We start from the raw sequence: 56,680 nt of genomic DNA on the forward strand, positions 1-56,680 counted from the left end.
GTATCGGCGCTCCTATGGAGCGCGGGAAATGAGACGCTGGGTGTGCTGGTTTTCAATCTGGATGACGGAGGCGAGACCGTTCTGGCCTCGGCTGTCGCGGTGCTGATCGTACTGATGGTGCTGGTTCTGATGCTTTGCCTGAGCGCGCTGGGCAAGCGTCTTCCGCAAGGAGTGATTCCATGGCGCAACTGACCCTGGACAATATCAGCAAGCATTATGGCGACCATGCCGTTGTGGACGAGATCAGCCTGGCTATCGAGAAAGGGCAATTTGTGGCCCTGCTTGGGCCCAGCGGCTGCGGCAAGACAACGACGTTAAGAATGATCGCCGGTTTCGAGCAACTGGACACTGGTCGCATTCTGTTGAACGACATCTTGCTCGCTTCCCCCGAGCATCATACCGAGCCGGAGCGGCGCAATATGAGTATGGTTTTTCAGTCGTACGCATTGTGGCCACATAAAACGGTGCTGGACAATGCAGGTTATACCTTGTCGCTCAAAGGCGTCAGGGGTCAGGCTTATCGTGATCAGGTATTTGCGGCACTGGAAACGGTCAATCTGGGGCATCTGGCAGATCGTTATCCTCAGGCCCTGAGCGGAGGGCAGCGTCAGCGCGCGGCGCTGGCCCGCTGTCTGGTGTCCCATCCGGAGGTCGTTCTGCTGGACGAACCTCTGGCGAATCTGGACGTGCATCTGCGCGCGTCAATGGAAGCGACCTTCAGGCAATTTCATGACCGCACTGGCGCCACGTTCATTTATGTGACGCACGATCAGGCTGAAGCCATGGCCATGGCGGACCGGATTGCGGTCATGAATCATGGCAGACTTGAGCAATGGGATACGCCGGAAAATCTGTATCGGCGTCCGGCTTCGCGCTGGGTGGCCACGTTTATCGGCAAGGGATCGGTGCTGGACGTACCCAGTCATGTGCATGGCAAGCATCTGCGCGCCGATGACATTGGCAACCTTCTGTCCAACGCCGGTGCCATGCACCGGGGCGCGATGCTGGTACGTCCCGAGGACGTTACTGTCGTGGCCGAGGGCGCCCGGGTCACGGTGCGCCATCGGGTCTATCAGGGAGAGCGGTACCAGTATATCGCCGACCTGGCCGATGGTCAGCCACTGACGTTTTACCACAGCCGTTTGCTGGACCATGGACAGATCGTACAGGTGCAGATCGCCCATGCCTGGGGACTGGATTTGTAGCGCCGGTCCTTATTGTCCCGGACACTCCGCGCATTCTCCTGCCAGATCTTCGGCCAGGCGCAATTGCGCGCTCAGGTCGCGCAGTGCAGTACGTACGCCTTCTTCAATCACCGGATGATAAAACGGCATGTCCAGCATTTGCGCAATGGTCATCTTCTGCTGATGGGCCCATGCCAGCAGATGCGCCAGGTGTTCGGCTGCCGGACCGACCATTTCTGCACCCAGCAGGCGGCCGCTGCCATGTTCGGCATAGATGCGCAGATGCCCCTTGTTAATGCCCATGACGCGACTGCGACCCTGATTGCGGAAGGATACTTCACCCACCGCATAGCAACCACAATTGTCATAGGTATTGCTGATTTCCTTAAAGCGCATGCCGATGCTGGCGATCTGTGGATCACTGAAGACAACACTCAGTTGCGAGCGGCGCAGACCTTCTGAAATCGCAGGAAAGTGGCCGGCGTTGGTGCCTGCAATCATGCCCTGGTCAGAAGCTTCGTGCAGCAACGGCAATTGATTGGAGGCGTCTCCGGCAATAAAAATGTGTTCCGCACTGGTTTGCATGGTGTAGCGATCCGCCTTGGGAACGCCGCGTTCATCCAGCTCAATGTCAAACGTATCCAGGCCAAGATTATCGACGTTTGGTTTGCGACCCGTGGCGGCAAGCAGATAATCTACTGTCACCGAGCCGCTTTTGCCGTCTTCGGTATAGTCGACTTTGACACCTTTACCGCTTTCAAGCAGACTGACACTGGTATCGGCATCCAGATGCAGCTTCATTTCACTGTTGAAAATTTCCAGTGCCTTTTCCAGGATGACCGGGTCAGTAATACCGCCCAATGCATTGTCCTTCCCGAAAATGTGAACCTCAACGCCCAGGCGGTGCAGTGCCTGTCCGATTTCCAATCCGATCACACCGGCGCCGAATACGGCGACGCTGGCCGGCAATGTTTCCCAGTCGAAGACATTGTCGTTGATGATCAGGCGATCCCCCAGGGATTGCCAGGCTGGTACCACGAAGGGACGCGAGCCGGTGGCGATCACGATGCGCTGGGCGGTAATCTCGGTATGCTCGTCTACAACAATAACGTGTTCGTTCCTGAAGCGCGCCCGGCCCAGGATACGTCGATCCGCCGGAAAGGCTTCGACGTCTTCCAGCACAAATCCGACAAAGCGGTCGCGCTCTTCGCGGACGCGTTTCATGACTTCGTGGCCTTCGATGCGCAGGGCGCCGTCCGGATGGATGCCGAACTGGTCGGCTTCACGCACATGATGGGCGGCATCGGCGGCCGCGATCAGCAGCTTCGAAGGCATACATCCGACGCGGGCGCACGTGGTGCCAAACATGTGATCTTCTACCAGATAGACATTTTCAGTGGCCTTGCGGGCGGCGCGAAAGGCGCTCATGCCAGCGGTGCCACCGCCAAGAATGACGACATCGGCGTTGATTGACTTCATATTCGATTCCTGATGTTGGAGGTTTCTGACGCGCAAGCAGTTCTGATTCTACCGGCGTGCGGGCGAAAAAAAAAGCAGCGGCATCACGAGCGTGAGCCTGCTGCCGTCGATTCGGCGGGGGTCATTGCAATGCAGTGAGCGCGACTGTGCACGCTTCTGGCCTGCTTGCCGGAACGGATCCGGCAGGTGCCGCGATCTGGACAGTTTACCGCTGAAAGCCGGGCTGTCCGATCGCTGCCGCGATGACGTTGCGCGGATTACTTACCAGCGAAGTGTGCTGCCAGCTCGTCGCTGCCACCAATATACTGGCCACCGATGAAAATTTGCGGTGTGCTGGTTTTACCGGTAATCGCGCGGATGGCCACGGTGCTGGCATCCTTGCCCAGAACGACTTCTTCGTATGGCAGGTCTTTTTCCGTCAGCAGTGCTTTGGCTTTGGCGCAGTAGCCGCAACCAGGCTTGCTGAACATGACGATGGAAGGCTTGTCCTGATAGTCTTTATCGATATAGCGGATCATGGTGTCGGCATCAGACACTTCAAACGGATCGCCTTCTTTTTCAGGTTCGATAAACATTTTTTCGACCACGCCGTCTTTGACGAGCATGGAGTAACGCCATGAACGTTTGCCAAAGCCCAGGTCGTTTTTGTCGACCAGCATGCCCATGCCTTCGGTAAATTCGCAGTTGCCGTCAGGAATAACAGTGATATTGTCGGCTTCCTGTTGGGATTTCCATTCATTCATGACGAAGGTATCGTTTACGGAAACGCAGACAATCTCGTCAACCCCGCGTTCCTTGAACGCTTTGGCCAGTTCGTTGTAACGTGGCAGGTGGGTAGAGGAGCAGGTTGGCGTGAATGCGCCAGGCAGTGAAAAGACGACAACCGTCTTGCCTTTGAAAAGATCATCAGTGGTTACTTTTTCCCATGCGTCGCCTGAGCGGACAGGAAATGTAACGGATGGGACGCGTTGGCCTTCTTTATTCTGCAACATAGATGGGTTCCTTATGTTAGTGAAACAAAACAGTCAATGACATCAGCGATTGTCCAAATCTGACTGGTCACATCGCCTTTGTTCATCAGATGTATCCATTGTACGCAATGGATTTTAATTAGTAAAATTTATTATTTTTATATTATTGATAGTTAAAATAAAAAACAACGTCGATACTATATCTCTTGCGGTCGTCGGTGACGCACGGTGTCAAATTTATTTTAAAAAATGGAATTAATGACAATTAGATGAAATTAAACTAAATTTAATATATATTAAATGTAATTTAACAACAATTATAGCATATTCAATCAAATAAGGAAAGGATGTAGCTCAGCAGAAAAGGGGCCACCAAGCTTAGCACAACCCCTGAAAACACAGCCGTGACCAGAAAGGAGCTACCTGTCGTTTTACGAACGATGGGCAGAGTTGTGTCCATGGCAGTGGCGCCTGCGGCGCCAATGCCGGACATCGGATAGCGTGCGCCGGCGAAGAACAGAACCACAATAGACAGCAATTCCCGGAAAAGGTCGGTGAGCAGGGCGGTTGCGCCGTAGAATTCGCCCAGTCTGGCGGTGACCAGTACCCCCGAGAGCGAGAACCAGCCAAACCCGCTGGCCAGCAACAGGCCGTGCCGGATATCGGCGCCGGTTGCCCAGGCAATAAACGCACCACCGAGCAGCGAGGCAATCATGACCACAACGGGCAACGTAAACATGGCGGGTCGAATCGCACTGCGCTGCAACGGTGTATGGGCCAGATCCGCGCCGATCAGGAATAACAATACGTAGAGAAAAAACTCGGTTCCCGGGATTGGCAATGAAAGCGTCCAGCGGGTCATCAATACGGCCAGACCAAGACCGACGAGCAGGAAGGCCAGGGCGATGCCGCATTCCCGGATAACGTGCACAATACCCAGGTCGCTCTGGGCGACCTGCGTCTTGCGTCCGGCGCGGAACAGGGCCATGAGCACCACGGAGCAGAACAGGGTGATTCCCAGCGAGTAGAGCGCGGCGGTTTTCAGGATAAGCAGCACCTGTTGCATAACCGATAGTTGCAGTCCGAAACGGTAGCCGATGGCAAACAGCATAATCCAGACAAACGGCGTAATGGCGCGGGACAGCACGTTCACCGTACGCGGCGAAAGCAACAGGCCGATAAGATAGCCCGCAAGCAGCCATGCGGCAATCGGAAGCAGGGACAGTAATAAGGAGGTCATGAAAACAGCAATGGACAGGGATGTGAGACAAAAACAGGTCTGCGGCAGGCCGCCGGCGGGCGAGGCGCAGGACCTTATCTGGCCAGTTTTTCCTTGAGTTGCTGCTTGATCTGAGGCCATTCGTCCCGCGTGACACTGTACATATGGGTGTCGCGCACCGTGCCGTCGCGCCGCAGGGCATGGCCCCGCAAGACGCCGTCTTTTTTCGCGCCCAGCCGTTCAATGGCTTTTTGCGAACGCTGGTTCAGGTTGTCGGTGCGCCAGCCCACGACATTGGCGGCAAGTGACTCGAAGGCGTAATACAGCATGAGATATTTGCACACCGTATTGACATGCGTACGCTGCCAGGATTGCGCGTACCAAGTGTAACCAATTTCCAGTCGGGCAATATCCGGAACGATATCGTGATATCGTGTCGTGCCTATGATCTTGCGGGATTTGGCGTCGAGCACCACGAACGGCAGCATATGGCCGTCTTTCTGCCCCTTCAGGGCGGCTTCGATATAGGCGGTTTCCTGACCCGGCTCGGGAACCGAGGTAAACGTCAGATTCCAGAGTTCGCCGTCTGCCGCCGCGTTGCGCAGACCTTCTGCATGGGCAAGGCGCATGGGTTGCAGCACGATGCCATGGCCTTCCAGCTGAATGGGCGCAAGGGGTTTGGGAAAAGGTGTAATCATAGGGTGAATCCCGCAAGGACCGAAGGTCAAAAACAGCCATTATAAAGAATATTGGTATGTCGTCCATATTCGGTCTGGTGGGTTCCCTGGGAAAGTCCGATTGGTAAAAGTCTTACTACAGGTGATCCCTAGTGGTCAGGAACTTTACAAATTAGTACTATCTCGGGTTAAGGAAACCCGGGCACGTTCTGCCGCCGGTCGGCGGCTCGCGCCGGTGCGTTTCCGATGTTTGACGAAATTTCAGGAAGTAAAAGTACCATGAACATGAAAAATTGGCTGCTCGCCGTGACGCTGAGTGTGTCTGCCGGGTTGGGCGCAACTGCGTCTGCCAGCGACTGGAAAGAACTCAAAATTGGCATTGAACCGGGGTATGCGCCCTTTGAGTACAAAAATGCCCAGGGCGAAATTGTGGGTTTTGACGCGGATGTCATGACCGAAATCTGCAAGAAGCTGCAGACCAAATGCGTCTGGGTCGAACAGTCCTTCGACAGTCTGATTCCGGCGCTGGCCGCCCGCAAAATTCAGTTAATCCATTCCAGCATGCAGATTACGCCGCAGCGTAAGAAAGTATTGGCTTTCAGCCAGCCGATCTACGGCATTCCCACTCAACTGATGGCACGCAAGGACAGCGGCCTGCTGCCGACAGCCGAAGCGCTCAAGGGCAAACGGGTCGGCGCCTTGCAGGGAAGTACGCAGGAAACCTATGCCAAGCAGAAATGGGGTAGCAAGGGCGTACAGATCGTGTCCTATCAGGACCAGAATCAAACGTTTGCCGACCTGACTGCGGGTCGCCTGGATGCTGCCATTATTGAAAAGCCTAACGGCCAGAGCGGTTTTCTGAGCAAGCCCGAGGGCAGCAATTTTGCTTTCCTGGGTGATGCCATTACCGATGATGAAGCGCTGACCGGCGAAATTGCCATTGGCTTGCGTAAATCCGACGATAAACTGAAGCAGGCTGTCGACTCGGCGCTGGCCCAGCTGCAACAGGACGGCACGGTAACAAAAATCGCAGAAAAGTATTTCAAGCCGGGTGAAATCGATCTTAAAAACGTGAAGCAATAAAGATGTTTTTGCATGGTTATGGCGCCCAGATTTTGAGTGGAACCTGGGAAACCATCAAGCTGTCTTTACTGTCGTTGCTGGTGGCGTTTGTGCTGGGCCTGATCGGCGCCAGCGCCAAGCTGTCCGGCAACGGCCTGCTGCGTGGTATCGCCCAGGTTTATACAACACTCATACGAGGCGTGCCCGATCTGGTGCTGATGTTGCTGATCTTCTTCAGTATCCAGATGGGCCTGAACGAACTGACCGATATGCTGGGCATGCAGGTCATCGAGATCGAACCGTTTTATGCGGGTGTACTGACTATCGGTTTTATCTACGGTGCCTATTTTGCCGAGACTTTCCGGGGCGCATTCATCTCGGTCCCGCGTGGCCAGCTGGAAGCGGCGCGCGCCTATGGCATGCGCCGCGGTCAGGTGTTCCGGCGCGTGCTCTTTCCGCAAATGATGCGTTTTGCGTTGCCCGGTATTGGCAATAACTGGCAGGTGGTGCTCAAGGCGACCGCCTTGGTCTCCATTATCGGTCTGACCGATCTGGTGCAGGTGACCCAAAGCGCAGGTCGTGCCACTTCGTCCATGTTTCTGTTCATTTGCGTGGCGGGGTTCATTTATCTTGTGCTGACCACGGTGTCCAATATTGTCCTCTCGCTGCTGCAACGCAAGTATGCTGTGGGTGTACGGGAGGCCCAATTGTGATCGAATCGTTCAACAATTTTCTGACCATCCTGAACGACTATTGGAAACCGCTGCTGTTCTGGGACGGGACTGAATTTTCAGGTCTGGCCGTCACCCTTTGGGTGCTGGTGCTGGCGCTGGTCCTGGGGTTGGTGCTGGCCATTCCCCTGTCCGTGGGCCGGGTCTCCAAAAACCGTTTGCTTGCGTGGCCCATCTGGTTTTTCAGTTATATATTCCGGGGCACACCGCTGTATGTGCAGATTTTACTGATCTATAGCGGAGTGATCGGTCTTGAGTTCGTGCGCGAGACGCCGGCGCTGCAGACCTTCTTCATGAGTGGCTACAACTGCCTCGTGCTTGCGTTAATGCTCAATACGCTGGCCTACACCACGGAAATATTCGCCGGATTCATTAAAAATACGGCACACGGTGAACTGGATGCCGCGCGCGCATTTGGCATGAGCCGGTATAAAATGTATACACGTATTATTCTGCCTTCTGCGTTGCGGCGTGCGTTACCGGCCTACAGCAACGAAGTCATTCTGATGTTGCATGCCACGTCGCTGGCCTTTACCGCGACAGTGCCGGATATTCTGAAGGTCGCGCGCGATGCCAACGCCGCCACTTATCTGACGTTTGCCTCCTATGGCGCTGCCGCCATTTTGTATATGGGCGTTTCATTTATTCTCGTTGCGCTGTTCCGCAGGCTTGAGAAAAGAACGCTGGGCTTTTTGGGCCACAGCCAACACTAGGATTGTTATGTTTAAACTTGATGTTCAGGGCATCCATAAGTCTTATGGACAAAACGAAGTATTGAAGGGTGTATCGCTGCAGGCCAAGGCGGGCGACGTGATCGCCATGATCGGCTCCAGCGGGTCCGGGAAGAGCACGTTTTTGCGTTGCATCAATTTCCTGGAGCAACCCAATAGCGGCACCGTTTCCCTCGACGGCGAAACACTGACCGTCGCCAAGGATGCCAAGGGACGCCTGCGCGTGTCCGACGAAAAGCGCCTGCAGGTCTTTCGCACCAAGCTGGCCATGGTGTTTCAGCACTTTAACTTGTGGGCGCACATGACCGCACTGGAAAACATTATCGAGGCGCCAATTCATGTGCTGGGTGTGCCGAAGGCAGAAGCCATTGAACGCGCACGCCAGTACCTGAACAAGGTCGGATTGCCTGCCGCCGTAGAGAGCCAGTACCCGTCCCAAATGTCTGGCGGACAGCAGCAGCGCGTGGCCATTGCCCGGGCGCTGGCCATGGAGCCCGAAGTCATGCTGTTCGATGAGCCCACCTCGGCACTCGATCCCGAACTGGTGGGTGAAGTCTTGCGCGTCATGCAAAAACTGGCCGAAGAGGGGCGCACCATGATCGTGGTTACCCACGAAATGGGCTTTGCCCGCAATCTGGCCAGCCATGTCATGTTCCTGCATCAGGGCACAGTGGAAGAGGAAGGACCGCCTCAAGAGGTATTTGGCAACACACGCAGTCCGCGCCTGCAACAGTTCCTGTCCGGAAACCTGAAGTAATGCCGGGGGATCGTGCCCTGGCTCAGCCACCCGTCCTGACTGGCGTCGTTACGGTTGCCCTCATCTGTGAGTTGCTGCGCCAGACTGGAGAATGCCCGTGGGTGTACTGACGATTATCGCCTTGCTCTGCCTGGGCGCTTTCGGTGGCTTTATGGCCGGCCTGCTTGGCGTGGGTGGTGGAATGGTGCTGGTGCCGTTTCTCACCTTGCTGTTTGGCGCAACCCTCATGTCCCCCGATCTTGCTGTGCATTCGGCCATTGCCACCAGCATGGGCATGATTCTTTTCACTTCTTTGTCCAGCATGCGCGCCCATCATCGCCAGGGCGCCGTGCTCTGGTCGGTGGTCTTTACCCTGGCGCCGGGCATTTTGCTGGGGGGGCTGTTATCCGGTGGTGCGGTTTTCGCCTATTTGCATGGCGCAGCCCTGTCGCTCTTTTTTGCGCTGTTTGTCGGTTACTCCGGTTTTAATATGTTGCGCAACAAAAAACCCAAGCCGTCCCGGCAACTGCCCGGCATGGTCGGGCGGACCGCGGCGGGAACAGGAATCGGGTTTATTTCCGGCCTGGTGGGTGCGGGTGGTGGTTTTCTGTCGGTGCCGTTCATGGTCTGGTGCAATGTGCCCTTGCGCAATGCGGTGGCCACGTCTGCAGCACTGGGTTTTCCCATTGCATTGTCCAATAGCGTGGGTTACATCCTGTCCGGAATCCGGGAAGTGGGTGTGCACGACGGAATGCTGGGATACATTTACTGGCCTGCGCTGATACTGCTGGTCGTCATGAGCGTGTTGATGGCGCCCTTCGGTGCGCGTATGGCGCACACGCTGCCAGTGGATAAACTGCGCAAGGTGTTTGCCGGTTTGCTGTTCGTACTGGCTGCATTCATGTTGTTCAAGGCGATTCAGCAGTTTGGTCTGTTTGCCTGATCACAGCATGTCTGTGCGACTGCGCATACCAGTCGCGACACCCGCTGCGGTCGTCGTGGTACCGGCCCGGCCGTATCATAAGATAGACAAATGGGAAGCAATCCTGCCACTCTCTTAGCGGCGGGGCGGGCTGAACACCCGGGCGTCTTCATAAAAAACCGGATCTTCGTTGGCGGGGTCCCAGCCTGGAATACCCATGACCGGCAAGGGGCAATGCGGCTTGGCCTGCAACTGGCCCGGTGACAACATGTCCGCCAGCACTTGTGCCATGACATGATCCACTTCGTCGGCACCAGTACCCTCGGGGACGCGTATCACATTGGCGGTCAACGCCTTGTACGGCCTGGCGCATTTTTCCAGCAGGGCGTGACCGATGGGGGCGACGTGTGCCTGGGCCCACAAGGTTCGCTCGTGAACGAAAGCGCGTTGCCAGTCTCGTTCGGCAATCGCCTCCCACAAGGGCGGTGGTGCGAGCAGAAACAGGCCGCCCTCATCCAGCAGCGTAATCGTATCCCGAATTATTCCCCGGCGCTGACCCACGCCCTGGCGCGCAATCTGTTGCGACTGGATGCGATTGAATACCGACTTGACTTCAGGAAACCGAAACCAGCACAGGCCGTTGAAAAAATCGTGTTCGTTGTCACGGGTGGGGCACAAGCCGGTCTGGCCGATAAACTGTTCATAGGCCACCCCGGCAGGCAAGGCCGATTGAGGAACAAAACGGACAGGACACGCGGCCGGGGCCAGCGCGTTCAGCAGATCGGCTACCGTTGTCGCAGAGGCATCCAGGCCGCAAGCGGACATCGGCAGCGCCTGCTGCCAGCGCTCCCCACCCGGGAGCCAGTTTTTTAGCGGGTCCCACCACGGACGTGCCAGATCCAGCGTAGATAACACATCAACAATCATGGGGTTCAGCGATGCATTCAGTTGCACGCGCAAGGCTTTATTTAAACGTGATGGCGGGTTCGACATCGCCCCAGGGCATAAGCGGCACGACCGAAATGCTGTTGTACGGAGAACCGTCAATGAGTTTTTCACTGACCACAAGATAAATCAGCGAATTGTTGGCCGTATCGACCAGACGGGATACATTCAGACCCTTGAAAAGAAAACTCATGCGCTGCGTAAAAACGTCCTCCTGGACTTTGCGTACCGGCTTTGCCGCCTTCAAGGGTCCGACCTGGCGGCAGGACAGCGCAAAGCGCGAAGGGTTTTCAGCTAGTCCCAATGCGCCCGATACACCGCCGGTCTTGGCGTATGACAGATGGCAGGTGACGCCTTCTATTTGCGGGTCCTGAAAAGACTGTACGCAGACCTTGTCATTGTTTACGATACGCCAGGTCGTGCTGACGCAGCCGATTTCGTCGGCACTTGCGGTAACCGGATGAGTGATGGCAAGGAGCGCGAGGCAGGCACACAGAGCTTGAAAGAATCGTTTCATGATGAATGCGGAAATAAGGTGGATGTCGGCAAAGAGTGTACACGCAATTGCATGCCCGGTGCACCACTTGCGGCCCGGTACCATCGCGGTACGACCTGCGTAGGCGCAGTGGCCGGAAAATACGACTACAATGGATCGGCAATCATATCCAGATTGGGATCGGCAATCGCATAAAGATCATTCTTATGGACAAACTACGAATTGATAAATGGCTCTGGGCGGCGCGTTTTTATAAAACGCGCTCGCTCGCAGCCACGGAAATCGGCAAGGGCAGGGTGCTTGTCAATGACCAGCCGGCCAAGCCCGCGCGCGAAGTCGCCGTGGGCGATCGGGTATCGGTCAGGCGCGATCAGACCACCACGATTATCCAGGTGCTGGCGCTGTCCGCAGTCCGCGGACCGGCGCCGGTTGCCCGTACGCTATACGAAGAAACCGAAGAAAGTCGCGTGGCCCGTGAAGCCGCGCAGGAAAACCGGCGCCTGGCCAGCGAACCGGCACTCAGCATTATCCAGGGACGGCCCACCAAACGCGATCGCCGCCATCTGGAGCAGGTCAAAAAAGGATTTGACGGCTAAGATGGCCTTTTTGCAGAGGCAAGGCCGGCAGATTGTAAGTAGCGGTTAAACAGCGGTATTCCCATCTATCAATTTGTGCGGGATGATTTTACAATCGGGTTCATTCATGTGTCGCACAGCCCGTGCAAGACGGGTTTGACCGGCTGTACAGGATAGATACTCAAGAACAGAGGAGCACAGACATGTTGTTCAATACGAAACCGGGTCGGCTTTCATTGTCGGCGATCTTCATCAGCCTGTCCCTGGCGCTGGGCGCGGGCACCGCGATCGGCCAGGAGCAGCCTGCCGCAGCACGTACAGTCAATCTGCCGGCGCCACCGACCATCAAATATGACTATGACATGGATATTTTCCATCCGGTCATTGCCAAAAACGGCATGGTGGCATCCGAGCAGCGACTGGCGTCGGATATTGGTCTGGAAATTCTCAAAAAAGGCGGCAACGCCGTTGATGCCGCCGTGGCCGTCGGCTTTGCGCTGGCCGTGGCATTGCCCAACGCGGGTAACCTGGGCGGTGGCGGTTTCATGATGGTGCATGATGCCAAGTCCGGCAAAACCATTGCCCTGGATTTTCGTGAAATGGCGCCGGCCAAGGCAGGCCGCGACATGTATCTGGATGACAAGGGTCAGGTCATCAACAACAAGTCCCTGTACACACACTTTGCTGTTGGTGTGCCCGGCACGGTCAAGGGAATGGAACATGCCCTTAAAAAATGGGGCACCATGTCGCTGGCCGACGTGATCCAGCCGGCTATCGCGCTGGCTGAAAAAGGCTATGCGGTCAGCCCGACGCTGGCCGAGGCGCTGGAGGTCGAGAAGGATAATCTGGGTAAATGGGACACGACCAAGGCCGTTTTTTTCAAAGACGGCGAGCCGCTTAAGGCCGGCGACCCGCTGGTTATGAAAGACCTTGCCGCCTCCATGAAAATGATTGCAGAGCAGGGTAGCGATGCATTCTACAAAGGTGCCATCGCCGACCAGATCGTGCAGGAAATGAGCAAGCATCAGGGCCTCATCAGCAAGGAAGACCTGGCCAACTATAAAGTGGTTGAGCGTGAACCGGTCACGGGCGAGTACCGCGGCTATCAGGTGGTGTCCATGCCGCCGCCAAGCTCGGGCGGTATCCATATCATTCAGATGCTGAATGTACTGGAGCACTTCCCGCTGAATGAAACCGGTCCCAACAGTGCCAAGACCATTCGCCTAGTGGCCGAAACCATGAAGCGCGCCTATGCCGACCGGTCTGAATATCTGGGCGATACCGACTTTGTGAAAGTACCGCAAAAGGGACTGATCGCCAAATCATATGCCGACGATCTGGCGCGGCTGGTAGGTGAAGACAAAGTCACTCCTGCAAAGGATATCAAGCCCGGCGGTCCGCAAAAATATGAAAGTGACCAGACCACCCATTATTCTGTCGTGGACAAGGATGGCAATGCCGTTGCCGTGACTTACACGCTGAACCTGAATTTCGGTAGCGGCATTGTCGCTGGCAACACCGGTATTCTGCTGAACAATGAAATGGACGACTTTTCGGCCAAACCCGGCGTGCCCAATGCCTTTGGCCTGATCGGGGGCGATGCCAACGCCATCGAGCCCGGCAAACGACCGCTGTCGTCCATGACGCCGACCATGGTGCTCAAAGACAACAAGCCGTGGCTGGTCACCGGCAGCCCCGGCGGTGCACGCATTATCACAACCGTATTGCAGACCCTGATCAATAGTATTGATTTCGGCATGAACCCGGCGGTGGCTGCTGCATTGCCGCGCTTTCATCATCAATGGCTGCCCGACGAACTGCGTCTGGAGCCCGGTTTCAGTCCCGACACGATCGATCTGCTTAAAAAACAGGGTTACAAGGTGGTGATCAAACCGACGATGGGACGGACCCAGACTATTCAGATTCGCGATAATATGATGTACGGCTTCTCGGATCCGCGTAACCCGGACGGGGTCACGGTCGGATTCTGAGCGGGAGCGCCAGCTACGGTGCGTCGCGGTCTGCGCGAGGCAGATTGATTCTCTGAAAACGGTGCCGGATAATTGCCGCACCGTTTTTTTGTTTGTTGGCGTCAGAACAGTTACACAAGAAAGGAAGGGCATGTACCAGTCACTCAATCAATTATTGAATATCAAATATCCCCTGATCCAGGCACCTATGGCGGGCGTCTCCACGCCGGCGCTGGCTGCCGCTGTATCCGAAGCCGGTGGGCTGGGATCGCTGGGTCTGGCATCGGCTTCGCTGGATCAGGCTCGCAGCATGATTGAAGAAGTTCAGCGTCTGACGCGCAAGCCGGTTAATATCAATTTCTTCTGTCATAAACCCACCGTGCCTGACCAGGCAGCCAATCAGGCCTGGCTGGCGCATCTGCATCCGATGTTCGAAGAGTTTGGCGCCACGCCGCCGGCCGATTTACAGGACATTTACCGACCATTCCCCGGTTATGACGACATGCTGCAACTGGTTCTGGAGACGCGTCCGGCCGTGGTCAGTTTTCATTTCGGGCTGCCTTCAGCTGATTACATAAAGGCCTTACAGAACGCCGGGATCGTGCTGATGGCCAGCGCAACCACGCCGGCCGAGGCCAAACAGATTGAAGCTGCGGGTATCGATGTCCTGGTTGCCCAGGGCTACGAGGCCGGTGGGCATCGTGGTGTGTTCGATCCGGAAAACGGCGATGCCCAGTATGGTACCTTTGCCCTGGTGCATATGCTGGCAACACAATCGTCATTGCCCGTGGTGGCTGCCGGTGGCATTATGGACGGCGCCGCGATCAAGGCAGCGCTGGCCCTGGGTGCCGCGGGAGTTCAGTGTGGCACGGCGTTTGTGCTGTGCCCGGAATCGGCTGCCAATGCGGCTTATCGCGAGGCACTGCAAAGTGAGCGTGCATATGAGACGCGCGTGACCACCACGTTGTCTGGTCGTGCGGCGCGTGGGTTGCGCAATCGACTGTATATTGATGAGCCTGCAGGTGCGCGCCCGCCAACCCCTGGCTATTCAATGACCTATGACGCGGCCAAAGCGCTGAACGCGGCTGCCAGCGCCAAAGGCAATTTTGATTTTGCCGCGCAATGGGCGGGGCAGGCAGCCGCGCTCGCTCGTCCCATGTCGGCAGCCGATATGGTGCAGACGCTGGTGAAAGAAGCGGGCTGGTAGGCTGGTACGCGTCTGCCCGTTCAGTCAGCCCGCCCGCCATGATGGATCATCACTGCCCCACAAACCGCCTACAGCCGAGAATTGGGTATGACTGTCCAGGCTGAAGGCGGGGCGCGATTGCACTACAATTCCGGACGGGCTGGGCTGGCTGGTCTGCCAGGCTGACACATCGGTCAGCGCGGTGCCTCGATCCGCCGCAGGTCCCTGATTCAGCAGCCAGTGGGCTGTGGCCAGCAGATGAGCCTGGATACGCCAGGTTCCGCCCACCTCGCTGCGCCATTTGAGCGCGCGCAAAATCCCTGCCGCCAGCAGATACCCCGTGGCATGATCCAGCGTCTGCGCCGGCAGGGCGCCGGGCGTGAAACCGTCCTTTGACTCGAGCATGCCGATACCGGTGGCGGCCTGAACAATACTGTCAAAGCCACGCCGGTCTCCCCAGGGGCCAGCAAACGTCCATGCAGACAGCGTGGCGTGAATCAGATGCGGATAATCGCGGGCAAGCGTGGCGCTGTCCAGTCCGAAAGCAGCCAGCGCCTGGGGGCGATAACCGGTCACCACTACATCTGCGGTGGCCAGCAGTTCGTGCAAGCGATGCAGCGATTCGGGCTCTCGCAGGTCAAGCAATGCCGAGCGCTTGTCGGCACCCGTATCGACATGTTGCACCGGCAGTTCGGGCATGGCCGGGTTATCGATCCGCAGCACATCGCAGCCGAGGTAGCCCAGCGTGCGGGTTGCCACGGGCCCGGCAATCACGCGGGTCAGGTCCAGTACACGCGGGGCGCCTTCTGACGCACGCAGTGGCGCAGGCACATGTGGAGCGATATTGTCGATGGCAAGCAGGGGGATGGCGGCTGCTGCCCGCGCCTGTGGCGACTGCTGCCATTGCGCGGCGTCCCGGACGCGAACGGCAATTCCCTTTGCCGCAGTGACCGTGTCTTCAACGTCGCCGGCCTGCGCCTGTGTCAGTGTGTCGGCCAGCTGCTCGCGCGTGGCGTCATCGGGCAGGCCGAGTGCGTCAAGCAGGCGTTGCCGGTGATGGGGATAGTTGCCGTGAAGCCTGACCCAGCCGTCACGGGTTCGGAAGAATCCTGAATGCGATTTGAAAACGGCAGCGTGTTCGCCATCTATGGTCTGCAACTGGTCGTTGCGAAAGGCAACCGATACCTGTGCCGGCTCGACTATTGCCTTGCGAGCCTGCCGCAGATCGGCGGCGGCGAGTGCGGCGGCGGCCACGGCGCCGCAAGCCAGTTCACTGACTTGCAGATTGGATGGTAGAAAATTGCCCTGGCCCAGCTGCAGATGAGCTTCTACATCGTGTGGCGACAATTGCAGTACAGGCAGGACATCCGCCAGCAGGCGATTGGAGACCCGTGATGTTGGTGCAGATGGCCGGCGCGTCACGATGCTTCTCCGTCCAAAGCCGTATGAAACACCGTAAATTCGTCAATGCCGATACGACTGGTCGAAAACTGGTTCGCCGGGTGGCTGACGTCCTCATAGCCCAGTGAAATGCCGCAGGCAATAATCTGGTCGTCGGCGATCTTCAGGTGTTGCCGGACAATATCAGGATAATTGCACAGCGCTGCCTGGGGACAGGTGTGCAGTCCGAGCGAGCGGGCGGCGATCATGATGCTCTGGATGAACATGCCGGTATCCATCCAGGTGCCGGTCTCCATATCATTGTCCAGGGTAATGAACAGCACCACCGGCGCATCGAAAAAAGCAAAATTGCGGCCATGCTGGCGTTTCATGCCGGCCTTGTCGTCCCGTGTAATGCCCAGTGTGTTGTACAGGGACCAGCCCGTTTCACGGCGGCGCGCAAGATAAGGTTCCCGCCATTTGACAGGATAGTACTGATACTCGCGATGCTCCGGTTCGCCGCGCTCATGGGCTTGCAGCAGCGCCTGCGATAGCCGGTCCCGGATGGCGCCCGAGACCACATGTACTTTCCAGGGCTGGATATTGCTGCCGCTTGGCGCGCGCGCAGCTGCATGCAAAATGCGGCGGATATCACCGGGGTCGACCGGGTCGGACAAAAAGCCGCGAACGCTTTTGCGACTCAGAATGGCCTGCAGGGTTTCATTGTCTGGAAGGGGATCTCGATTGTTCATACGAAGTCCGGTTGGTTGATCGCAATAGCAGGTGAAATAGGCCACTGCCACAATGGCTACTGACAGTCACTTCACTTTACCATTTTTTATGACCGGGCAAGATGCCTTTGCCGGCGTCATGATGCATGATAATGACCTGTGAGGCATGGGTAAGCTACACCGGGGCATTTGAAAATGACCGAAAATTCTAATGCGAATCGCGTCTTATCTTATCGCAAAAAAAACGTTCCCTATTTAAAGCTGCATCCGTAGACTTTGAATCACGGTGATTGCAACGTTTCCATGAATATTGCAATTGAAATATCACCGGAAAGCCGATCAATCACCAAAAGGATTCATTCTATGAGCACGACAGCATTGAAAGTGCGGGAGCTTCCCGTCGAGCAGCAGATCCGGATTCAGCCTCAGTCAGGCTATACCGGTGCGCTGGTCACCGGCGTCAATCTGACCAAACCGCTCTCGACCGATCAGATAGCAACCATCCGTGGTGCACTGAACAAATGGGGCGTGGTGTACTTTCGCGACCAGCATCTGAACCACGCCCAGCATATCGCGTTCGGCCGCCAGTTCGGCGACGTCACGCCCGGTCATCCTTACGAAGGCGACGGTGCGCCCACCGGGTTTCCGGAAATTCATACGGTCTCACCCGATGCGTACCGCAAGCGCTATGGCGAGCATTATCGCAAGCAGGAAGGCAGCAATGGTCCGGGCTGGCACGCCGATGTTACGCCATTGATCAATCCGCCCGCCTACTCTATTCTGCGCGCAGAAACCGTACCTGATTTCAGCGGAGATACCCATTTCACCAATGTCGCCGCAGCCTACCGCGGCCTGTCCCGGCCGGTTCGGGATCTGATTGACCATTTGCGTGCCGAGCACCGGTTCGGCTCCAGCCAGAGTGCAGAACGCAGTAATGAAAAGATCGGCGAATGGGTACGCAATAAACCCCTGGCCTCGATTCATCCGGTCGTGCGCCTGCACCCGGACACCGGCGAGAAAGTCATTTATGTCAATCCATCGTTTACGCGGCAAATTGTCGGTGTCTCTCCAAGAGAAAGCCGTCATATTCTGGATCTGCTGTTCGAACATCTGGCCAACCCGGTGTACACCGACCGCTTCCGCTGGGAACCGGGTTCCATCGCGTTCTGGGATAACCGCGCGGTACTGCATCTGGCGCCGCGGGATTTCGAACATCTGGACGTGCAGCGTATCCTACATCGCATCACCCTGGTCGGTGATATCCCGATCGGGCCTGACGGCCTGCGCTCGACATCCATCGAGGGCGAGCCTTTTTTGGCGGCGTAAACGGTTTGCACTGTTCAATACAGTGATGCCCCCTGGCGGCGGCATCACTGACGCGCCTTTCTCAATCAAGTCAAAGTGAGTCCTATGGTTTCCCCGTCCTCAGGCATCGTATCGTCGTTGCCCGATTTTCCAAATGAATTGCTGCATCGCTCTGAACGCGCGCCGACTTACATATCGAGCCCGTCCGTGCCGGCAGAGCTGGTGGATCCAACTGTCATCGCGCAAGTGCGCCGGCCCCAGAGCCGACTGCCGCGCTCGGTTCAGCGTCTGTTGGGTCCCGTGTTGTTGCTGGCTGGCTGGCAGTTGCTTAGCACCTTGGAGATTTTTGACCAGCGCACCACACCGGCGCCGTGGACGGTGATTCACACGGCCTGGACGTTGCTGGCCTCGGGCGAGTTGCAGACCCATTTGTGGGCGTCGCTACAGCGGGTGCTGGCCGGCCTGGCGCTGGGACTGGGTATCGGGCTGACCGGCGCCATTGCCAGTGGCCTGTCGCGCGCCGGCGAAAACATCGTGGATGCCAATATGGAAATTCTGCGCGCCGTCCCAAATTTTGCGCTGCTGCCGGTGCTGATCGCCTGGTTTGGTATCGGCGAAGACTCGAAAATTATTCTGATCTCGCTGGGTGTGCTGGTGGCCATTTACATCAACACCTACAGCGCTATTCGCAATGTCGATGCCTCGCTGATTGAAGCGGCCACAACGTTTGGTGTCAAGCGCCGTGAGTTAATCACGACTGTCATTCTGCCGGGTGCGTTGCCCGGCTTCCTGGTCGGGCTGAGGATTGCGCTGACCAGCGCCTGGCTGGCCCTGATTTTTGCCGAAACCATTAACGCGCCGCTCGGACTGGGACGCATGATGTCTGATGCACGTGAGTATTTCAGGATCGATATTATTTTTGTGTTGCTGGCGAGCTATGCGATTCTGGGGCTGTTGTCTCTAAGTCTGGTCAGATATCTGGAATCAAGGCTGTTGCAGTGGCGGAGGGTTTTCGATGGCCAATAACGATGCGGTCCGGGTGCATGCGCTCAATAAGGTATTCGGCAATCACGCAGTTCTGAACGGCTTGTCGCTGTCAATCGGCCAGGGCGAGTTTGTCGCGCTGCTGGGTCGCAGCGGGTCGGGTAAAAGTACGTTTCTGCGTGTGCTGGGTGCACTGGATGGTCAGGTAACCGGGCAGATTCGGGTACCGGCCCGGCGTGCGATTGTGTTCCAGGAGCCCAGACTATTCCCCTGGCAGCGGGTCATGCGAAACGTGACGGTCGGGCTACCCCAGACCCGATCCACCCGTGAACAGGCGCTGGGCGCCCTGAGCGAAGTGGGGCTGGATCGGCATGCGCAGGCCTGGCCGCGCACGCTGTCCGGTGGCGAGGCGCAACGAGCTGCCCTGGCCCGGGCGCTGGTGCGGGACCCACAACTGTTATTGCTTGACGAGCCTTTTGGTGCACTGGATGCGCTGACGCGGCTGCGCATGCATGTGCTATTGCGCAATCTGTACGAGCGACACCGGCCTGCTGTGTTGCTGGTGACGCATGACGTAGACGAAGCCATCCTGCTGGCAGATCGCGTACTGGTGCTCACCGATGGCCGCATTTCTTTTGACGAACCGGTATCGATCGATGATCCGGTACGACGCAACAGCCCCCGCTTTGATGCGTTGCGTGCGTCGCTGTTGCAGGAGCTGGGCATTGTCCAGCAGGCCTGATGAATTGTTTATGTTTTTGTCGATTTTTGTAGAGGGAATTATGCCGTTTGTGTTATCCGGCTCCAGGGGCCGCTTCGTCTCACATGTCTTACACGCACTGGCACGCCGCCGTTTGAAATCCATTGTGCCGACGATCATGCTGACGTGCTTTTCTGTCGCCGCCGCCGCGGCCGTCTCGGGTGAGCAGGCCTCGCTGGATAAAAAACTGCACGATGCCGTGCCCGCCGGTGTGCGGCTGATTGTCGCGGAACAAAGTGACCAGTTCTCAATTCCCTGGAAATTGTCTGCGCTGGGAGAGAACGCGCCTTACAACGTGACGTTCGCCAATTTCAACGGCGGTCCTGCCGTGCTCGAAGCGCTGGTATCGGGCGCGGTCGATGTGGGCTTTATCGGTGAGGCGCCGTTGCCCATTGCCCTGGCTTCGGGCGTGCAGGATCTCAAAGTGATTGCGGCCATCGCCAATCCGGGCAGTCCTGGCAATATTTTCCTGGTCGCGCAGCCCGGTAGCGGAATTCGAAAGGCACAGGATCTGGCAGGCAAAACCATTGCCTATCCGCCGGGTACAGGCAGGCACATGATTTTGAGCGGCATTCTGCATTCAGCCGGTCTGGATATCCGTAAAGATATCAAGAGCGTCACCCTGGCCGGTTCGGAAGTTGCTCCGACCTTTGCTTCGCGTTCAGTGGATGCGGCCATTGTGCTGGGCCAGCAACTGTTCAGACTGGGCAGCCCGCCCATCGTGGAAGACGGGACGGGGCATAACTGGGGACTGAATGTGCTCGTAACCCGGCAATCGGTACTGGACGATCCGGCCAAAGCCCGTGCGCTGGCTGATCTGACCCGGCGCGCGGTTCAGGTCCTGAACTGGCAGCAGCGCCATGCAGAACAATGGATCCGGGCCAGCTATGTCAGGCAGCAGGGGCTGACGTACGAACAGGGCAAGTATTTGTTCGATAAATCGGGGCTGGGCACCTACTATCCCATACAAAGTGAACTGAAACAGGTCTACCAGCAAATTGCTGATGGTCTGTACGAAACCGGTGCGTTGCAGAAAAAAGTAACGGTGGCCCCGTTTCTGGATACTCGTTTCAATGACATTGTGGTCGAACAGAACCGGCTGGATGGCATTGTTCCGAAGCCGCTGGAGAACGATAGTCATGCCGTGATCCATTCGCATGACGCAAGGACTGATGCAACCTCGTCTGAATCCGCTGCCGCACCCGGTACAGGATCGGCGGTCGTGACCGCCGGTGCGGCCGCTGCGGTTCCCTGAAATCAGTGCACATCAAAACACAGAAAAAACGGAGTCGATATGTCATATGTAATTGAAAAAACAGAATCGGATAACGCGGTCAGTGCAAGGGCGGTCGAGTCCGGGTTGACCGTAACGCCTCTGACTGCCCATATAGGCGCGCAGATCGACGGCGTTGACTTGCGCTTTGACCTCACGGCCAGGCAGGTGGCGGCCATTCGTGCCGCGCTTTTGCAGTGGAAGGTGGTTTTCTTTCGGAATCAGTATCTCAGCCACGAACAGCAGGTGGGTTTCAGCCGGCAATTCGGACAGCTGACGGTGGGTCATCCGGTTTTCGGGTATGTGGAGGGTCACCCCGAAATTTACTCGGTCGGACGCAACCGCAAGGCCAACCGGTTTGCAGGCCCGCGTCTGGTGCGCCCTTGGACTGGCTGGCATACGGATGTCACTGCCGCTGTCAATCCGCCGTTTGCCTCTATTTTGCGTGGGGTGACGATTCCTCCATACTCCGGAGATACGCAATGGACCAATCTTGTCACGGCATATCGGGGATTGTCGCCTGCGCTCAGGACATTTGTCGACACGCTCACCGGCGAGCACCGGTTTACGCCGCCAGAGGGAGCACAGGCCAAATCGGATTTTGTAGATGATGTCAAAAGACGGCCGCTGGTTAGTCATCACCCGCTGGTGCGGGTGCATCCCGAAACGGGTGAACGGGCACTGTATGTCAGCCCCTCATTTCTAAAGCATATTGTAGGGCTGGCACCACGCGAAAGCGAGCAGTTGCTGCAATTGTTGTTTGAACATGTGATTCGTCCGGAATATACGGTCAGATTCAAATGGGAACCCGGCTCAATTGCCTTCTGGGACAACCGCTCAACCGCCCATTTGCCGCCGGTCGATATTTTCGATACCGAGTTCGATCGGCAGCTTTATCGCACGACGCTGGTGGGCGATGTACCGGTTGGGGTCGACGGACGGGAGTCTGTGGCCGTAGAGGGCGAGCCGGTACTGGCGCATGTTGCCGATTGAAGAAAAGGCCGCAAGTTGCGGCCTGTGAGCGCGGCTTTGTCGTGGCGTTGTGAGCGGCCGCTGATCTGTTTATCCACCATTCCGGCATATTGTCTCCTCGTGCCGGAACGGTGGCTTTTCGTTGTTGGCGAACCCTAAGCCTGCGCCGGCAAATCAAATACCAGCACTTCGGCATCACGGCCGTTTTCCAGCCGCACGCCTATTTCATCTGTGATTTTCAGGGCATCACCCGCCTGTAGCGCCAGTCCGTTGACCGTCACGCTGCCGGTGGCCACGTGCACGTAGCCAATCCGTCCCGCATCCAGCAGATGTTCAAGCGGCGCATCTCCATCAAGAATGCTGGCGTAGATACGTGCATTCTGGTGGATCAACACGGAACCGTCGGTGCCGTCAGCAGAGGCGATAAGCCGCAGGCGACCCTTTTTTTCATCGCGGGTGAAGTGCTTTTCTTCATAGCCTGGAGGCAGACCCTCTCTGCATGGTTCTATCCAGATCTGTAAAAAGTGCACGCCTTCTTCCGAAGAGCCGTTATATTCACTGTGCATGACGCCAGTGCCGGCACTCATGCGCTGCACATCGCCGTAGCCGATGACAGAGCCGTTGCCCATGCTGTCAGAATGCGCAAGTTTGCCCTCTAGCACATATGAAATAATCTCCATATCGCGATGACCATGCTTGCCGAAACCACGCCCGGGTTCTACACGATCTTCGTTAATGACAAGCAAGGGACCAAAGCCCGAATGGGCCGGATCATGATAGCCGCCAAAGGAAAAGGAATGGCGGGAACTGAGCCAGCCATGCTCGGCTACGCCGCGTTCTTCGTTTTTTCTGATTTTCAGCATTTTGCGTATGTCCTGATAAAAAGTTGAAGCGATTCGGGGCGGCCTCTGATCGGGCTGCAAGCGGTTGCAGCCATCTGCACGCCGTCTGTCGTTGTATCGCTGATATAAATATTGTATGGGGTATAGTACGAATTCTGTAGAGCGAAATTCGGAATAGTTATTCCTTAAACTGGAACAATCACGACCACCATGTCACTGAATGCAAATGATCTGATTCTTTTTGCGCAAGTTATGGATGCGGGCAGTTTTTCTGCGGCAGCCGAGCGCACGGGTCTGCCCAAATCTACCCTGTCGCGACGGATCAGTGGGCTGGAAACCGAACTGGGGGAAAGACTCATTACGCGAAGCACGCGCAAGTTGATGATCACCGATTTCGGCCAGGAAGTGCTGGAACATGCCCAGAGACTGGTCGATGAAACGGAATGCACGGCTGCCTTTGCGCGAGACAGGCAGGCGACGCCTCAGGGCACACTGCGCATCTCTTTGCCGTCCGACTTTTTTGAGCAGGTCATTGCTGATTTCGTACAGCACTTCTCGATATTGCACCCCAAGGTCAGGCTGGAGATGGATCTGTCGGCCAGAAGGGTTGATCTGCTGGCCGAGCGGTTCGATGTTGCGATCCGCGTGGCCTCCACATTGCCCGACGACAATACCCTGGTCGCACGTCGTCTGGCGGCCATCGTCACGTCTCTTTACGCCAGCCCAGCCTACGTCAGCCAATATGGAGAACCGGCCGATCCGTCTGATCTGAAAAATCATCACGGCTTGATGCTGATGAATAGCGTGGGCGAAAGCCGGCCCTGGCGGCTGACGCGAGGCAACGATTTCTGGGAAGGTTACCCGGCCCGTGCTTTCAGTTCGAACTCATTGGGATTGCATCGGGCTATCGTGCTAAAGGGCATGGGCATCGGCGGGTTGCCGCAGCCCATGGTGGCATCCGCCGTGAAAGAGGGTTTGCTGGTTCCGGTTTTGCCGGAATGGCATTCACGCGAGGCCATTGTCTGGTGTGTGACACCGGGCCGTCGTCTGCTCTCGCCTGCAACGCGCGCATTTATTGAGGTGTTCAGCGAGGTCATGCAAAAGAGCGAGGCGTTCAAACATACGCGGTAGCCTTGCTTAACAGGTATTATCAATATCCCAATTGAAAAAACCACATCCGCAATGGATGTGGTTTGATGATACTCGTGATATCCAGGCGGGGACGCGCCGCGCCCCGTATCCAATGCTTAGTTCAGATAGTCCTGCTCATCAGGATTGGCAGCGCGATAGGCGGCCAGTTCGTTCATCACATCGGCGTGGCTTTTGGTGCTGCGCACAATGATTTTTGGATAGCTCGCATCAGTGGTGTTGCTTTGATCAGCGACGATATCCTGTTGTACAGGGCTGACAAAATTAGTAACGTCCGGATAGGCAGTGTCGGAAAACTCATACGCATCGGATGCATGGGCAGCACCGGCAACAAAAGCGGCGCCAAAAAGAAGGGAAGCAAGTACGTTTTTCATGATTGTGTAACTCCATAAATGATCGGTTGAAATCCGCGGAGGGTGTTCGGGTTTGAAACACGTCGCTGGTTTCAGTGAGTTCATTATGGGCTTTTAAAATCGATAGAAAAATACTTATTACAGAATTATTAATTCCATATATGGAACAATCAGCTATTTTTAAGGAAGATTTATTTTAACTATTTCCATATTTGATACAAACTATCGACCCGACCAAGAATATACAGGATTTGACGCCGTTTTACCACTGGCAACTTCGTTGTCGACCAAGGGATATCCCGAGGTATTGAGTGCTTGACAGGCCAAAATATTGAATAGCATACTACGATCTTACTTATCAGATGTCCTACAATAACTAGCATTTCATCGTCTATATGAAGTTTGAGACGATGGCATTCAACTTATTTATATGTATAAGATGTCATACAACATTGGAAGGACACTATGAAGCTGATTTCTGCCCTGCCCATATGGAAGTCTTGCCATGAATGAACATCGGGTCGAGCGCCTTGGCAATATGATCTGCGCAGTAGGAGAAAGCCCCGTATGGCATGGTCCTGAACAGGCGCTTTACTGGACGGATATACCTGCAAAAAAACTCTGGCGCTATGAAACCGAAAGCGGTATCGCAAGTCAGTGGGATCTGCCGGAAATGGCTGGCTGTATTGCAATGCAGCACGATGGCGGCTGGTTGGCTGCGATGGAAACGGGAATTTTTGCCATGCCGACATTGACGGCAGGGCAGACTCCTGCAGTGCAACGTATGACAACCGTGATGCATGCGCGCGCAGGAATGCGCTTTAATGACGGGCGCTGTGATCGGCAGGGTCGTTTCTGGGCCGGTACCATGTTGATGGACATGACTGAAGGCGCAAGTGCCGGTCAGTTGTATCGCTATGCGGTCGGAGAATTCAGCGTTCCGATTCCCGATTCACTGATTGTGCCCAATGGCATGGCGTTCAGTCCGGACGGGCGCACGATGTATTTATCCGACTCGCATCCTTCGCGCAAAACAGTGTGGCGGTACGACTACGATCCCGACACGGGCATTCCTGCCAACCGTCGCACTTTCATCGCAGCTTTACCGGCGGGGCGCCCTGATGGTGCTGCGGTGGACCAGGATGGCTGCTACTGGATTTGCGGTAACGAGGCAGGCACGATTTACCGTTATACCCCCGATGGCAGGCTGGATCGCAGCCTGTCTGTGCCGGTTCCGCGCATCGCCATGTGTGCGTTTGGCGGGAGAAATCTTGACACGCTTTTTGTGACATCCATACGTGGGGCAGGCGCGGGCCCCGATGCGCTGGATGGCGCGATCTTTGCCCTGCGGCCAGGTACGTGCGGACTGGAGGAACCCGCCTGTCGCGCTTAGCCATGGCGGCCAGTTGTATCCATGGTGGTTTCGTCTGGTGCGCATGCATTGCCGCCAGCAGGTTTTATCACGCTTTTATTACCAACAACAATACCTATCCCTATCCTTATTGGAGGAAGACAATGCAACCCATCTCTCGCTGTTTCGGTCAGATCGTGACCGTCACCGTCCTTGCCCTTGCAGGCATGGCTGCCGCTCAGGCGCTTGAACTGCGTTCGGCCGACATTCATCCCAAGGATTATCCCACTGTGAAAGCGGTGGAGTACATGGGCGATGTGCTTAAGAAAAAAAGCGACGGGCGTATCACCGTCAAGGTGTTTTCAGGCAGTGCCCTGGGCAGCGAGGACGACTCGATTGAACAGGTCAAACTGGGTGCCCTGGCAATGGCGCGGGTCAGCAGTGCTGCCATGCATAACATTTGTGAAACCACGCGCGTACCTTCGCTACCGTTTTTGTTTCGCTCGGTCGAGCATCAGCACAAGGTCCTGGACAGCGATATTGGAAAACAGATCCTGAAGTCCTGCGAAGACGCCGGTTTTGTGGGGCTGGCGTGGTATGACAGCGGTGCTCGTTCCATGTACACAAAAAACAAACCGGTCAAAAGCGTGGCCGATGTAAAGGGCATGAAAATCCGCGTCCAGCAATCCGATTTATCAGTCGCGATGGTGGAGGCAATTGGGGCCAATGCAACACCCATGCCCATGGGCGAAGTCTATACTGCGCTCAAGACCGGTCTGGTGGACGCCGCAGAAAACAATTTTCCCAGCTATGACAGTGGGCATCATTTCGAAGTGGCAAAGTATTTCTCGCTGACCGAGCACACCATGACACCCGAAATACTGGTGTTCTCCAAACGGCAGTGGGACAAGCTGCCCGAAGCAGACCAGAAGCTGATCCGCGAAGCAGCACAGGAGTCAGTTCCCTATATGCGCAAGTTATGGGCGGAACGTGAGCTTAAATCACGTGCCGTGGTCGAGAAGGGCGGCGCGCAAGTGATCGAGCCGGACAAGGCTTCGTTCCAGGCGGTAATGAAGCCGGTATACGACCGTTTCGTGACCACGCCTGAAATGAAAGATCTGGTTGCCCGCATCCAGGCGGTGAAATAGGAGTGACGATGACAGCACAACTGATCGAATCCAAAACGGTCAACGATGTTCAGGCGGAGAGGCCCGGTTGTGGCAGCGCCTCTCCGCTTGATCTCTTTACCTGCACCTGCGCACGGCTTGCCCGTGTGTGCATGATGCTCAGTGTCATCGGTCTGGTCTGCCTGATCGCGGCGGTAGCGTTCCAGGTCTTCGGGCGTCATGTCCTGAACAGCACGCCGACCTGGGCTGAAAGCCTGTCGCTGCTTCTGGTGCTGTTCGTGACCATGATGGGGGCGGCTGTCGGCGTGAGGGATGCCGGCCATATCGGCTTTGAGTCCCTGGCCGATCTGCTTTCACCTCCGGCCAAGCGGCGCCTGTGCCTGGTTGTGCACGCACTGGTGCTCCTGTTCGGCGCAATGATGGCATGGTACTGCGGCGAACTTGCCGTTTCGGTGCATGCAGTAAAAATTCCCAACCTGGGCCTGTCCGAAGCATGGAAATATGTTCCGGCGCTGCTCTCGGGCGTGCTGATTGTTCTGTTTTCGCTTGAACATATCATCGCGACGTATCGCAATCAAAAGGTGGTGCTCGCATGGCTTTGACACTTTTATCCTTGTCTTTCATGGGCTTCCTGATCATCGGCGTACCGGTGGCCTTTGCCATCGGCCTGGCCTCTATTGCCACGATCGCTTTTGAAGACCTGCCCATTGCGGTTGCATTTCAGCAGATGACTTCAGGCATGAACGCGTTTTCGTTCCTGGCCATCCCGTTTTTCATCTTCACCGGCGAACTCATGCTGTATGGTGGCATCGCCGATCGTATCGTCAATTTCGCCAAATCGATGGTAGGTCATGTGCGCGGTGGCCTGGGTATGTCAAATGTGGTTGCCTGCACGCTTTTTGGCGGGGTTTCAGGTTCGCCGGTAGCCGATGTGTCCGCCATGGGGTCGGTCATGATTCCCATGATGAAGCGCGAGGGCTACCACGCAGATTATGCCGTCAACGTCACCACGCATGCGGCGCTGGTAGGCGCCCTCATGCCTACCAGTCACAATATTATTATTTATACCCTGGCCGCTGGCGGCAAAGTGTCGATTGCGGCCCTGATTGCCGCAGGCATTGTACCTGCCGTGATCCTGACGCTGTGCAATTTGCTGGCCGCCTACCTGGTGGCGCGCAAGCGCGGTTACCCTGCCGGCACCTTTCCTGGCTGGCAGATCGTGTTCAGTTCCATGGTGGCAGCCATACCCGGCATGTTTGTGATTGTGCTGATTATTGCCGGGATCCTGAGCGGCGTGTTCACTGCCACCGAGTCGGCTGCCATTGCCGTGCTCTATTCGCTGCTGCTGACTGGTCTCGTCTATCGTTCCCTGACCATGCAACAGTTTGTCCGCGCCGCGGCCAAAGCGGTGAAAACAACAGGCGTGGTGCTGTTGCTGATCGGCATTTCGGCTACGTTCGGCTACCTGATCGGATTTTATGGCGTGGCTGAAAAAACCGGTGAGCTGATGGCCTCCATATCCACCAGTCCCTGGGCGATTTTTCTGATGGTAAACCTGTCGCTGTTTGTATTGGGCACCTTCCTGGACATGGCGGCCACCATTCTGATCTGCACGCCGATCTTCCTGCCGATTTGCATGCAGTATGGCATGGGACCAGTGCAATTCGGTATCGTCATGCTGCTCAACTGTGCCCTGGGCCTGAACACCCCGCCGGTAGGGACTACGCAATTTGTGGGCTGCGCCATCGGGCAGGTTTCGGTAGGCACCGTTATGCGTACCATCTGGCCGTTCTATGGCGCATTGATTCTGGCGCTGGCGCTGGTGACTTACGTGCCGGCGTTTTCGCTATGGTTGCCGGAGCTTTTGATGAAGTAAAGCCTGAAGCAAAGAGACGGGCAGCCGCAAGCGCTACCCGTCTCTTTTTTAAAAATTGCTTCCATGGCATGGATATCAGGTGCGCCGCTCAATTTGAGTATCGCGCCGCTCCTCTATCGGCCATTGCGACCCATTAGCGTTTATGTCCCGACGAAATACCCATAGCAAAGGCCGGCGTCGTCCGGCTTTTGTATTGATAGTCTACCGGTCTTTCCGCAATTTCGCGTACGGTGCGGTTAGGATCGATCATCAGAGCCGCGATGGCACCCACCAGCAGCAGGCCACCGGAGATCAGAAATGGCAGCGTATAACTGCCTGTCGTCTGGATCAGGAAACCAAAAACCACAGGTGAAATCGCCCCGGCCAGTCCGAAACCAGAATTCATCATCCCGCCAGCGGTACCGGCGTATTTTCCGGCAATATCCATGGGCAGGCTCCAAAGGACCGGATTGGTTAATTCCAGGAAGAAAAAACACGCGGAAATAAGCACAATGGCAATCAGCGGATCGCGAATGAATATCATCGGCATGATACACAGGAATGCCAGGAACAGGCCAAGCGACAACACTGACACGCGGGCAAAACGCAGGCGCTTGGTGCGGATGTACAGCTTGTCCGAAATCACGCCACCAAGCGTATCGCCAATGACCCCGGCAAGCAGGGGCAGCGTGGTAAATAGGGCCATTGCCTTCAGGTCAAACCCCCTGTCGTCTTTCAGGTACGAGGGCAGCCAGGTTAAAAATACCCACAACGACCAGCCGTAGCAAAAATCCACAAATGTCACCAGCCACATCTTGCTGATCATGTCCTTCCATGGCGTTTTGCCGGATGCCTTGTTTTTGCGCGCCGGTTCACCGATTTCCTCGATTTCGGCAGGCGTGATGGTTTTGTGCTGATGGGGGGTATCCGTGAATAACAGCAGATAGGCCAGGCTCCACAAAAGGCTGATGACGCCCAGCACGATGAATGCTTCACGCCAGCCTGCGTAGTAGACGATAGCCAGTACGATGGGCGGCGTGATGGCGCCGCCCAGCCGGGAAAAGCTATGCGTAATACCCTGGGCAAAGCCGCGTGAAGATTTGGGCATCCACGAGGTCATTGCGCGCGTCGCTGTCGGGAAGGCGCCTCCTTCGCCCACACCAAGCAGTACCCGCATAATCACAAGCGTGATCAAGCCGCCGATAAATCCGGTCAGCAATGTTGCCAGTCCCCAGATCAGAGACAGGATCAACAGAATTTTTTTGGGTCCGAACCGGTCGGCCAGCCATCCCCCCAATATTTGCATCACCAGGTAGGGATAGGCAAATGCGGAAAAGATGAACCCGAGTTCGGTTGGTGAAAGATTGAACTCTTTTGCAATAAACGGTGCTGCGACAGCGATATTGACCCGGTCTACATAAGCGATGAAATACATTGCGCAAAGCAGGCCCAGTATCATATGTCTGGTTTTTATATTCCTGATCATGTTGTCTCCCTAATGGTTATGTCATGATGATGATGTCGGCAATTTCTACAGCTCCAGCAGTTTCAAGCGTTGAACTTTTCCTGAGGGCCCTCTGGGCAACTCAGCCACAAAACGGAACGCGGCAGGCGATTTATAGCTGCCCAGCTCCTTTAAACAAAATTGGTTAATATCCCTGATCAGATCATCGTCGTCACGTGCAGTCATGCGCTTGACGATGTAGGCAGCGATATTTTGTCCATAATGTTTGTCATCGATACCCACCACGGCCGCGTCCAGTACATCGGGGTGCAGCAGCAGTATTTCGTCTATCTCGCGTGGCGCAATATTTTCGCCACCTTTGATGATCAGTTCCTTGACACGGCCTGTAATGAAATAAAAGCCATCAGCATCGCGGTAGCCCAGATCGCCCGTGCGTAACCAGCCGTCGTGCGTGAATGTTTTTCTGGTCTGTTCATCAGATTTGTAATAACCAAGCATAACGTTCTCGCCCCGGACTAAAATTTCTCCTTTTTGTCCTGCAGGCAAGGGGTTTCCCTCTTTATCTACAACGGTGGCCTGTACCCCGGAGGGGCGACCGATACTGCCGATCTTGCGCTGCGCGGGATCGTACGGGTTGCTGAATATCGGCGCGGCTGTTTCTGTCATCCCCATGGTTTCAATAATGCCAATGCCGAAACGTTCTTCAAAAGATTTGTGATGAAACGGCGCCAGCGCCGCCGATGCCGAGCGGCAGAAGCGGATCCGGCTGCGATCAATCGCGCAGGGTGTTTCATCATTGATCAAATAGCTGATAATGGTAGGAACAGCATTGATCCATGTACATTGAAATTTCTGCACGCGAGGCCAGAAATGGGTCGCCGAGAATTTGCTGTCGATAATGACGGCGGCGCCCGAGAGCAGGGGTGTCAGCAAGTTAACCACCAGTGCATTAATGTGATAGAGCGGCAATACGCAAAGGCAGCGGTCGGATTTTTCCAGAAGATGCTCCGCCGCGATGGCACGGGCGCTGGCAAGCAAGTTCGCGTGAGAAAGCATCACGCCCTTGGGAACGCCGGTCGTACCCGAGGTATACATCAGCAGTGCGGGTTGGCTTGCCGGCACAGGAGCCCGCGGGCTGGCCGGCAACGGAGCGAGTGTCAGCGTCGGCAGAGCGGGATCGGTCGCGGAAACCGTCATGACGGTGGCTCGTGTTCCGCTGCTTTGCATGGCCGCCGCCACCAGCGGTTCCAGTTCTGAGTTGGTAAAGACAACACGCGTATCCGAATGTCCAAGGATATAGGCCAGTTGCTTTTCCTGGCACAGCAGATTAATCGGATTAATGATGTAGCCACCATACATGGCGGCCAGAATGATTTTCGCCGTGTTCACTCCATTCGGCAAGAACACCGAGATCGTCTCTCCGGGCATCACGCCCAGGGCAGACAACTGTCTGGCGAAAACCCTGCACTCGGTCGTCATATCGGCGTAGGCCTGTGACTGTTCAGTGATCGCGTCGACCAGATAGGGATCGTCACCCGCGTTTGCAGCGTTGTGATCAAGCAGACTGGCAATCGTCATGGTATTTTCAGGCATGGTGGAATCTCCCTAAGTAATCGGCAAAGATCGTGTCCACCTGCGGCTCTCTTGCGGGAATCGTCTGGACCACACGTGTGATATTCAAATAGTGGCGGTAGTGCATGTTGTCGGAGAAACTGTTACCACCCCAGGTCCCGCAGCCCATTGACAGTGAGAAGGGCAGGCCGTTATCGAAATTGCCGCCCGTGGCAAAGCAGTGTGCCTGGTTGACGATGACCCGTGATACCGGCAGCGTCATCCCCAGATCCCGGGCACGGTCCGGCTTTGCCGTATGCAGCCCGATCGAATGGCCCGCTCCCATATAGCCGTATATCTCACTGGCAATGCGTTTGGCATCTTCAAAATCCTTTGCTTTGTACACTGTCAGCACAGGCGCCAGTTTTTCTCCGGAAAAGGGGTGGTCACGACCGAATCCGTCTTCCTGCACCATGAGATATGCGGGGGCGCTCGCGTTGGTGGTTATATCGATTTTTGCCGCTTGCATGATATGGGCGGCGCTCTTTCCCGATGCCACCGGGGTGAGCTTGCCTTCATGCCACATGACGTCCTGCAGGCGCTGCTTGTCGTCGGCAACCAGCATCATTCCACCTTCTTTTTCCAGCGCTTGCAGCATCGCATCGTAGACAGGCGCGACGATAATCACGCTGTTTTCGGAAGAGCAACTGGTGGCGTTGTCGAATGTCTTGGACTGACGGATCAGGCTGGCCGCCTTTGGCAGATCTGCCGATTCATCCACAATGCTGGTCACATTGCCGGCGCCCACGCCAAACGCCGGCGTGCCGCTGGTATGGGCCATGCGGACATTGGATTGAGAGCCAGTCGCTACAACGAGATCGGCCTGTTGCATGAGCGCTGCTGTTGCGGCCTTGCTGATGGGCTCAGGCAGAATCTGTACAAGATCGCGCGGCACACCTATGCGATCGAATTCGTCATGAATAAATTGCAGCAGCAGGCTGCTGGTACCAGCGCCTTTGGGCGACGGCGCCAGGATAACGGCGTTGCCGCATTTAATTGCGTTGATGATCTTATTGGCGGGTGTCGCGCCCGGATTGGTAGAGGGCGTGATCGCCGCCACCACGCCCACGGGTCGGGCGATTTGCGTAATCCCTGTATCGGGGTCGGTGTGTATCACACCTGTGGTCGTGACGCCTTCAAGGTCTCTCAGGAGCCCCAGTGTCTTGCGGTGGTTCTTACGTATTTTATCGGGTACGTTTCCCAGGCCTGTGTCATCTACTGCTTTTTCGGCCAGCAGGCGGTTTCTTTCCGGCTCCATGATCGCCCAGCCGACCGCCAGCACGGCGTCGTCGATGCGTTGCTGGTCGAAGGCGGAAAATTGCTTTTGTGCGGCACGTGCCCGCTCCACAACAAGCGCGACAGCCTGCGTGATGTGTTCCGGATGACTGCTGTGAATAGTATCCATTGTAGCTCCCTGGACAGATCGAATCGAATTTGTAATATTTCTGAAAATATAGGGTATGCTCAACAGTTAAACGTCCCGAAAATTGACATTCCGCATTTGCCGCAGAGCACAAGAAGTGCTTTTTGTTGATTTTCGGGACAAAAAAACTATAGTGGAGAAAAAAGAACAGGTCGCATCGACCGAAAAATCATGGAGGAACAAGAGAGATGAGTTCAACAGACAACGCGGCAGCAATAAGGTCATTCCGCGTCCTGGAGATTTTGGCCATGGCAGGTCGCCCGATGCCGTTAAGCGAAGTCGTGAAAGAGATCAACCTGCCCAAACAGACGGTGCATCGCATACTCAAACAGCTTGAAGCTGCCTGGCTGATCGTGCAGGTCTCGGACAGTAAAAAATATGAATGCTCGGCACGGATACGCCATTTTTCACTGAAGGTGCTGATGAGCTCCGGCAGTCTGGCGGTCGAACGCCATGCTTTGCTTAGCGAACTGGTTGAACGCGTCGAACTCAATTGCAATCTGACGGCGATCAGCGGACATGAAATTATTTATCTGGACCGGGCCCAGCATCCCAATGCCATGCGGCTGAGTCTGAAACCCGGTTCGCATGTGCCGATGCACTGTTCGGCCAGCGGCAAATTATTATTAAGTCTGCTGCCCAAACAGCGTCGTGATCGTTTGCTGCACAGTCTGCCTTTGCGCGCGCGAACGGCGCAGAGCATTGTCGAACCCGAGGTGCTGGACGCTGAGCTGACGTGTACTCGAAAACGCCGTTACGGCACCAGCCGGCATGAACATGTTGAAGACATGAATGCGATCGCCGTGCCGGTTCAGGTGGGGAAGAACAGAATATGCGCCGCCGTGGCGGTGCAGGCGTTTGAGCAAGAGCGCAGTTTTGATCAACTGATGGAACTGATGCCGACACTGCAGCAGACGGCCGGTGAAATTGCCAAGACATTTCTGTAGGGTAACTTTGCCCAGGCAAGCGGCAGGCTGTGGCGGGGTCGCCCGTCAGGGCCGGCCGCCTTTGCTGTGCTGACTTCAGGCTCTTTTGAGCTGCTTATTGCGCGACTTTCTGAACACGACCTCCAGCAAGAGCAACACAACAGTGATGGCAATCAAAAATGTACTGATGGCGGCGATGACCGGCTCCATATTCATGAGCAGGCTGTTCCAAATCCGGACCGGCATGGTTTCGCTGTCCAGCCCTGACAGGAACAGGGAAACGATCAGTTCGTCGAACGAAGTCAGGAAACTGAAGAACAGGGACGACAGAATACCCGGAACGGCAAGTGGGATGACCACATGCCTGAACGTGTAGAACTTGCTTGCGCCAAAGACTTCAGCGGCGCGCTCGACTGAAATATCGATGTTCTGAAGTGCACTGATCAGAATCAAAAGCACCACGGGAATGGCAAGCATGGCATGGCAGATGGCGATCCAGAGTTTTGATCCGACCAGATCCAGTGGCACCGAGGTGAAGTACAGGGCGACCGCAGTGATAATGGTGGGAATGATCAATGGCAGCAGGCAAAAGGAAACAAGCAGTTTTTTATTGCCATAAGTGCCTCTGACCAGCGAGTAGGCGCCCAGGAATCCCAGTGTTGTCGCGATCACGCTGGCCAGCAGTGCAATCACAAAACTGGTGACAAGGGACTCCATCCATTCAGGACTGGAGAAAAACGCCTGATACCATTTGACCGAAAGCGTCGTCGGAGGAAATGCCATATAGCTGCTTTCTCCGAAAGACATAATGACTACGATTGCAATGGGCGCAATAAGCACGATGCAGAGCAAAAACGAAATAAAGTTGACAATTCTTAGTTGATTGCGCATGGCTTTTCCTATTTTCCCAGCATTTTGTCAAGATCGGTATACTTGCAGTAAATGGCATAGATGATCAGAGTGATCACCAGCAGGAAGAGCGCCAGGGCAGACGCCAGTGGCCAGTTCACCGAAACCTCGATATTGCGCTGGATCAGCGTGGCAAGCATGACATCGTTCGGTCCGCCCATCAGGGCAGGCGTAATAAAGAAGCCGACCGCCAGAATATAAACAATCAGAAAACCGGACACGATTCCGGGCATACTCAGGGGAAAGAAAACGCGACGGAATATGTAGAAATTGGAAGCGCCCATGCTGCGACCTGCCTGCAACAGCCACATGTCGATGCCTTTCATGGTAGAAAAAAGCGTCAGCACAAAGTAGGGCAGCAGCACATAAGTCATGCCAATGGTGACGCCCACCATGTTGTACATCAGATTGAGAGGCTGATCGATCAGGCCGATCTGTATCAGCACGGTATTGATCACGCCGCGGGTCCCCAGGATAATCATCCACGAATAGGTTCGTACGATAATGGACGTGAAGTAGGGGACGATGACGCAGATCACAATCAGCGTGAAACGGAACGAGCCCGATCGCGTCATGGTGTAGGCTACCGGATAGGCACACACCAGCGCCAGCAGCGTGACAATGAGAGAGAGCCAGACAGTCTTTAATGCAACCGAAATAAACAGATTCGAGCTGAACGTCTCAAGGAGCATGACCAGAAAATTGCCGTCGTAGTCCAGGGCCGATTTGACAAAAAACCAGCCGATAGGCAGAACGAAGAAAATCAGTAAAAACGCCAGGACCGGATACAGCAGCATCTCGTTGTTGAAGGTCATCCGCCGCGCCGCGGCCGGCTGGCTGGCCGTCAGGACAGAATCATTATGCATGTTGAATAATCCTTATGTCTTCCGGGGCCTTCCAGTTGAGCGTGACCGGGTCGCCTATATCAAAAATCTTCATGTCGGTCGTGTTGGTGACGTCGGCATAGACCTTCGCGGATGAATTCAGATTCACCTGATAGCGTACGATATGGCCCAGAAACGAGACATGCATCACTTCTCCGTTCAGTGAGGGCGGACCATCCGCGCCCTGTCCTTTTGACGCCGACAGCAGCAGGCGCTCGGGTCTGATGAACAGGCAATCGCCCTGCTTCATTTGAATCTCGCTGCGCACGGCGGGCTGCACCGCATCAAAATCCAGGAGATTGGCTTCGCCGAGAAAGCCCGCCGCAAAAACGTTCCTGGGGGATTCGTACACCTCGCGTGGTGTTCCCAATTGCTCGATCTGTCCGTTATTCATGATGGCGATCCGGTCAGACATGTTCATGGCCTCTTCCTGATCATGAGTAACAAACACAACCGTCATATTCAGGCGGCTCTGCAGTTCTTTGATTTCCATCTGCATCTGATATCGCAAATTTTTGTCCAGCGCGCCCAGCGGTTCGTCCATCAGCACAACCTCCGGATGGAAAACAATAGCTCGCGCCAGCGCCACCCGTTGCTGCTGGCCGCCGGACAGTTCTTTTGGAAGCCGCTTTTCGAATCCGGCCAGACGGACCAGTTCGATAGCCCATTTGGCGCGCTCCGCGCTCTCGCGGGACGCGTACTTGCGTACCTTCAACGGGAACATGACATTTTCCAGCACAGTCATATGCGGAAACAGGGCGTAGTTCTGAAACACCATGCCCAGATTGCGCTCCTGTGGGGACAGCCCGCTGATATCACGACCGTCAAGCAGGATCCTGCCGCTGTCGGGCAGCACAAAGCCCGCCAGCATCATGAGTGTGGTTGTCTTGCCCGAGCCGCTGGGACCCAGCAGGGAGAAAAACTCGCCCGGCTGGATGTCCAGATGAATGTTATTAACCGCCCGAAAAGAGCCAAATGACCGGCTGATGCTCTCGAAGCGGATATGCCCTTTTTTGTTTACGCGTTCAGAATCCAATTTGCCCACTCCTTGCTAACATTTGCACGATTTTTTGACCACCAGTCGGCGTTGATAAGAAAGCCGTGTTCACGGGTGCGCTCACCGCCGGGGATTTTTGCCTGAATTTCTGGGGTCAGCGCATCAAATCCCGCCTGAGTAACAGGGCCGCTGTTCCACTGGGCGCTGAACTGGCTTTGCACTTCCGGACGCAGGCAGTAATCAACGAGCTTTTGCGCCTGCTCCAGGTTTTTTGCTTTCTTCAGAATGGCGTAGGCCTGAACCCGAACACCATGCTGATTCCAGTTAATGGCCAGCGGCGCGTTATTTTCGATCCCTTTCAGAATCCGGGTGCTCCATACTGAACTCAGATCCGCATCGCCCGTCGTGAGCATTTGAATGGACAGTGCGCCAGATGTCCAGAACTTCGAAATACCCGGTTTGATGCGGCTAAGCGACTTGAGGGCACGTGGAATATCAAGCGGGTACAGCTTGTCCATGGGTACGCCATCGGCCAGCAACGCCAGTTCCAGGTTGGGTGTGCCCGTATCCATATCTGCCAGAGCCCGGCTTCCGGGCGTTTTCTTGTAATCCCAGAAATCGGCCCAGGTGGATGGTACCGAATCCTTGTTAAATTTCGTCGTGTTGTAGCCCATGACATCGGCATACACAAAATTGCCGACGTAATTATCATGTTTGTATTGCGCGATAATATCGTTCGGATCGGTGTGCTTGAAGTTTTTATAGTCGATCGGAGCCAGCTCACTGGCCCACTGCAGCAGTACGCTGTCATCATTATCGATCACATCAATCTCAATATTGCCAGACCGGATCATGGCCTCAAGCTTGCCTGTGGTGGTTGCCACAGGGATGACGCGAATACCTGTTTCTTTGGTGAACGGTTCGTAAATCAGTTTCTTGCGGATATTGTCGTACTCACCTCCAGGGGAGCGAATCACCACGCGTTCCTGCGCGGCCTCGGCATTTTTAACCCAAATCATTGGTGCAACGGCCGATACACCGGCCAGTTTCAATATCGTTCGGCGTTGCATTGAAGTCGCCGATTTTTTTTCATTTGTCATCCTCGTGTCTCCTAAAAGCGGTTAAGTCGATAGGGGGTAATATCAATGTTGCTGGCCGTCCCTGAGATGAGGTCTGCCAGTATCTCTGCGGATTTGGGTGCGCCGGTCATGCCCGTGTGACCATGTCCGAAACCCAGGAAAAGTCCTGGCAGATGCGGTACGCGATCAAGTATAGGCAGGCTGTCCGGGGTGGACGGGCGAAATCCGAGCCAGAATTCCTTTTTCAGGTTGATATCCAGGCCCGGAAAAAGTGTTTTTGCGTGACGAACCAGCAGTTGCTCACGAGTCATATTGGGTGCCACATCCAGTCCTGCGATTTCGACAAACCCGGCAACCCGGATGTGGTCGGCCATGGGGGTCATCGCCACGGCGCGTGTTTTGTCCATGATGGGCAGGGGCAGTGCCAGCGCTGCCGGATCGAAAGAAACGTGATAGCCCCTTTCCGTTTCCAGCGGCACATGAATGTTCAGCCCGTCAAGCAAGCGATTGGCCCAGGCGCCCGCGCAAATCACAAGGCGGCTTGCGCGGGCGTTTCGCGTGGCAAGGATAATGCGGTAATCACCCGATGCGTCGTCACGGCTGATCCCGTTCACTCTTTGGCGGACCAGTTGACCACCGTTATCCAGAAACTGCTGCAAGAGTGCCTGCACCAGTCGGAGCGGAGTCGAAGCGAACCCGTTTTTTTCATAGAGCTGGCCGTGGCTGATGCGATCTGAAATACCTGGTACAAGGTCACGTACTTCGTGCGCGCGAAGCAGGCGCGGCGCTACACCGTTGTCTGTCTGTATCTGTCCGCTAATGGGGTCGGCCTGCTGGTTGCGCTCCCAAACATGCAGTTGTCCGGTCGTCACGATGAGCCTGGATGCGGCATCTGTACCCAATAGCGAGCGATAAATGGCGTCAGCGTTTCCATGCAAGGCGCGCAGGGCACGTGCCTGCTGCAGGACTGATTGTTTGCGGCTGCCCGAACGCAGCCATTGCAACAGCCATGGCAGTGCCGTGGGTAAATAGCGTTTGCGAAGACTGAGCGGTCCCTCGCGATCCGTCAGCCAGCCGGGTATTTTTTTGACCATGCCGGGCATGGAAATGGGAATGCAGCTGTCGATGCTGATCAGACCGGCGTTGCCAAAGGATGCACCGGTTCCCGGCGCCCGCTCATCAATTACGGTGACTTTCCAGCCACGCTGCTGCAGGGTGACCGCGGTGCACATGCCAACAATTCCGGCTCCGATAATGGTCACTTCGCCTATGCCGTTCACGACGGGTACTCCTTGCTCTGTAGATTGTCTCTGGGTTGTTTTTTTACCAGCTTTGTCTGGTTTGAAAGCAATATACCAGTTACCCGTCTTTCTATATAATGAATAATTCGGGCGGTGCCGGTGAAATAAATTCATAATGAACATCAAGCAACTAAACCACATTGTGACCCTGTCGGAAATGCTCAACTTCAGCAAGGCGGCTGAACGGGTACATCTGAGCCAGTCAGCGCTCAGTAAGAGCGTTTCCTCCTTCGAAGAGGAAATCGGGATCCTGATATTCGACCGCAGCAAGAACACAGTTGCGATTACGCCAACCGGCGCGTTTGTCATTGAACACGCCCGCCATCTCATTGGTTCGCTCACCAGTTTCAATAAAAATATTGAATATCTGAAAACCGGTAACCAGGGCACGATCAAAGTCGGTGCCGGCCCGTTTCCTGCAAAATGCTTTTTGCATCACGCCATCAGGCAGTTCCGTGAGCATTATCCAAAAATCTCCATTGATATCAGAATAGACAACTGGAGAAGCCTGCTCGGGCTGCTCAAGGAAAGGGAGATTGATTATTTCATTGCCGATATCCGCAGTCTCGATGACGACCCGGAACTGGACATCCACCCCATAGGCGGTCTGACGCTCGCCCTGTTTTGCGATCCATCCCATCCGCTGGTTCGCGACGATCCTGCGCGCTCAATCCGGCCGCGGGAAATTCTGGACTATACCTTTGCGTCGGTCAGTCTGCCATCGCTGGTTTTCTCGGAGCTCAAGCACAGCCTGAGCCTGAATCACAACGATACCTTTTCGGTTGATCTCAAATGTGATGACATGGGATTGATCACGCGCCTGGTTCCGCAATCGGACATTATTTTTTTAAGCAGTCATTTGATGATGGAAGATGCATTGCGCGACGGCACGGTAGTCCGGCTCAATATTCCCATGACCCGCAATCGTTTCGGCGAATGGGCGCTGGTGCAGATCAAAGGCCAGAAACTAGTGCCTGCGGCAGAAAGTTTTGCACACATGATGGCGGACATTGTGCGCGCCGGCAGCCTTGTCGACCACGAAAAGTACGGTATCAAGCGAAACGAACCGTTGAATTTTCAGCGAAAATAGTCAGCGTTGTCAGCGCTTCGGGGTCGCATTAATACGGGAAAAAATGAAAAACATCGCAACCCTGATTCAGATCGCACGCAGGCGCGCCGCGGGCGGATTTTCCTGTTCCAGCATCGCCGTGGCCGAATGCCACAAATGGCGGCTCATGGCTGCGTAGGCTTCATCCGGGTTACCGGCCAGGATAGCGCGTGCTACGGCTTCGTGCTGTGCGATTGAAGTCTTGATAATCGAGTCGGTCCCCATCACGCGTTTCAGATGGGTCATGAACACCGCCAGCTGATACCGGTCAATGAGTTCGGCCAGTTCCTGATTGCCGCTGATCATGACGATGGCCTGGTGGAATCTGCGGTTGTATGCGGTAAAGCGTCGCATGTCCAATTGCTGTTCGAGCGTACGACCTTCATCCAGCAGCCTCTCCAAGACGGACCGGTGATCGCCTTCGCCGATATGGTTCGCCGCCAGCCTGGCCGCCTGGCCTTCGAGTGCTTCGCGTATCTGGAATAAATGCATGATTTCGGCGCGACTGAGACGACGCACAATCGCCCCGCGATTGGGCACCAGTTCGATCAGTCTGTCGCCCGCCAGGCGGTGAAAAGCCTCGCGCAAGGACCCGCGGCTGATACCCAGCTGTTCGACCAGATCGCGGGAAATAAGCCGCTGCCCGGGCACGAGCGTGCCTTCGAGAATGAGTTCCTTGAGCATGGCTACCACGCGTTCGACGGTGTCTCCACTGCGGACCGCCACGTCCGGTTCAATGGCGGGTGAGTCTGAATGAGTCGAATGCATTTGTGATATTTACCTGCTGGACGGATGGAAAAAATTCTATTATAGTGGAGTCAACTACAAAAGTGTCGGACAAAACTATACGACATAAATAAGGAGACAACATGAAGCAACTGCTCAAAAGCGCGGCAGGCGGGCTACTGGTTGCGGCCGCCTTTACCTGTGGGACGGCGGCAGCCGTCAACCTCACTGTGACCCATTGGGCCGATGGCATGTACGGCGCACCATTTGCGGTTGCGGTGGAAAAGGGATACTTCAAAGAGGCCGGGGTCGATGTCACCGGCTTTATTACTTCACAGGGCGGCGGCACGACGGTGCGCAACGCCATGGCATCTGAAATTCCCTATGGTGAAGTAGCCTTGTCTGCTGCGATTGCGGCTGTCAAACAGGGTGTCAAGCTGACAATCGTGCATGGCGGCGTCATCAGTCTGGCTGATAACTTCTGGGTCGCCATGAAGGACTCACCGCTAAAGTCCATTGAAGACCTGGCCGGCAAGCGGGTAGGATACAGCAGTCCCAAATCGGTGACTGACATGGTGTCGACGATTGCGCTGACCAACCGCAAGTTGCTGGACAAAGTCGAACGCAAGACTGTCGGCAGTCTCAGCTCGGCGTTTACGGCATTGCGCGAAGGGGGCGTTGATGCCATCTATATGACCGAGCCTATCTATAGCAGAGAAAAAGAAAATCTGAAAATTGTCTTTCGTTCTGCCGACGAAATTCCGCATATGACGCAGACTGTCGGTGTGGTGCGCCGTGATTATCTGAAGGCGCATCCCGAAACCATCAAAGCGATTATTGAGGGCCGCCGCAAGGGGGTAGACTATTTGATGGCCCATCCCGATGAGGGTGGAGATATTCTGGCCCGTCATTACAAAATGGATCCTGCCATTACCAAGGCTGCGATTCAGAATATTATCTCGGTCAAGGGAACGTATTGGAGTCCAGGCAAATTCGACTATGAAGGCATGGACACCATGCTCAAGGGCCTGGAACTGGTCAAGGCCATTGAACCGGGGGCATTCAACTGGAAGGATGTTGTCGATGAGTCGCAATTGCCGGCCGACCAGCGAAGCCAGTGAGCATACATAATGGCCACTCACCTTCACTCCGTTCCCCTTGCTCAAGATGACGTCGCGCCGGCACCTGTCCATATCAATGTGGAGGCGGTCACCAAGGTCTTTTCGCGGGAGCATGCGGAGCCTGTACATGCTTTGGGTCCAGTCAGTTTTTCACTTCGCAGAAAAGAGTTCTTTTCTGTCGTGGGGCCGTCCGGTTGCGGCAAATCAACGCTACTGGATGTCATTGCCGGTCTCAGTGCCCCGTCAGACGGCGTCATTGAGTTTGAAGGCAAGAGGGTAAACGGCCAGGTGCCGGATGGCGTTGCGGTCGTGTTCCAGGAAGATGCCAGCTTCCCATGGCTATCTGTGTTCGACAATGCCGCTTTCGGCGCCCGTCGCGCCGGTCTGGCTGAGACCGAAGTACGCGAACGCGTGGATCATGCTTTGGCGTTTATGGGCCTAGCGCGCTTTGCCGACGCTTATCCTGCACAGTTGTCCGGGGGCATGCGCCAGCGCGTATGTATTGCGCGCGCCATGGTCATGCGTCCGCGCCTGATGCTGCTGGATGAGCCGTTCGGTGCGCTGGACCAGCAAACGCGGCTGTTGATGGGTGAAGAAACGCTCAAGCTGTGGCGTGAAACAGAATCAACCATCATGTTGATCACGCATTCCATTGATGAAGCGGTCATGCTATCTGATCGTGTCGGTACGATGTCGGCTCGTCCGGGCACGTTCATTGATATTGTCGAAACGGGGTGGAGTCGGGAGCGTGGTAGCGAAACGGCGCTGGACCCCAGGTTCGGTGCCTTACAGTCTCAGATCTGGGGGAAATTGCGCGGCGAGTCGCTCAAAACCCTGGGAGAGCGGTCATGACAAACGTGATGGATGGCGACAACAGGCAATCATCGTCCATTGCTGTTTCGATGGCATATCGTCGCCACCGGGTTGTGCTATGGCGACTGTTATTGGTGGTGAGTGTCATTGCTTTGCTGGAGCTGGCCAGCAGATTATCCTGGATCGATCCGGTCTCATTCCTTCCCCCGTCTGCCATGGCGGCGAGCGCGTGGCACATACTGGTTGACGGAATGTACCGCGAGGATATGCTGCTGACTCTGTCGTCGGCAGGCACTGCTGTCGTCATGGCGGTGGCCGGCGGTTTTCTGCTAGGCCTGCTGCTGTTCCGGTTCGGCAGGTTGCGCCGCGTGCTGGATCCATTGCTACTGTCCTATTATGCAGTGCCTATCTTCGTCCTCTATCCGATGCTAATTGTGATTTTCGGCCTGAACCGCTGGCCGCTGATTGTCCTGGGCTTTCTGTTCGCGATCGTTGCCATGGCAGTCAATACGCTGAATGGGCTGGAGCGTGTTCCAGCCGTTTTGCTGCGTACATCAAAGGTTCTGCATCTGGGGCCCCTTGAGGAGGTATGGCTGATCAAGCTGCCGGCGAGTCTGCCTTTCATTTTCACCGGCATCAAACTGACTATCGTGTACTCATTTATTGCAGTCATCGGTGGGGAATTCCTGTTGTCGGGAGCGGGCCTGGGTTACCAGATTGCCTTTGCCTACAACAACTTCGATAACCAGACCATGTACGGCCTGATGTTTTTGCTGTTGCTGTTCGTGGGGGTCATTAATTTGTTGCTTCATTCGGCAGAACAGCGTTTGTACCAGCGCCGGGTATTGAAGGAGAATGCATGAACAGGCCGATACTCAGCGATCGCAGCAAACGGACCGATGCGCTCCTATTGGTTGTCGGTCTGCTCGTCACATGGAAACTGGCTTCTCTGCTGTTGGGGGCCGATGCCTTGCCGGGCCCCTGGTTGACGCTTCTGCAACTCAAGCGGGAACTCATGGCGCCGGATTTTGGCGCGCATCTGGCGGAAACCGCGAAGGCATTTTCGATCGCACTGGTCCTGGCGGTGCTGGGTGGAGTCTGCATCGGGCTCGTCCTGGGAGCGCGGCGGCTGGCGGGCGATGTCGTCGAACCGCTTTTGATAGCGCTATATTCCATTCCCAAAATATCACTGTATCCAATCATCCTGCTTATATTCGGCCTGGGCATCTCCGCCAAGATTGCCTTCGGGGTGATACACGGCATTATTCCCATCATCATTTTCACCATGACTGCGGTGCGCAACATCAAGCCGGTGCTGCTGCGGTCGGGTCGCGCTCACCGGCTGACACCATGGCAAACGGCAGTCCATATTCTGATTCCGGCTACGGTGCCGGAAATTGTCGCAGGATTGCGTATCGGCTTCTCATTGACCCTGCTCGGAACACTTATCGGTGAAATGTTTGCCTCGCAGCGTGGCATCGGGCATTTGCTGATGCTGGCGATTGATCGGCACAATCCGCCGACCATCATGGCGCTGTCGCTTTTGCTTTTTGTTTTTGCCACGGTAGTCAGCATCGCGCTGCTGCAGTGGGATCGCCGCCTGCGGCACGGAACTGTATCTTAGCGAGACACAAATGAACAACCCTACAACCCATCGTCAATCCCTGCGGCACATGCTGGAGGCCGGTCAATTCATTGCGGCCCCGGGCGTTTTCGACATGTTTTCCGCGCTCATCGCGGACCGGCTCGACTTCAAGGCACTGTATATGACCGGATACGGCGTATCGGCTTCTTATCTGGGCCTGCCAGATGCCGGTCTGGTCACCTATTCGGACATGGCCGCCCGCGCTGCCACGATTGCAGGCGGTGTTCAAAAACCGCTGATTGCCGATGCCGATACCGGCTTCGGGGGGCTGATCAATGTACGTCATACGGTACGGGGTTATGAGGCGGCCGGTGTTCAGGCCATACAGCTCGAAGACCAGGAAATGCCCAAAAAATGCGGCCACACGCCCGGCCGGCGCGTGATTCCCTTGCCGGACATGCTGCGCAAAATCGAAGTGGCCGTTGAAGCACGGCGCCATGACAGTACTTTGATCATTGCAAGGACCGATGCGCGGACCAGCCTTGGGTTGGAAGAAGCGATTGCGCGCGGTATCGCCTTCGGAAAGGCGGGCGCCGATATTATTTTCGTAGAGTCGCCGGAAAGCGAAGCGGAATTTCAGCGTATCGGCCAGGAGATTCCACACTGGTTGCTGGCCAATATCGTGCCGACCGGGCGCTCGCCTGAAGTTCCCTCCGGGACCTTGCAGGAATGGGGCTTCAATATCGCGATTTATCCAGCGTTGGGTATGTCTGTGGCCACGGCGGCATTGGCGCAGGGGTATCAGCATCTGCAGGAGAAGGGGAGTACCTGTAATATTACAGTCCCCAGATATACCATGGATCAGTTGCATGATCTTGTCGGCTTTCCCGATGTCTGGGCGTTCGAACAACGACATGCTGTGGGCGCGCCTGGAGAATAAGATGCCTGCGACCATGCTGGACAAAATATGGGATGCGCATGTCATTGCCTCGTTGCCGGGTGAGGTGAGTCTGCTGCATGTCGATCGTCATTTGATGCATGAGCTGACCGGCGTCGAGGCATTGCGCAAGGTGGCGGGCCGACAGTTACCTGTGCGGGATCCGGCCCTGACCTTTGCCACGCTCGATCATGTCACCTCCACGCTGCCCCTGGCGCGCGATGGTGATGAGCCGTGGAGCACCCGCATGATTCAGGCGATGAGAGCCGAGTCCAGGGCGCATCGCATTCCCTTGTTTGATGTGGATGATGGTCGCAAGGGAATCGTGCATGTGATCGGTCCCGAGCTGGGCTTGACGCTTCCCGGCCTCACGGTCGTGTGCGGCGATAGCCATACCTGTACGCATGGAGCATTCGGTGCGCTGGCCTGGGGAATCGGGTCTTCGGAGGTTGCGCATGTTCTGGCCACGCAAACGATACGACAGCGCAAACCGAAAAGCATGCGTGTCAATTTTCACGGTGCCGTGACGGAAGGTGTCACGGCCAAAGATATGATCCTGCATCTGATCGGCAAACTGGGCACGGCAGCAGGCACCGGCTTTGCCATTGAATATGCAGGCCCGGCGATTCGTGCACTGGATATGGAGGCCAGGATGACACTGTGCAATTTATCCATCGAACTGGGTGCGCGCCAGGGCATGATTGCGCCTGACGAGGTGACGTTCCGCTACATCGAGGGGCGGGAGTTTGCGCCGCAAGGCACGATGTTTGATCGGGCGATCGAGGCCTGGCGATCGGTGGCCTCGGACGACACTGCGAGTTTTGACCATGAGGTGGATATCGACAGCGCTGCGATCAGGCCGACCGTAACCTGGGGCACCAGTCCGGAACATGTAGCGGCGATCGATGCGATTGTTCCCGATCCGGATCATGACTGTGATCCCGGCGCGCGCGCCGCATGGCATCGTGCTCTGGCGTATATGCGTCTTGAGCCGGGCCAGCCGATCAACACCATCCCGATTGACCGCGTATTCATCGGTTCATGCACCAACAGCCGTTTATCCGATTTGCGCGAGGCAGCCAGCGTTCTGCAGGGACGCCATATCGCTGCCGGCCGGGTGGGATGGGTGGTGCCCGGGTCGCTGCAGGTCAAGCGTGACGCGGAGCGCGAAGGACTGGACAAGGTCTTTACCCGGGCCGGTTTTGAATGGCGTGAGCCAGGCTGTTCCATGTGCGTGGGCGCCAATGGCGATATGGTTGCGCCGGGCCAGCGTTGCGTGTCGACCTCCAATCGCAATTTTGTTGGACGCCAGGGGCCGGGTGCGCTCACGCATTTGGCCAGTCCGGCCATTGCGGCAGCCAGCGCCGTCGCCGGTCACCTGGCCGCTCCCAATATGTTGCCGGAGCGTCGCCCATGATTCCGTTCACTGTCTGTGAAGGCCCCGCGGCACCGCTGCTGCAGGCCAATATTGATACCGATATGATTATTCGCATCGAGCGGATATCAAAATTAAGCAGGGGCGAGCTCGGGCCATGGGCATTCGAAATGTGGCGCTACACCGGAGCCGGCGAGCCGAACCCGGATTTCGTGCTGAACCGCGAGCCTTTCAAGCAAGCGCCGATTCTGATTGCGGGCGCCAATTTCGGTTGCGGCAGCTCCCGTGAAATGGCGGTCTGGGCGCTGGAGGAGATTGGCGTGCGCTGTATTATTGCCCCCGGGTTTGGCGACATATTTTTCAGCAATTGTCTGCAGAATGGGTTGTTGCCGGTCATTTTGGAAGAGGCCCAGGTGCAGCGGCTGGCGGCCCAGGCTGAAGGGGGCCGGCACTTGCGGGTTGATCTGGAGGCGATGCGAGTGTCCTGTGATGGTCTGCCGGATGTTTCTTTCAGTCTTGCAGAAGGCACACGCCAGGCATTGCTGGAGGGCCTGGATGAAATCGGACAGACCTTGAAGTACGACGCGCAAATCAATGCGTTTCAGGCCAGGGATCGGCTGGTGCGTCCCTGGGTGTATGGCGTTGCGCGGCCTGCTGCGCCGGACACCGCTGCCTGATCGGACCCCTTTTGCATGAGAGCGGCTCGCCTCATGTCAGATCGGGAGACAGCTCGTCGCGGCGAGCCATGATGTCTTCCCAAAGTGCTCGCGCAGCGACCGACAGGCTGCGCCCGCGTCGCCGCACCAGATAGATCGAGCGGGCAAGCCGTGCATCGCCAATGGGACGGACAACCAGTTCCTGGCGCTGAAATTGGAAAAGCGTTAACGATGGCACGACGGTCACCCCCGCGCCCGAGGCGACCAGCCCGGCCAGCGTGGCCAGGTGCTCTACTTCCATACAGGTGCGCAGTGTCAGCGGATGCAGGGCCGCATCGAGAGAATGTCTCACGCTGCTCAGGCGGTTCATATGAATAAACGGATGATTTCCGATGTCCTCCATCTGCAGGAATTGGTGTTGCGCCAGCGGATGATCGTGCCGGCAGACCAGATAAAACGAATCCACATATAACAATTGTGCATCCAGGTCCTCGCCAGGATCTGCGGTCGCAGCAAGCGCGAAATCTACTTCGCCCGCGCGCAGCAGGCCAAGGCATTGCATTGAGAGCGTATCGGTGAGCGTGAGCTCGATGCCTGGATATTGCTGACGGAACGACGCATAGATGCGCGGGAGCCAGGCGGCGCAAAGCGAGGGCAGGGCGGCGACCGCGATGCGGCCCTTGCGCCGGGCGGCATGCTCCCGGAAATTGTTGATCACTGCCGAAAATTCGTCATAAAGGTTGCGTACCGACGAACTGAACAGGTGCCCTTCGGGAGTCAATTCCACCGTCCGCGTCGTGCGGTCGAAAAGCCGCTCGCCCAGGGCCGTTTCCAAAGCCCCGATTCGTGTGCTGAATGCCGATTGAGACAGATTGCAGCGTTCGGCAGCCCGAGTGAAATTTTTTTCGTCCACCAGGGCCAGGAAAAGCTGCAGATCGCGACTGCTTATATTCATCTGAAAACCCGATCAATATATCCAATTTTACTATTTCACAGATTGATCTAGTGATATTACACTTGAAATCACCTTGGGGGAAGGCATTTCATTCAGCGATTTCCCGCCTGGAGGAGACATGTATGCTGTATTCAAAAAATAGACGTTCATTACTGAAGATGGGCCTGTATGCCGGCGGCGCGCTTGCAGGCATCCCGGCGCTGGCCCAGAAAAAACAGGACGATTCATTCCCGTCGCGGCCAGTCTCGCTTATCGTGCCGTTTCCACCAGGCGGTACTGCCGACAATACTTATCGGGTATTGGCCAGGGCGGCGGAGCCGCATCTCGGGCAGTCGATTGTGGTGGAGAATCGGGCCGGCGCGAGCGCGACCATGGGGGCGGTTGCCATCGCGAATGCGCCGCCCGATGGTTATCATTTGACCGTGACGCATTCCGCCGTATTGCGGATGCAATTGATGCAGCGCACATCCTATGATGCGCTTCGCGATTTCGATCCCATCATACAGATCAGCGCATTGAACGTCGGCCTGCTGGTGCGTAAGGAGTCGCCCTTTCAGGCATGGAAGGATTTCATCGAGGCGGCGCGCCGCGCGCCTGGAGAAGTCAGCTATGGTTCCAACGGTGTCGCCACGTCGCAGAATCTCGCGCTCACCCAAATCGCGGAGCAGGAAAAAATAACGCTCAATCATATCCCCTACAAGGGCGATGCCGAAGCGATCACGGGTTTGCTGGGCGGTTTCATTGATGCACACGCCGGCGGCACGGGGCTGGGCTCCCTGGTCGATGGAAACAAGGCGCGCTGGCTGGCGCTGTTCTCTGATGTCAGGTTGGCCCGGTGGCCGGACGTGCCCACGCTGTATGACCTGGGTTACAACGTACCGGCAAGCAGCCCGACCGGTATCATCGGTCCGGCAGGTATGCCGAAAAACGTGATCAGCCGTCTCCATGACGCGTTCAAAAAAGCGCTATACGATCCGGCACATGTGAAGATTCTGGAGGAATCGGGGCAGGCGGTGCAATACCGCGATGGCGCGGCTTTTGGAAAGCTCATTAAAGAACAATATGCACTGGAGCGTGAACGCGTTCGTCGGGCTGGTCTGCTGGCAGCCGGAAAATAAATATTTTTGATTTAAAAGGAATGAGTACATGCAAGTTGGTGTCGAAATAGGCGGTACGTTTACCGATTTGGTCTGGCGCAAGGCCGATGGAACCGTGACGACGGGCAAGGTGGCCTCACGGCCCGATGCGATCCACGAGGCGGTGATGGATGCAATTTCCACCACGGGAATCGATTTGAAAGATATCCGAGAGTTTGCCCATGGATCTACTGTGGCGACGAACACATTGCTCACCCGTCGTGGCGCAACCACGGGATTGCTGGTGACCGAAGGCTTCCGGGATGTGGTTGAGATTGGCACGCATGATCGGGTGGGAAATATCTATACCGCTTTTTACGCGAAACCCCGGGTGCCGGTCGCCCGTCGTCATGTCCGGGAAGTTGCCGAACGCCTGAGCGCGGATGGGGCCGTGGTCAAAGAAATTGATCTGGAAGCGGCGTGGCGGCAGATCAGTGAATTGATCGACGATGGCGTAACGTCGATCGCGATCTGTCTTTTGCACGCCTATCGCAATCCTGTCCACGAGAAGGCGCTTCTGGACCTGATGAACGAACGGGCGCCGGATGTCGACGTCTTCGCCAGTCATATTGTTTCGCCGGAGTTCCGCGAATATGAGCGCTCCGTCACGACGACGGTAAATGCTTTTGTCGGGCCGGTGGTCAGAAAGTATGTGCAGAACCTGGAACAGGGCCTGGCCAAGCATGGCTACCCCGGCGCCATGCGGCTTATGCAGTCCAGTGGCGGCGTCATGCCTTCGTCCGCAGCAGGCAGCAACGCGGTCCGAATGCTGCTTTCGGGTCCTTCTGCGGGTGTACGTGCCGCGCAATGGTTTGCGGCGCGCAACCAGATCAGCGACATCATTACACTTGACATGGGCGGCACCAGCACTGATGTAGCCATCGCACCAAATCTGACGCCCAGAGTGGTGCCGGAGCTGACAGTCGATCATCTTCCCATCCGCAGTACCGCCATCGATATGGCGACCGTGGGCGCAGGGGGCGGTAGCATCGCGGCGATCGACCCGGGCGGTTTTTTGAACGTGGGTCCCGCCAGCGCGGGCGCCTATCCGGGACCGGCCAGTTACGGTAGAGGCGGCGAATTGCCGACAGTGACAGATGCCCAGGTGGTTGCGGGGCTCCTGCGGCCTGCCAGGTTCTTCGGCGGAAATCTGCCGCTGCGCAAGGATCTAGCCGTCAAGGCGCTGGAATCCTTGAAACTGCCGGATGGCACCGGTGCGGCCGCCGACGCCATCCTGCGCATGGTCAACAGCAACATGGCGGCTGCTGTGCGGCTGGTATCCACGGCCCGGGGCATCGACCCGCGCGATTTCACGCTCGTGGCATTCGGTGGTGGAGGCCCCCTGCATGGCGCAAAAGTAGCCGAAGAGCTGGGCATGACCCGTGTGCTGATCCCGTGGTCGCCCGGCATCGCAAGCGCGTTCGGGCTGCTTGTCGCCGATCTGATCCTGGATGTTGTGCACGCCCGGGTGGAGCCGCTCACAGACGAGTCATTCAATAGCCACGCGATCCGGACGCTGCAAACACAGTGCGACGAACAGGCTGCGAGTGTGGGTCTGGAGAAGGGCAGCTATCAAGTGCAATATGGGGCGGACATGCGCTACGCGGGGCAGGGATACGAGCTGCCCGTCTGGATGGCAGGGGTCGCACACGACGCAGCCAGCTTGCGCCAGGCGTTCGAAGAGGAACATCGCACATTGTATGGATATGCCAGGCCGAACCTGCCGGTGCAGCTTGTCAATCTGCGCGCGCGCATTGTCCGCAAAAATGCAGCGTCGCTGATTACGAGCGGATCCGGGCCCATAACCGACGAGCAGGCGGTGAGCGAGACGATGATGCACGAGGGGCGCGCCGTCCCGGCAATATTCATGCCCAGGGCGAGCCTGGCCGAAGGCCAGACAATGAAAGGTCCGGCCGTGCTGGAAGAGCCGACCTCTACGGTGTTTATACCCGAAGGGTGGACATGCAAATGTCTGTCCACCGGTGACCTGATTTTGGAGAAATATTAATGACCACTGTTGATCCTGTTCGGCTGGCTATCCTGGCCAACGCCATGCATGCCATTGCCCAGGAAATGGGAACGACACTGGTGCGTTCGGCATTTTCAACCATCGTGCGCGAGGCGCGGGACTGTGCGACCGCACTGCTTGATGCCGACGGCCATGTCGTGGCGCAGGCAGAGATGATCCCCATTCATAACGGAGGCCTGAGCGCCGCTTTCCGTGCGAGCGCAGCCCAGCTGGACCTGTCCGATATCGGTCCCGACGATGCGATTCTGTTGAACGATCCGTATGCGGGTGGTCAGCATCTGAACGATTTCATCCTCTTCCAGCCGATCTTTATTGATGACGAATTGATCGGATGGGCAGGCAATACCGCGCATCACCTGGATGTCGGCGGCGGGGGCGCCGGTATCAATACGGCCGCCAGCGAACTGATCCAGGAAGGTCTGGTGATTCCACCTCTGCGGATCAACATGCAGCGCGATCTGCATGGCGGGGCGGTTGAGCGGCTCATTTTTGCGAACGTACGGACAGCGGAACTCGGGCGTGGCGACTTCTACGCCCAGGTTGCCGCCAATCGTACCGGTGTGCAGCGCATGCGCGAGCTGGGGGAGAGGGTAGGCAAAGAGACGCTGCGCCAGGCAATGGCGGAAACCCTTGAGTACGCCGAACGCCGCATGCGTGCTGCCATTACAGACCTGCCTGATGGCGCGTGGGATGGCGACGCATGGATCGATAACGATGTCGGGGGCACGGAACGCTTGCCGATCAAGGTGCGCGTGACCATCGAGAAAAGCGACATCACGCTGGATTTTGCCGGTACGGCACCCCAGGTCCACAGCATGTTCAATTCCTCGTTTTCATCGTCGTTTGCGTCGGCGGTGACGGCGGTCCGCTGCATTCTGGGCGACAAGGATATTCCCGTCAATGACGGTTGCAATAGGCCATTGCATATTCTTTTCCCGGAGGGCTCCATTCTGCATCCGGAGCCTGGCCTGCCGGTGCGTGCCCGGATCCTGGGTTCGTACCGGCTGCTGGATGCGGTACATGACGCGCTGTCCAAAGCGATGCCCGAACAGGTGCCTGCCAGCGGCTTCAACTCCACAACGGGCCTGTACCTGACCCAGAAACGTGAAAACGGCGCCATGCGAATCTACGCCGATGTGTTGGGTGGCGGCTACGGCGCGGCCCGCAATTACGATGGCGCACACGCGCTGGCAGGCCTGCTCAGTTCAAGCAGAAACACCCCCATCGAGGCGATCGAGCAAATCCATCCGCAACTGCGTATGCGGCATTATGCGCTGGTGCCCGATTCCTGCGGCGCCGGCACATGGCAGGGCGGACTGGGTTTTTCCAGAGCGATTGAAATTCTCGAAGACAACGTTGTGCTGAGTTTTTACTCCGAACATTTCCGTTCGCCGCCGCGGGGCCGCAATGGCGGAGGCGACGCCGCGCTGGCGAGCCTGATCGTCAGGCGCGGAGATACATCTATTTCACTTGAAAACCCGTCGATGATGACGCTGGAGCGCGGCGATATCGTGATTCTCCAGGTCGGCGGTGGCGCTGGGTGGGGCGATCCTGCTGCGCGCTTGCCGAAAAGCATCGAGGAAAATCTTCGGGATGGACTGATCACGGAAGCCTTCGCCAACAGGCATTACGCAAGCCAACGCGAATTGACACCTGAAATACAGGAGCAGATGCATGTTTAACCGACCCGAGCGGTTTGCCTGGCCGCAAAGCGATGCCGTGCGCCTGGTCCAGGATTTGCGCTTCGGTTTGCTCGTATCCGAGTATGAAGGCGAACTCTGTTTTTCATATCTGCCATTTCTGGTCGATGTGCAAGAGGGGCGCATTATCCGCCTCCGTGGTCATTTCGCCCGGAGCAATCCGCATTGGAAAGCACTGCAGACCCAGTCCCGGGCGACGGTTGTTTTCAACGGACCCAACGCTTATGTGTCGGCGCAATGGTATACCGCCGGCTGCCCGGCTGCTCCAAGCTGGAATTTCGTCGTTGTGCATGTCGCCGGCAAGGTCGTGCTGCACGACACGCCGGAAGAAACCTGGGATATTCTGCTGGATCTGATCGACGTCAATGAAGCATCGCTACCACAGCAATGGAACGTGGAAGGCTACGATCCGGCGCGGCGGGAACGTTTGCTGCCGCATATTCTCGGCTTTTCGCTCGAAGTGGAGAGAATGGAATCCAAGTTCAAACTCAACCAGCATTATGCCGCTGATGATCAACTGGGCGCCGCGCGCGGACTGGAGAAAGACGTCGGCACGGACAATGCCCGCGCGATTGCCGGACTGATGCGGCAGGGGGTGGAACGTGCTGCGCGGCAGGGCGAAGATGACGGCGGTGTTGACGTCACGACCTATCTCGACAAGCGGAAAACAGCAAAATGAACGGAGCGGATGCGCTGTGCGATACCCTGCTTGAGGGCGGCATTGATACGTGCTTTGCGAACCCGGGCACGTCTGAAATGCATTTTGTAGCCGCGCTGGATCGCAAACCGCAAATGAGGTGTGTGCTGGCACTGTTCGAAGGCGTCGCCACGGGCGCGGCGGATGGTTATGCGCGCATGCTCGAGCGGCCGGCCGCGACGTTGCTACATTTGGGACCGGGCCTGGCTAACGGCCTGGCGAATCTGCACAATGCCAGGCGGGCGCGCACGCCGCTGGTCAATATCGTGGGAGATCACAGTTCGCAACATCTCCAGTACGACGCGCCCCTGACCTGCGATGTGGCATCGCTGGCAGCGCCTATGTCCCATTGGGTCAGGAGGATCAACGATGCCGACGATGTGCCGGTCGCGGCAGCAGAGTCCGTTGAAAGGTCCCTTGCCGATGGCGGGGCGGTCGCAACATTGATTTTTCCCGCTGATGCGGCCTGGAATGCCTGCAGCGCCCCACCCGTTATCCCCAACGCGCCTCCGGCGTTGCCGCAGGTATCGCAGCGCCGGATCGCGCTGGCAACGAACGCATTGCGGACCCATGGCGATCGGGTGGTATTGCTTCTCGGCGCACAGGCGCTCAAGCCCGAGGCGCGTGTGCTGGCCGCGCGCATTTGCGATGCCACCGGCGCCCGCATGCTGGCGCAGCAATCGAATGCACGACTGGAACGAGGCGCGGGCAGGGTGCCTGTTTTGCGCATACCATATCCCGTAGAGCAGGCCCGGGCGATGCTGGATCGTGCAAGCCATATTTTGCTGTTGGACGCGACTGCACCGGTGGGCTTTTTTTCTTACCCGGGCAAACCCGGCAGTGGCGTGCCCGAGCATTGTGCAGTGCATGCGATCAGCTCGTCTGGTGAAGATGCTTACCAGGCGTTGCAGGCAATGGCGGACGATCTCGGGATTGATCCAAACCGGCCGGTAATTTATCAGGCGCTGGCGCGGCCCGGTTTGCCGACGGGCGCATTGAGCGCAGATGCCATTGTGCAGACGGTCGCCACGCTGATGCCCGAACAGGCCATTATATGTGATGAAGCAATCAGCTCCGGGCGCCGTTTGCTGGAGATGACGGCCGGCGCGCCGCCGCATGATATGCTTTTTTTGAATGGCGGAGCGATCGGTATCGGACTGCCGCTGGCCACAGGGGCCGCGATCGCCTGTCCCGATCGCGCGGTCATTTGTTTGCAGGCGGATGGAAGCGCCATGTATACGCTGCAGGCATTGTGGACGCAGGCACGCGAGAACCTGCACGTGATCACCATTATTTTTTCAAACCGCTCGTATGCTTTGCTGCACCAGGAACTGGCCAAAGTGGGTGCCGGCCGCGCAGGCCAAAATGCTTCGCGCCTGCTGGATATCGTGGAGCCATCGCTGGACTGGTGCAAACTCGCACAAGGCATGGGGGTAGAAGCCGTGGCGGTCGATACGGTGCGCGCGCTGGCCGATTGCATACAGGTCGCGCTGTCGCGCAGCACTCCTTTTCTGATAGAAGCGCGGATATAAAGCCTGACGTGTGCGAGCCTGTTTTACATTGTCGAGTCAGTCTTCACCTGGCCGAAATGATTCCTGATCGCTTCGGTGAAATGACTTCTGTGATGAAATTTTCTTTCCAGAATGCCGATTCTGCGGCTGATTTTGGTGTGCGAAAGATCCACGAACTTCAGTTTTTCGTCCTGTTCCCAATTCAGATTGGCCAGTTTGGGCACAATGGAAACGCCATAGCCCTGGCGCACCAGCTCGATAATGGCTTCGATTGAGTTCATTTCCATTTGAATATCCACGCTCACGGCCAGCTTCTTCAGCGTCTGGCGAATCAGGATGCCGGTCCAGGTCATTTGATCGAAATGAATGAACGGGGCATGATTCAGGATATCGATAGAGGGTTCGTCGGTCTGGTCGACGAGAGTGAAAAACGGCTTGCGGGGAATAATCAGGATCATGGGCTCGGAGTACAGTGGCGTCCAGATTAATTGTTTATATGCGTACTCCGGTGGTTCGGTCGCAATGGCCGCATCCAGCTGGCCGCTGGTGATCTTGTGCGCGAAGTCGCCGGACTGGCCTGCAAACACCTTGACGTCCAGATCCGGGTTGTTTTTGCGGATGGCCCAGAGCGCATCGGAAAAGGATCCCATCAGACTTGAAATAAGGGCGCCGATATGCACGGTGCCGGTCAACTGTCCCTGCCTGCTGTCACCGCTACGGATGATCTCTTCATATTTGACCAGCAGTTCCTGTACATCTTTCAACATGCT

General features: G+C 56.4%; 55 protein-coding genes (2 of these 55 cut by a window edge). 34 read left to right on the forward strand and 21 right to left on the reverse strand.

Annotated elements, in window-relative coordinates; translation table 11 throughout:
• A protein-coding gene (locus tag W822_RS32070; RefSeq protein WP_031242450.1) for an ABC transporter permease crosses the window boundary here: on the forward strand, positions 1–192 show its 3' portion. The gene continues 1,518 nt to the left of window position 1, outside the view; the window shows 192 of its 1,710 coding nt (coding positions 1,519–1,710); the start codon falls outside the window, past its left edge; its stop codon occupies positions 190–192.
• On the forward strand, positions 180–1,205 hold the full coding sequence (locus W822_RS32075; RefSeq protein WP_024004697.1) for an ABC transporter ATP-binding protein: 1,026 nt from the start codon (positions 180–182) through the stop codon (positions 1,203–1,205). Before W822_RS32070 ends, W822_RS32075 begins: the two co-directional genes overlap by 13 nt.
• 9 nt (positions 1,206–1,214) lie before the next feature.
• Here the strand turns inward: W822_RS32075 and W822_RS32080 are convergent, their stop codons facing one another.
• From W822_RS32080 to W822_RS32095, 4 genes are all read right to left on the reverse strand, one after another.
• Positions 1,215–2,663 carry a dihydrolipoyl dehydrogenase gene (locus W822_RS32080; RefSeq protein WP_024004698.1) on the reverse strand — a complete coding sequence of 483 codons (1,449 nt, stop codon included), beginning with the start codon at positions 2,661–2,663 and terminating at the stop codon, positions 1,215–1,217.
• Positions 2,664–2,920: 257 nt separating this feature from the next.
• Positions 2,921–3,655: a glutathione peroxidase gene (locus W822_RS32085; protein ID WP_024004699.1), complete on the reverse strand. Its 735-nt coding sequence runs from the start codon at positions 3,653–3,655 to the stop codon at positions 2,921–2,923.
• 307 nt (positions 3,656–3,962) lie between these two features.
• On the reverse strand, positions 3,963–4,874 hold the full coding sequence (locus W822_RS32090) for a LysO family transporter (protein ID WP_024004700.1): 912 nt from the start codon (positions 4,872–4,874) through the stop codon (positions 3,963–3,965).
• Positions 4,875–4,948: 74 nt separating this feature from the next.
• Entirely contained in the window at positions 4,949–5,551 is a 603-nt protein-coding gene (locus tag W822_RS32095; RefSeq protein WP_024004701.1) for a GNAT family N-acetyltransferase, read from the reverse strand.
• A gap of 258 nt (positions 5,552–5,809) precedes the next feature.
• Between W822_RS32095 and W822_RS32100 the strand changes: the two genes are divergently transcribed.
• The 5 genes from W822_RS32100 to W822_RS32120 all read left to right on the forward strand — a co-directional run bounded on the left by W822_RS32100 (position 5,810) and on the right by W822_RS32120 (position 9,733).
• Positions 5,810–6,613: a transporter substrate-binding domain-containing protein gene (locus W822_RS32100; RefSeq protein ID WP_024004702.1), complete on the forward strand. Its 804-nt coding sequence runs from the start codon at positions 5,810–5,812 to the stop codon at positions 6,611–6,613.
• Positions 6,614–6,615: 2 nt separating this feature from the next.
• Complete coding sequence (locus W822_RS32105; RefSeq protein ID WP_024004703.1) at positions 6,616–7,305, forward strand: ABC transporter permease; 690 nt, start codon at positions 6,616–6,618, stop codon at positions 7,303–7,305.
• The gene (gene hisM, locus W822_RS32110) at positions 7,305–8,036 is read left to right on the forward strand and encodes a histidine ABC transporter permease HisM (RefSeq protein WP_034280076.1); all 732 of its coding nucleotides are present in this window, start codon (positions 7,305–7,307) and stop codon (positions 8,034–8,036) included. The genes W822_RS32105 and hisM overlap by 1 nt, the downstream gene beginning before the upstream one ends.
• A gap of 7 nt (positions 8,037–8,043) precedes the next feature.
• The gene (locus tag W822_RS32115; RefSeq protein ID WP_024004705.1) at positions 8,044–8,811 is read left to right on the forward strand and encodes an ABC transporter ATP-binding protein; all 768 of its coding nucleotides are present in this window, start codon (positions 8,044–8,046) and stop codon (positions 8,809–8,811) included.
• A gap of 97 nt (positions 8,812–8,908) precedes the next feature.
• Entirely contained in the window at positions 8,909–9,733 is an 825-nt protein-coding gene (locus W822_RS32120; protein ID WP_024004706.1) for a sulfite exporter TauE/SafE family protein, read from the forward strand.
• Positions 9,734–9,847: 114 nt separating this feature from the next.
• On the opposite strand, the gene W822_RS32125 is transcribed toward W822_RS32120, so the two are convergent.
• Both W822_RS32125 and W822_RS32130 read right to left on the reverse strand, forming a co-directional pair.
• Positions 9,848–10,666 (reverse strand): DUF3025 domain-containing protein, encoded by an 819-nt coding sequence (locus tag W822_RS32125; RefSeq protein WP_253272252.1) that lies wholly within the window; start codon positions 10,664–10,666, stop codon positions 9,848–9,850.
• Between the two features lie 10 nt (positions 10,667–10,676).
• Positions 10,677–11,174, reverse strand: coding sequence for a CreA family protein (locus W822_RS32130; protein ID WP_024004708.1), 498 nt, complete (start codon positions 11,172–11,174; stop codon positions 10,677–10,679).
• A gap of 185 nt (positions 11,175–11,359) precedes the next feature.
• Here W822_RS32130 and W822_RS32135 point away from each other — a divergent pair, with 185 nt between their 5' ends.
• From W822_RS32135 to W822_RS32145, 3 genes are all read left to right on the forward strand, one after another.
• On the forward strand, positions 11,360–11,749 hold the full coding sequence (locus W822_RS32135) for an RNA-binding S4 domain-containing protein (protein ID WP_024004709.1): 390 nt from the start codon (positions 11,360–11,362) through the stop codon (positions 11,747–11,749).
• A 182-nt stretch (positions 11,750–11,931) separates the two neighbouring features.
• Positions 11,932–13,719 (forward strand): gamma-glutamyltransferase, encoded by a 1,788-nt coding sequence (gene ggt / locus W822_RS32140; protein WP_024004710.1) that lies wholly within the window; start codon positions 11,932–11,934, stop codon positions 13,717–13,719.
• Positions 13,720–13,849: 130 nt separating this feature from the next.
• Positions 13,850–14,905, forward strand: a complete 1,056-nt coding sequence (locus W822_RS32145; protein ID WP_024004711.1) for an NAD(P)H-dependent flavin oxidoreductase — start codon at positions 13,850–13,852, stop codon at positions 14,903–14,905.
• Positions 14,906–14,929: 24 nt separating this feature from the next.
• Here the strand turns inward: W822_RS32145 and W822_RS32150 are convergent, their stop codons facing one another.
• Entirely contained in the window at positions 14,930–16,306 is a 1,377-nt protein-coding gene (locus tag W822_RS32150; RefSeq protein ID WP_051401646.1) for a CoA transferase, read from the reverse strand.
• Positions 16,303–17,016 carry a nitroreductase family protein gene (locus tag W822_RS32155; RefSeq protein WP_024004713.1) on the reverse strand — a complete coding sequence of 238 codons (714 nt, stop codon included), beginning with the start codon at positions 17,014–17,016 and terminating at the stop codon, positions 16,303–16,305. The genes W822_RS32150 and W822_RS32155 overlap by 4 nt, the downstream gene beginning before the upstream one ends.
• Before the next feature lie 342 nt (positions 17,017–17,358).
• Here W822_RS32155 and W822_RS32160 point away from each other — a divergent pair, with 342 nt between their 5' ends.
• The 5 genes from W822_RS32160 (at position 17,359) to W822_RS32180 (ending at position 22,310) form a co-directional block, all read left to right on the forward strand.
• The gene (locus tag W822_RS32160) at positions 17,359–18,321 is read left to right on the forward strand and encodes a TauD/TfdA dioxygenase family protein (RefSeq protein WP_024004714.1); all 963 of its coding nucleotides are present in this window, start codon (positions 17,359–17,361) and stop codon (positions 18,319–18,321) included.
• A gap of 84 nt (positions 18,322–18,405) precedes the next feature.
• The gene (locus W822_RS32165) at positions 18,406–19,326 is read left to right on the forward strand and encodes an ABC transporter permease (protein ID WP_024004715.1); all 921 of its coding nucleotides are present in this window, start codon (positions 18,406–18,408) and stop codon (positions 19,324–19,326) included.
• Positions 19,316–20,026 carry an ABC transporter ATP-binding protein gene (locus W822_RS32170; protein WP_024004716.1) on the forward strand — a complete coding sequence of 237 codons (711 nt, stop codon included), beginning with the start codon at positions 19,316–19,318 and terminating at the stop codon, positions 20,024–20,026. The genes W822_RS32165 and W822_RS32170 overlap by 11 nt, the downstream gene beginning before the upstream one ends.
• Positions 20,027–20,036: 10 nt before the next feature.
• The gene (locus W822_RS32175) at positions 20,037–21,299 is read left to right on the forward strand and encodes an ABC transporter substrate-binding protein (RefSeq protein WP_024004717.1); all 1,263 of its coding nucleotides are present in this window, start codon (positions 20,037–20,039) and stop codon (positions 21,297–21,299) included.
• 39 nt (positions 21,300–21,338) lie between these two features.
• The gene (locus W822_RS32180; protein ID WP_024004718.1) at positions 21,339–22,310 is read left to right on the forward strand and encodes a TauD/TfdA dioxygenase family protein; all 972 of its coding nucleotides are present in this window, start codon (positions 21,339–21,341) and stop codon (positions 22,308–22,310) included.
• A 134-nt stretch (positions 22,311–22,444) separates the two neighbouring features.
• Here the strand turns inward: W822_RS32180 and W822_RS32185 are convergent, their stop codons facing one another.
• A complete protein-coding gene (locus W822_RS32185) occupies positions 22,445–23,152 on the reverse strand; it encodes a pirin family protein (RefSeq protein WP_024004719.1) in 708 nt (235 codons plus the stop codon).
• A gap of 189 nt (positions 23,153–23,341) precedes the next feature.
• Here W822_RS32185 and W822_RS32190 point away from each other — a divergent pair, with 189 nt between their 5' ends.
• Positions 23,342–24,262, forward strand: coding sequence for a LysR family transcriptional regulator (locus W822_RS32190; RefSeq protein WP_024004720.1), 921 nt, complete (start codon positions 23,342–23,344; stop codon positions 24,260–24,262).
• 116 nt (positions 24,263–24,378) lie between these two features.
• Here the strand turns inward: W822_RS32190 and W822_RS32195 are convergent, their stop codons facing one another.
• Positions 24,379–24,654: a hypothetical protein gene (locus tag W822_RS32195; RefSeq protein ID WP_024004721.1), complete on the reverse strand. Its 276-nt coding sequence runs from the start codon at positions 24,652–24,654 to the stop codon at positions 24,379–24,381.
• Between the two features lie 484 nt (positions 24,655–25,138).
• On the opposite strand from W822_RS32195, the gene W822_RS32200 reads away from it, so the two are divergent.
• From W822_RS32200 to W822_RS32210, 4 genes are all read left to right on the forward strand, one after another.
• The gene (locus W822_RS32200) at positions 25,139–26,026 is read left to right on the forward strand and encodes an SMP-30/gluconolactonase/LRE family protein (protein ID WP_024004722.1); all 888 of its coding nucleotides are present in this window, start codon (positions 25,139–25,141) and stop codon (positions 26,024–26,026) included.
• A gap of 122 nt (positions 26,027–26,148) precedes the next feature.
• Positions 26,149–27,132 carry a TRAP transporter substrate-binding protein gene (locus tag W822_RS32205; RefSeq protein ID WP_031242463.1) on the forward strand — a complete coding sequence of 328 codons (984 nt, stop codon included), beginning with the start codon at positions 26,149–26,151 and terminating at the stop codon, positions 27,130–27,132.
• 8 nt (positions 27,133–27,140) lie between these two features.
• Entirely contained in the window at positions 27,141–27,713 is a 573-nt protein-coding gene (locus tag W822_RS0123435) for a TRAP transporter small permease (protein WP_024004724.1), read from the forward strand.
• On the forward strand, positions 27,704–28,987 hold the full coding sequence (locus tag W822_RS32210) for a TRAP transporter large permease (RefSeq protein WP_024004725.1): 1,284 nt from the start codon (positions 27,704–27,706) through the stop codon (positions 28,985–28,987). The genes W822_RS0123435 and W822_RS32210 overlap by 10 nt, the downstream gene beginning before the upstream one ends.
• Positions 28,988–29,120: 133 nt before the next feature.
• Here the strand turns inward: W822_RS32210 and W822_RS32215 are convergent, their stop codons facing one another.
• The 3 genes from W822_RS32215 to sauS are packed head-to-tail and all read right to left on the reverse strand — an operon-like array spanning position 29,121 to position 33,447.
• A complete protein-coding gene (locus W822_RS32215; RefSeq protein ID WP_024004726.1) occupies positions 29,121–30,452 on the reverse strand; it encodes an MFS transporter in 1,332 nt (443 codons plus the stop codon).
• A gap of 45 nt (positions 30,453–30,497) precedes the next feature.
• A complete protein-coding gene (locus W822_RS32220; protein WP_024004727.1) occupies positions 30,498–32,024 on the reverse strand; it encodes an AMP-binding protein in 1,527 nt (508 codons plus the stop codon).
• A complete protein-coding gene (gene sauS / locus W822_RS32225; RefSeq protein ID WP_024004728.1) occupies positions 32,017–33,447 on the reverse strand; it encodes an acylating sulfoacetaldehyde dehydrogenase in 1,431 nt (476 codons plus the stop codon). Before sauS ends, W822_RS32220 begins: the two co-directional genes overlap by 8 nt.
• 206 nt (positions 33,448–33,653) lie before the next feature.
• Here sauS and W822_RS32230 point away from each other — a divergent pair, with 206 nt between their 5' ends.
• On the forward strand, positions 33,654–34,412 hold the full coding sequence (locus W822_RS32230; RefSeq protein WP_024004729.1) for an IclR family transcriptional regulator: 759 nt from the start codon (positions 33,654–33,656) through the stop codon (positions 34,410–34,412).
• Positions 34,413–34,487: 75 nt separating this feature from the next.
• On the opposite strand, the gene W822_RS32235 is transcribed toward W822_RS32230, so the two are convergent.
• Genes W822_RS32235 through W822_RS32255 form a run of 5 tightly spaced genes read right to left on the reverse strand, consistent with a single transcriptional unit; the run spans position 34,488 to position 39,540 of the window.
• Positions 34,488–35,282, reverse strand: a complete 795-nt coding sequence (locus W822_RS32235; RefSeq protein WP_051401647.1) for an ABC transporter permease — start codon at positions 35,280–35,282, stop codon at positions 34,488–34,490.
• Between the two features lie 8 nt (positions 35,283–35,290).
• A complete protein-coding gene (locus W822_RS32240; RefSeq protein ID WP_051401648.1) occupies positions 35,291–36,166 on the reverse strand; it encodes an ABC transporter permease in 876 nt (291 codons plus the stop codon).
• A complete protein-coding gene (locus W822_RS32245) occupies positions 36,159–37,220 on the reverse strand; it encodes an ABC transporter ATP-binding protein (RefSeq protein ID WP_031242474.1) in 1,062 nt (353 codons plus the stop codon). Before W822_RS32245 ends, W822_RS32240 begins: the two co-directional genes overlap by 8 nt.
• A complete protein-coding gene (locus W822_RS32250; RefSeq protein WP_024004733.1) occupies positions 37,202–38,281 on the reverse strand; it encodes an ABC transporter substrate-binding protein in 1,080 nt (359 codons plus the stop codon). The genes W822_RS32245 and W822_RS32250 overlap by 19 nt, the downstream gene beginning before the upstream one ends.
• An 11-nt stretch (positions 38,282–38,292) precedes the next feature.
• A complete protein-coding gene (locus tag W822_RS32255; RefSeq protein WP_031242475.1) occupies positions 38,293–39,540 on the reverse strand; it encodes an NAD(P)/FAD-dependent oxidoreductase in 1,248 nt (415 codons plus the stop codon).
• 136 nt (positions 39,541–39,676) lie between these two features.
• Between W822_RS32255 and W822_RS32260 the strand changes: the two genes are divergently transcribed.
• On the forward strand, positions 39,677–40,651 hold the full coding sequence (locus W822_RS32260; protein WP_024004735.1) for a LysR family transcriptional regulator: 975 nt from the start codon (positions 39,677–39,679) through the stop codon (positions 40,649–40,651).
• Positions 40,652–40,717: 66 nt separating this feature from the next.
• Here W822_RS32260 and W822_RS32265 read toward each other — a convergent pair whose 3' ends face one another.
• On the reverse strand, positions 40,718–41,437 hold the full coding sequence (locus W822_RS32265; protein WP_024004736.1) for a GntR family transcriptional regulator: 720 nt from the start codon (positions 41,435–41,437) through the stop codon (positions 40,718–40,720).
• A 101-nt stretch (positions 41,438–41,538) separates the two neighbouring features.
• On the opposite strand from W822_RS32265, the gene W822_RS32270 reads away from it, so the two are divergent.
• Genes W822_RS32270 through leuD form a run of 7 tightly spaced genes read left to right on the forward strand, consistent with a single transcriptional unit; the run spans position 41,539 to position 47,903 of the window.
• Positions 41,539–42,516, forward strand: a complete 978-nt coding sequence (locus W822_RS32270; protein WP_024004737.1) for an ABC transporter substrate-binding protein — start codon at positions 41,539–41,541, stop codon at positions 42,514–42,516.
• A gap of 9 nt (positions 42,517–42,525) precedes the next feature.
• Positions 42,526–43,368 carry an ABC transporter ATP-binding protein gene (locus W822_RS32275; protein ID WP_024004738.1) on the forward strand — a complete coding sequence of 281 codons (843 nt, stop codon included), beginning with the start codon at positions 42,526–42,528 and terminating at the stop codon, positions 43,366–43,368.
• Entirely contained in the window at positions 43,365–44,192 is an 828-nt protein-coding gene (locus tag W822_RS32280; RefSeq protein WP_024004739.1) for an ABC transporter permease, read from the forward strand. The genes W822_RS32275 and W822_RS32280 overlap by 4 nt, the downstream gene beginning before the upstream one ends.
• A complete protein-coding gene (locus tag W822_RS32285) occupies positions 44,189–44,953 on the forward strand; it encodes an ABC transporter permease (RefSeq protein WP_024004740.1) in 765 nt (254 codons plus the stop codon). The genes W822_RS32280 and W822_RS32285 overlap by 4 nt, the downstream gene beginning before the upstream one ends.
• Positions 44,954–44,963: 10 nt before the next feature.
• Positions 44,964–45,854, forward strand: a complete 891-nt coding sequence (locus W822_RS32290) for an isocitrate lyase/PEP mutase family protein (protein WP_024004741.1) — start codon at positions 44,964–44,966, stop codon at positions 45,852–45,854.
• 1 nt (position 45,855) lies between these two features.
• A complete protein-coding gene (gene leuC, locus W822_RS32295) occupies positions 45,856–47,268 on the forward strand; it encodes a 3-isopropylmalate dehydratase large subunit (protein ID WP_024004742.1) in 1,413 nt (470 codons plus the stop codon).
• Entirely contained in the window at positions 47,265–47,903 is a 639-nt protein-coding gene (gene leuD, locus W822_RS32300) for a 3-isopropylmalate dehydratase small subunit (RefSeq protein WP_024004743.1), read from the forward strand. Before leuC ends, leuD begins: the two co-directional genes overlap by 4 nt.
• 31 nt (positions 47,904–47,934) lie before the next feature.
• Here leuD and W822_RS32305 read toward each other — a convergent pair whose 3' ends face one another.
• The gene (locus W822_RS32305) at positions 47,935–48,837 is read right to left on the reverse strand and encodes a LysR family transcriptional regulator (protein ID WP_024004744.1); all 903 of its coding nucleotides are present in this window, start codon (positions 48,835–48,837) and stop codon (positions 47,935–47,937) included.
• Positions 48,838–48,959: 122 nt separating this feature from the next.
• Here W822_RS32305 and W822_RS32310 point away from each other — a divergent pair, with 122 nt between their 5' ends.
• From W822_RS32310 to W822_RS32325, 5 genes are read left to right on the forward strand one after another with little or no spacing between them, the layout of a single operon-like run.
• Entirely contained in the window at positions 48,960–49,955 is a 996-nt protein-coding gene (locus W822_RS32310) for a Bug family tripartite tricarboxylate transporter substrate binding protein (RefSeq protein ID WP_024004745.1), read from the forward strand.
• A gap of 28 nt (positions 49,956–49,983) precedes the next feature.
• Entirely contained in the window at positions 49,984–51,981 is a 1,998-nt protein-coding gene (locus W822_RS32315) for a hydantoinase/oxoprolinase family protein (protein WP_024004746.1), read from the forward strand.
• Positions 51,981–53,684 carry a hydantoinase B/oxoprolinase family protein gene (locus W822_RS32320; protein ID WP_024004747.1) on the forward strand — a complete coding sequence of 568 codons (1,704 nt, stop codon included), beginning with the start codon at positions 51,981–51,983 and terminating at the stop codon, positions 53,682–53,684. The genes W822_RS32315 and W822_RS32320 overlap by 1 nt, the downstream gene beginning before the upstream one ends.
• Positions 53,677–54,381, forward strand: a complete 705-nt coding sequence (locus W822_RS0123440; RefSeq protein ID WP_024004748.1) for an FMN-binding negative transcriptional regulator — start codon at positions 53,677–53,679, stop codon at positions 54,379–54,381. Before W822_RS32320 ends, W822_RS0123440 begins: the two co-directional genes overlap by 8 nt.
• Positions 54,378–55,931, forward strand: coding sequence for an acetolactate synthase large subunit (locus W822_RS32325; protein WP_024004749.1), 1,554 nt, complete (start codon positions 54,378–54,380; stop codon positions 55,929–55,931). The genes W822_RS0123440 and W822_RS32325 overlap by 4 nt, the downstream gene beginning before the upstream one ends.
• A gap of 23 nt (positions 55,932–55,954) precedes the next feature.
• Here W822_RS32325 and W822_RS32330 read toward each other — a convergent pair whose 3' ends face one another.
• Positions 55,955–56,680: the 3' portion of a LysR family transcriptional regulator gene (locus W822_RS32330; RefSeq protein ID WP_024004750.1), read on the reverse strand. It continues 189 nt past the right edge of the window; only the last 726 of its 915 coding nucleotides appear in the window; its start codon lies off the right edge, out of view — the gene reads right to left on this strand; the stop codon is at positions 55,955–55,957.

The sequence above is a fragment of the Advenella kashmirensis W13003 genome, assembly GCF_000506985.1.
GTDB lineage: Bacteria > Pseudomonadota > Gammaproteobacteria > Burkholderiales > Burkholderiaceae_B > Advenella > Advenella kashmirensis_A.

What these genes read in the sequence shown, in the direction of transcription:
- W822_RS32075 (WP_024004697.1), top strand. Translation starts at nt 180, where the DNA reads ATGGCGCAACTGACCCTGGACAATATCAGCAAGCATTATGGCGACCAT.
- W822_RS32080 (WP_024004698.1), bottom strand. Translation starts at nt 2,663, where the DNA reads ATGAAGTCAATCAACGCCGATGTCGTCATTCTTGGCGGTGGCACCGCT.
- W822_RS32085 (WP_024004699.1), bottom strand. Translation starts at nt 3,655, where the DNA reads ATGTTGCAGAATAAAGAAGGCCAACGCGTCCCATCCGTTACATTTCCT.
- W822_RS32090 (WP_024004700.1), bottom strand. Translation starts at nt 4,874, where the DNA reads ATGACCTCCTTATTACTGTCCCTGCTTCCGATTGCCGCATGGCTGCTT.
- W822_RS32095 (WP_024004701.1), bottom strand. Translation starts at nt 5,551, where the DNA reads ATGATTACACCTTTTCCCAAACCCCTTGCGCCCATTCAGCTGGAAGGC.
- W822_RS32100 (WP_024004702.1), top strand. Translation starts at nt 5,810, where the DNA reads ATGAACATGAAAAATTGGCTGCTCGCCGTGACGCTGAGTGTGTCTGCC.
- W822_RS32105 (WP_024004703.1), top strand. Translation starts at nt 6,616, where the DNA reads ATGTTTTTGCATGGTTATGGCGCCCAGATTTTGAGTGGAACCTGGGAA.
- W822_RS32115 (WP_024004705.1), top strand. Translation starts at nt 8,044, where the DNA reads ATGTTTAAACTTGATGTTCAGGGCATCCATAAGTCTTATGGACAAAAC.
- W822_RS32130 (WP_024004708.1), bottom strand. Translation starts at nt 11,174, where the DNA reads ATGAAACGATTCTTTCAAGCTCTGTGTGCCTGCCTCGCGCTCCTTGCC.
- W822_RS32135 (WP_024004709.1), top strand. Translation starts at nt 11,360, where the DNA reads ATGGACAAACTACGAATTGATAAATGGCTCTGGGCGGCGCGTTTTTAT.
- ggt (WP_024004710.1), top strand. Translation starts at nt 11,932, where the DNA reads ATGTTGTTCAATACGAAACCGGGTCGGCTTTCATTGTCGGCGATCTTC.
- W822_RS32145 (WP_024004711.1), top strand. Translation starts at nt 13,850, where the DNA reads ATGTACCAGTCACTCAATCAATTATTGAATATCAAATATCCCCTGATC.
- W822_RS32155 (WP_024004713.1), bottom strand. Translation starts at nt 17,016, where the DNA reads ATGAACAATCGAGATCCCCTTCCAGACAATGAAACCCTGCAGGCCATT.
- W822_RS32160 (WP_024004714.1), top strand. Translation starts at nt 17,359, where the DNA reads ATGAGCACGACAGCATTGAAAGTGCGGGAGCTTCCCGTCGAGCAGCAG.
- W822_RS32165 (WP_024004715.1), top strand. Translation starts at nt 18,406, where the DNA reads ATGGTTTCCCCGTCCTCAGGCATCGTATCGTCGTTGCCCGATTTTCCA.
- W822_RS32170 (WP_024004716.1), top strand. Translation starts at nt 19,316, where the DNA reads ATGGCCAATAACGATGCGGTCCGGGTGCATGCGCTCAATAAGGTATTC.
- W822_RS32175 (WP_024004717.1), top strand. Translation starts at nt 20,037, where the DNA reads ATGTTTTTGTCGATTTTTGTAGAGGGAATTATGCCGTTTGTGTTATCC.
- W822_RS32180 (WP_024004718.1), top strand. Translation starts at nt 21,339, where the DNA reads ATGTCATATGTAATTGAAAAAACAGAATCGGATAACGCGGTCAGTGCA.
- W822_RS32185 (WP_024004719.1), bottom strand. Translation starts at nt 23,152, where the DNA reads ATGCTGAAAATCAGAAAAAACGAAGAACGCGGCGTAGCCGAGCATGGC.
- W822_RS32190 (WP_024004720.1), top strand. Translation starts at nt 23,342, where the DNA reads ATGTCACTGAATGCAAATGATCTGATTCTTTTTGCGCAAGTTATGGAT.
- W822_RS32195 (WP_024004721.1), bottom strand. Translation starts at nt 24,654, where the DNA reads ATGAAAAACGTACTTGCTTCCCTTCTTTTTGGCGCCGCTTTTGTTGCC.
- W822_RS32200 (WP_024004722.1), top strand. Translation starts at nt 25,139, where the DNA reads ATGAATGAACATCGGGTCGAGCGCCTTGGCAATATGATCTGCGCAGTA.
- W822_RS32205 (WP_031242463.1), top strand. Translation starts at nt 26,149, where the DNA reads ATGCAACCCATCTCTCGCTGTTTCGGTCAGATCGTGACCGTCACCGTC.
- W822_RS0123435 (WP_024004724.1), top strand. Translation starts at nt 27,141, where the DNA reads ATGACAGCACAACTGATCGAATCCAAAACGGTCAACGATGTTCAGGCG.
- W822_RS32210 (WP_024004725.1), top strand. Translation starts at nt 27,704, where the DNA reads ATGGCTTTGACACTTTTATCCTTGTCTTTCATGGGCTTCCTGATCATC.
- W822_RS32215 (WP_024004726.1), bottom strand. Translation starts at nt 30,452, where the DNA reads ATGATCAGGAATATAAAAACCAGACATATGATACTGGGCCTGCTTTGC.
- W822_RS32220 (WP_024004727.1), bottom strand. Translation starts at nt 32,024, where the DNA reads ATGCCTGAAAATACCATGACGATTGCCAGTCTGCTTGATCACAACGCT.
- sauS (WP_024004728.1), bottom strand. Translation starts at nt 33,447, where the DNA reads ATGGATACTATTCACAGCAGTCATCCGGAACACATCACGCAGGCTGTC.
- W822_RS32230 (WP_024004729.1), top strand. Translation starts at nt 33,654, where the DNA reads ATGAGTTCAACAGACAACGCGGCAGCAATAAGGTCATTCCGCGTCCTG.
- W822_RS32235 (WP_051401647.1), bottom strand. Translation starts at nt 35,282, where the DNA reads ATGCGCAATCAACTAAGAATTGTCAACTTTATTTCGTTTTTGCTCTGC.
- W822_RS32240 (WP_051401648.1), bottom strand. Translation starts at nt 36,166, where the DNA reads ATGCATAATGATTCTGTCCTGACGGCCAGCCAGCCGGCCGCGGCGCGG.
- W822_RS32250 (WP_024004733.1), bottom strand. Translation starts at nt 38,281, where the DNA reads ATGACAAATGAAAAAAAATCGGCGACTTCAATGCAACGCCGAACGATA.
- W822_RS32260 (WP_024004735.1), top strand. Translation starts at nt 39,677, where the DNA reads ATGAACATCAAGCAACTAAACCACATTGTGACCCTGTCGGAAATGCTC.
- W822_RS32265 (WP_024004736.1), bottom strand. Translation starts at nt 41,437, where the DNA reads ATGCATTCGACTCATTCAGACTCACCCGCCATTGAACCGGACGTGGCG.
- W822_RS32270 (WP_024004737.1), top strand. Translation starts at nt 41,539, where the DNA reads ATGAAGCAACTGCTCAAAAGCGCGGCAGGCGGGCTACTGGTTGCGGCC.
- W822_RS32275 (WP_024004738.1), top strand. Translation starts at nt 42,526, where the DNA reads ATGGCCACTCACCTTCACTCCGTTCCCCTTGCTCAAGATGACGTCGCG.
- W822_RS32280 (WP_024004739.1), top strand. Translation starts at nt 43,365, where the DNA reads ATGACAAACGTGATGGATGGCGACAACAGGCAATCATCGTCCATTGCT.
- W822_RS32285 (WP_024004740.1), top strand. Translation starts at nt 44,189, where the DNA reads ATGAACAGGCCGATACTCAGCGATCGCAGCAAACGGACCGATGCGCTC.
- W822_RS32290 (WP_024004741.1), top strand. Translation starts at nt 44,964, where the DNA reads ATGAACAACCCTACAACCCATCGTCAATCCCTGCGGCACATGCTGGAG.
- leuC (WP_024004742.1), top strand. Translation starts at nt 45,856, where the DNA reads ATGCCTGCGACCATGCTGGACAAAATATGGGATGCGCATGTCATTGCC.
- leuD (WP_024004743.1), top strand. Translation starts at nt 47,265, where the DNA reads ATGATTCCGTTCACTGTCTGTGAAGGCCCCGCGGCACCGCTGCTGCAG.
- W822_RS32305 (WP_024004744.1), bottom strand. Translation starts at nt 48,837, where the DNA reads ATGAATATAAGCAGTCGCGATCTGCAGCTTTTCCTGGCCCTGGTGGAC.
- W822_RS32310 (WP_024004745.1), top strand. Translation starts at nt 48,960, where the DNA reads ATGCTGTATTCAAAAAATAGACGTTCATTACTGAAGATGGGCCTGTAT.
- W822_RS32315 (WP_024004746.1), top strand. Translation starts at nt 49,984, where the DNA reads ATGCAAGTTGGTGTCGAAATAGGCGGTACGTTTACCGATTTGGTCTGG.
- W822_RS32320 (WP_024004747.1), top strand. Translation starts at nt 51,981, where the DNA reads ATGACCACTGTTGATCCTGTTCGGCTGGCTATCCTGGCCAACGCCATG.
- W822_RS0123440 (WP_024004748.1), top strand. Translation starts at nt 53,677, where the DNA reads ATGTTTAACCGACCCGAGCGGTTTGCCTGGCCGCAAAGCGATGCCGTG.
- W822_RS32325 (WP_024004749.1), top strand. Translation starts at nt 54,378, where the DNA reads ATGAACGGAGCGGATGCGCTGTGCGATACCCTGCTTGAGGGCGGCATT.